General features: G+C 44.1%; 73 protein-coding genes and 1 pseudogene (1 of these 74 cut by a window edge). 70 read left to right on the top strand and 4 right to left on the bottom strand.

Going from position 1 to position 57,082, the window contains the following annotated elements:
- The 3 genes from NSQ92_RS26180 to NSQ92_RS26170 all read left to right on the top strand — a co-directional run.
- Nucleotides 1–98, top strand: partial view of a hypothetical protein gene (locus NSQ92_RS26180; RefSeq protein ID WP_341153388.1) — the 3' end only. Its footprint begins 451 nt before the window's first position; only the last 98 of its 549 coding nucleotides appear in the window; its start codon lies off the left edge, out of view; it ends in the stop codon at nt 96–98.
- A 129-nt stretch (nt 99–227) separates the two neighbouring features.
- Nucleotides 228–1,577, top strand: a complete 1,350-nt coding sequence (locus NSQ92_RS26175) for a DNA helicase (protein ID WP_341153387.1) — start codon at nt 228–230, stop codon at nt 1,575–1,577.
- 52 nt (nt 1,578–1,629) lie between these two features.
- The gene (locus NSQ92_RS26170; RefSeq protein ID WP_341153386.1) at nt 1,630–2,625 is read left to right on the top strand and encodes a toprim domain-containing protein; all 996 of its coding nucleotides are present in this window, start codon (nt 1,630–1,632) and stop codon (nt 2,623–2,625) included.
- Nucleotides 2,626–2,641: 16 nt separating this feature from the next.
- On the opposite strand, the gene NSQ92_RS26165 is transcribed toward NSQ92_RS26170, so the two are convergent.
- Nucleotides 2,642–2,851, bottom strand: a complete 210-nt coding sequence (locus tag NSQ92_RS26165; RefSeq protein ID WP_341153385.1) for a helix-turn-helix domain-containing protein — start codon at nt 2,849–2,851, stop codon at nt 2,642–2,644.
- 51 nt (nt 2,852–2,902) lie between these two features.
- Nucleotides 2,903–3,103 carry a helix-turn-helix domain-containing protein gene (locus NSQ92_RS26160; protein WP_095323204.1) on the bottom strand — a complete coding sequence of 67 codons (201 nt, stop codon included), beginning with the start codon at nt 3,101–3,103 and terminating at the stop codon, nt 2,903–2,905.
- A gap of 131 nt (nt 3,104–3,234) precedes the next feature.
- Between NSQ92_RS26160 and NSQ92_RS26155 the strand changes: the two genes are divergently transcribed.
- From NSQ92_RS26155 to NSQ92_RS26035, 25 genes are all read left to right on the top strand, one after another.
- Nucleotides 3,235–4,395, top strand: coding sequence for an AimR family lysis-lysogeny pheromone receptor (locus NSQ92_RS26155; RefSeq protein ID WP_341153384.1), 1,161 nt, complete (start codon nt 3,235–3,237; stop codon nt 4,393–4,395).
- 13 nt (nt 4,396–4,408) lie between these two features.
- Entirely contained in the window at nt 4,409–4,588 is a 180-nt protein-coding gene (locus tag NSQ92_RS26150) for a hypothetical protein (protein ID WP_341153383.1), read from the top strand.
- 233 nt (nt 4,589–4,821) lie between these two features.
- Nucleotides 4,822–5,421, top strand: coding sequence for a hypothetical protein (locus NSQ92_RS26145; protein ID WP_341153382.1), 600 nt, complete (start codon nt 4,822–4,824; stop codon nt 5,419–5,421).
- 920 nt (nt 5,422–6,341) lie between these two features.
- The gene (locus NSQ92_RS26140; RefSeq protein ID WP_341153381.1) at nt 6,342–7,619 is read left to right on the top strand and encodes a transposase; all 1,278 of its coding nucleotides are present in this window, start codon (nt 6,342–6,344) and stop codon (nt 7,617–7,619) included.
- A gap of 680 nt (nt 7,620–8,299) precedes the next feature.
- The gene (locus tag NSQ92_RS26135; protein ID WP_341153380.1) at nt 8,300–9,106 is read left to right on the top strand and encodes a hypothetical protein; all 807 of its coding nucleotides are present in this window, start codon (nt 8,300–8,302) and stop codon (nt 9,104–9,106) included.
- Entirely contained in the window at nt 9,107–9,598 is a 492-nt protein-coding gene (locus NSQ92_RS26130; protein WP_341153379.1) for an HNH endonuclease, read from the top strand. It abuts the gene before it with no gap.
- Nucleotide 9,599: 1 nt separating this feature from the next.
- On the top strand, nt 9,600–10,001 hold the full coding sequence (locus NSQ92_RS26125) for a group I intron-associated PD-(D/E)XK endonuclease (protein ID WP_341153378.1): 402 nt from the start codon (nt 9,600–9,602) through the stop codon (nt 9,999–10,001).
- A gap of 253 nt (nt 10,002–10,254) precedes the next feature.
- Nucleotides 10,255–10,845: a hypothetical protein gene (locus NSQ92_RS26120; protein WP_341153377.1), complete on the top strand. Its 591-nt coding sequence runs from the start codon at nt 10,255–10,257 to the stop codon at nt 10,843–10,845.
- A 184-nt stretch (nt 10,846–11,029) separates the two neighbouring features.
- Nucleotides 11,030–13,852, top strand: a complete 2,823-nt coding sequence (locus NSQ92_RS26115; protein ID WP_341153376.1) for a DNA polymerase — start codon at nt 11,030–11,032, stop codon at nt 13,850–13,852.
- Nucleotides 13,849–14,079, top strand: coding sequence for a hypothetical protein (locus tag NSQ92_RS26110; RefSeq protein ID WP_172864887.1), 231 nt, complete (start codon nt 13,849–13,851; stop codon nt 14,077–14,079). The genes NSQ92_RS26115 and NSQ92_RS26110 overlap by 4 nt, the downstream gene beginning before the upstream one ends.
- Nucleotides 14,076–14,288: a hypothetical protein gene (locus tag NSQ92_RS26105; protein ID WP_341153375.1), complete on the top strand. Its 213-nt coding sequence runs from the start codon at nt 14,076–14,078 to the stop codon at nt 14,286–14,288. The genes NSQ92_RS26110 and NSQ92_RS26105 overlap by 4 nt, the downstream gene beginning before the upstream one ends.
- Entirely contained in the window at nt 14,289–14,585 is a 297-nt protein-coding gene (locus NSQ92_RS26100) for a hypothetical protein (protein WP_341153374.1), read from the top strand.
- Nucleotides 14,582–15,562 (top strand): hypothetical protein, encoded by a 981-nt coding sequence (locus NSQ92_RS26095; protein WP_341153373.1) that lies wholly within the window; start codon nt 14,582–14,584, stop codon nt 15,560–15,562. The genes NSQ92_RS26100 and NSQ92_RS26095 overlap by 4 nt, the downstream gene beginning before the upstream one ends.
- Nucleotides 15,562–15,759, top strand: a complete 198-nt coding sequence (locus NSQ92_RS26090; RefSeq protein ID WP_341153372.1) for a hypothetical protein — start codon at nt 15,562–15,564, stop codon at nt 15,757–15,759. Before NSQ92_RS26095 ends, NSQ92_RS26090 begins: the two co-directional genes overlap by 1 nt.
- Nucleotides 15,752–16,255, top strand: coding sequence for a crossover junction endodeoxyribonuclease RuvC (locus tag NSQ92_RS26085; protein WP_341153371.1), 504 nt, complete (start codon nt 15,752–15,754; stop codon nt 16,253–16,255). Before NSQ92_RS26090 ends, NSQ92_RS26085 begins: the two co-directional genes overlap by 8 nt.
- A gap of 5 nt (nt 16,256–16,260) precedes the next feature.
- Nucleotides 16,261–16,584, top strand: coding sequence for a hypothetical protein (locus tag NSQ92_RS26080; protein ID WP_061801054.1), 324 nt, complete (start codon nt 16,261–16,263; stop codon nt 16,582–16,584).
- 270 nt (nt 16,585–16,854) lie between these two features.
- Nucleotides 16,855–17,226 (top strand): class Ib ribonucleoside-diphosphate reductase assembly flavoprotein NrdI, encoded by a 372-nt coding sequence (nrdI, locus tag NSQ92_RS26075; protein ID WP_061801053.1) that lies wholly within the window; start codon nt 16,855–16,857, stop codon nt 17,224–17,226.
- Nucleotides 17,201–19,291 (top strand): class 1b ribonucleoside-diphosphate reductase subunit alpha, encoded by a 2,091-nt coding sequence (gene nrdE, locus NSQ92_RS26070; protein WP_341153370.1) that lies wholly within the window; start codon nt 17,201–17,203, stop codon nt 19,289–19,291. Before nrdI ends, nrdE begins: the two co-directional genes overlap by 26 nt.
- Nucleotides 19,292–19,310: 19 nt before the next feature.
- A complete protein-coding gene (gene nrdF / locus NSQ92_RS26065; RefSeq protein WP_341153369.1) occupies nt 19,311–20,288 on the top strand; it encodes a class 1b ribonucleoside-diphosphate reductase subunit beta in 978 nt (325 codons plus the stop codon).
- Between the two features lie 159 nt (nt 20,289–20,447).
- Entirely contained in the window at nt 20,448–21,101 is a 654-nt protein-coding gene (locus tag NSQ92_RS26060; protein ID WP_341153368.1) for a PhoH family protein, read from the top strand.
- Nucleotides 21,095–21,382, top strand: a complete 288-nt coding sequence (locus tag NSQ92_RS26055) for a hypothetical protein (RefSeq protein WP_341153367.1) — start codon at nt 21,095–21,097, stop codon at nt 21,380–21,382. Before NSQ92_RS26060 ends, NSQ92_RS26055 begins: the two co-directional genes overlap by 7 nt.
- Before the next feature lie 24 nt (nt 21,383–21,406).
- Nucleotides 21,407–21,877 (top strand): HAD family hydrolase, encoded by a 471-nt coding sequence (locus tag NSQ92_RS26050; protein WP_341153366.1) that lies wholly within the window; start codon nt 21,407–21,409, stop codon nt 21,875–21,877.
- Nucleotides 21,878–22,669: an FAD-dependent thymidylate synthase gene (thyX, locus tag NSQ92_RS26045; RefSeq protein WP_341153365.1), complete on the top strand. Its 792-nt coding sequence runs from the start codon at nt 21,878–21,880 to the stop codon at nt 22,667–22,669.
- 1 nt (nt 22,670) lies between these two features.
- Complete coding sequence (locus NSQ92_RS26040; protein ID WP_341153364.1) at nt 22,671–23,150, top strand: hypothetical protein; 480 nt, start codon at nt 22,671–22,673, stop codon at nt 23,148–23,150.
- A complete protein-coding gene (locus tag NSQ92_RS26035; protein ID WP_341153363.1) occupies nt 23,143–23,700 on the top strand; it encodes a dephospho-CoA kinase in 558 nt (185 codons plus the stop codon). Before NSQ92_RS26040 ends, NSQ92_RS26035 begins: the two co-directional genes overlap by 8 nt.
- Here the strand turns inward: NSQ92_RS26035 and NSQ92_RS26030 are convergent.
- Complete coding sequence (locus NSQ92_RS26030) at nt 23,686–24,051, bottom strand: hypothetical protein (RefSeq protein WP_341153362.1); 366 nt, start codon at nt 24,049–24,051, stop codon at nt 23,686–23,688. The two genes, NSQ92_RS26035 and NSQ92_RS26030, sit on opposite strands and share 15 nt — an antisense overlap.
- A 78-nt stretch (nt 24,052–24,129) precedes the next feature.
- On the opposite strand from NSQ92_RS26030, the gene NSQ92_RS26025 reads away from it, so the two are divergent.
- The 41 genes and pseudogenes from NSQ92_RS26025 (at nt 24,130) to NSQ92_RS25825 (ending at nt 55,833) form a co-directional block, all read left to right on the top strand.
- The gene (locus tag NSQ92_RS26025) at nt 24,130–24,771 is read left to right on the top strand and encodes a DNA cytosine methyltransferase (RefSeq protein ID WP_341153361.1); all 642 of its coding nucleotides are present in this window, start codon (nt 24,130–24,132) and stop codon (nt 24,769–24,771) included.
- Between the two features lie 91 nt (nt 24,772–24,862).
- Nucleotides 24,863–25,168, top strand: a complete 306-nt coding sequence (locus NSQ92_RS26020; protein ID WP_341153360.1) for a sigma factor-like helix-turn-helix DNA-binding protein — start codon at nt 24,863–24,865, stop codon at nt 25,166–25,168.
- Nucleotides 25,168–26,415, top strand: coding sequence for an HsdM family class I SAM-dependent methyltransferase (locus NSQ92_RS26015; protein ID WP_341153359.1), 1,248 nt, complete (start codon nt 25,168–25,170; stop codon nt 26,413–26,415). Before NSQ92_RS26020 ends, NSQ92_RS26015 begins: the two co-directional genes overlap by 1 nt.
- Nucleotides 26,412–26,801 (top strand): hypothetical protein, encoded by a 390-nt coding sequence (locus NSQ92_RS26010; protein ID WP_341153358.1) that lies wholly within the window; start codon nt 26,412–26,414, stop codon nt 26,799–26,801. Before NSQ92_RS26015 ends, NSQ92_RS26010 begins: the two co-directional genes overlap by 4 nt.
- Nucleotides 26,802–27,080: 279 nt before the next feature.
- Nucleotides 27,081–27,380, top strand: a complete 300-nt coding sequence (locus NSQ92_RS26005; protein ID WP_341153357.1) for a hypothetical protein — start codon at nt 27,081–27,083, stop codon at nt 27,378–27,380.
- Entirely contained in the window at nt 27,373–28,170 is a 798-nt protein-coding gene (locus NSQ92_RS26000) for a helix-turn-helix domain-containing protein (protein WP_341153356.1), read from the top strand. The genes NSQ92_RS26005 and NSQ92_RS26000 overlap by 8 nt, the downstream gene beginning before the upstream one ends.
- A 360-nt stretch (nt 28,171–28,530) precedes the next feature.
- Nucleotides 28,531–28,710: a hypothetical protein gene (locus NSQ92_RS25995; protein ID WP_341153355.1), complete on the top strand. Its 180-nt coding sequence runs from the start codon at nt 28,531–28,533 to the stop codon at nt 28,708–28,710.
- A gap of 508 nt (nt 28,711–29,218) precedes the next feature.
- Nucleotides 29,219–29,773: a recombinase family protein gene (locus tag NSQ92_RS25990; protein WP_061801036.1), complete on the top strand. Its 555-nt coding sequence runs from the start codon at nt 29,219–29,221 to the stop codon at nt 29,771–29,773.
- Nucleotides 29,774–29,835: 62 nt separating this feature from the next.
- Nucleotides 29,836–30,270 carry a phBC6A51 family helix-turn-helix protein gene (locus tag NSQ92_RS25985; protein WP_123260749.1) on the top strand — a complete coding sequence of 145 codons (435 nt, stop codon included), beginning with the start codon at nt 29,836–29,838 and terminating at the stop codon, nt 30,268–30,270.
- 16 nt (nt 30,271–30,286) lie between these two features.
- On the top strand, nt 30,287–31,996 hold the full coding sequence (gene terL / locus NSQ92_RS25980; RefSeq protein ID WP_341153354.1) for a phage terminase large subunit: 1,710 nt from the start codon (nt 30,287–30,289) through the stop codon (nt 31,994–31,996).
- A gap of 69 nt (nt 31,997–32,065) precedes the next feature.
- Complete coding sequence (locus NSQ92_RS25975; protein WP_341153401.1) at nt 32,066–33,538, top strand: phage portal protein; 1,473 nt, start codon at nt 32,066–32,068, stop codon at nt 33,536–33,538.
- Nucleotides 33,538–33,804: a spike base protein, RCAP_Rcc01079 family gene (locus NSQ92_RS25970; RefSeq protein ID WP_341153353.1), complete on the top strand. Its 267-nt coding sequence runs from the start codon at nt 33,538–33,540 to the stop codon at nt 33,802–33,804. The genes NSQ92_RS25975 and NSQ92_RS25970 overlap by 1 nt, the downstream gene beginning before the upstream one ends.
- Nucleotide 33,805: 1 nt before the next feature.
- The gene (locus NSQ92_RS25965) at nt 33,806–34,402 is read left to right on the top strand and encodes a hypothetical protein (RefSeq protein ID WP_341153352.1); all 597 of its coding nucleotides are present in this window, start codon (nt 33,806–33,808) and stop codon (nt 34,400–34,402) included.
- Entirely contained in the window at nt 34,402–34,536 is a 135-nt protein-coding gene (locus NSQ92_RS25960) for a hypothetical protein (RefSeq protein WP_341153351.1), read from the top strand. The genes NSQ92_RS25965 and NSQ92_RS25960 overlap by 1 nt, the downstream gene beginning before the upstream one ends.
- A gap of 97 nt (nt 34,537–34,633) precedes the next feature.
- The gene (locus NSQ92_RS25955) at nt 34,634–35,350 is read left to right on the top strand and encodes a phage scaffolding protein (RefSeq protein ID WP_341153350.1); all 717 of its coding nucleotides are present in this window, start codon (nt 34,634–34,636) and stop codon (nt 35,348–35,350) included.
- A 61-nt stretch (nt 35,351–35,411) separates the two neighbouring features.
- Nucleotides 35,412–36,533: an SU10 major capsid protein gene (locus tag NSQ92_RS25950; RefSeq protein WP_172864857.1), complete on the top strand. Its 1,122-nt coding sequence runs from the start codon at nt 35,412–35,414 to the stop codon at nt 36,531–36,533.
- A gap of 289 nt (nt 36,534–36,822) precedes the next feature.
- A pseudogene (locus tag NSQ92_RS26895) lies at nt 36,823–36,921 on the top strand (head fiber protein); the annotation flags it as partial.
- Nucleotides 36,921–37,127 (top strand): hypothetical protein, encoded by a 207-nt coding sequence (locus NSQ92_RS25940; protein ID WP_341153349.1) that lies wholly within the window; start codon nt 36,921–36,923, stop codon nt 37,125–37,127. The pseudogene NSQ92_RS26895 and the gene NSQ92_RS25940, both read left to right, overlap by 1 nt.
- 18 nt (nt 37,128–37,145) lie before the next feature.
- Nucleotides 37,146–37,487: a hypothetical protein gene (locus NSQ92_RS25935; RefSeq protein ID WP_341153348.1), complete on the top strand. Its 342-nt coding sequence runs from the start codon at nt 37,146–37,148 to the stop codon at nt 37,485–37,487.
- On the top strand, nt 37,484–38,272 hold the full coding sequence (locus NSQ92_RS25930; protein WP_341153347.1) for a hypothetical protein: 789 nt from the start codon (nt 37,484–37,486) through the stop codon (nt 38,270–38,272). Before NSQ92_RS25935 ends, NSQ92_RS25930 begins: the two co-directional genes overlap by 4 nt.
- 1 nt (nt 38,273) lies before the next feature.
- Nucleotides 38,274–38,672 (top strand): hypothetical protein, encoded by a 399-nt coding sequence (locus NSQ92_RS25925; RefSeq protein ID WP_341153346.1) that lies wholly within the window; start codon nt 38,274–38,276, stop codon nt 38,670–38,672.
- A gap of 26 nt (nt 38,673–38,698) precedes the next feature.
- Entirely contained in the window at nt 38,699–39,010 is a 312-nt protein-coding gene (locus NSQ92_RS25920; RefSeq protein WP_341153345.1) for a hypothetical protein, read from the top strand.
- 91 nt (nt 39,011–39,101) lie between these two features.
- Nucleotides 39,102–39,449 carry a hypothetical protein gene (locus NSQ92_RS25915; protein ID WP_341153344.1) on the top strand — a complete coding sequence of 116 codons (348 nt, stop codon included), beginning with the start codon at nt 39,102–39,104 and terminating at the stop codon, nt 39,447–39,449.
- A complete protein-coding gene (locus NSQ92_RS25910; RefSeq protein ID WP_341153343.1) occupies nt 39,446–39,886 on the top strand; it encodes a phage major tail protein, TP901-1 family in 441 nt (146 codons plus the stop codon). Before NSQ92_RS25915 ends, NSQ92_RS25910 begins: the two co-directional genes overlap by 4 nt.
- A gap of 43 nt (nt 39,887–39,929) precedes the next feature.
- Nucleotides 39,930–40,295 carry a tail assembly chaperone gene (locus NSQ92_RS25905; RefSeq protein ID WP_341153342.1) on the top strand — a complete coding sequence of 122 codons (366 nt, stop codon included), beginning with the start codon at nt 39,930–39,932 and terminating at the stop codon, nt 40,293–40,295.
- A gap of 80 nt (nt 40,296–40,375) precedes the next feature.
- Complete coding sequence (locus NSQ92_RS25900; RefSeq protein WP_341153341.1) at nt 40,376–40,624, top strand: hypothetical protein; 249 nt, start codon at nt 40,376–40,378, stop codon at nt 40,622–40,624.
- Nucleotides 40,557–43,775 carry a phage tail tape measure protein gene (locus NSQ92_RS25895; protein WP_341153340.1) on the top strand — a complete coding sequence of 1,073 codons (3,219 nt, stop codon included), beginning with the start codon at nt 40,557–40,559 and terminating at the stop codon, nt 43,773–43,775. Before NSQ92_RS25900 ends, NSQ92_RS25895 begins: the two co-directional genes overlap by 68 nt.
- 1 nt (nt 43,776) lies before the next feature.
- Complete coding sequence (locus NSQ92_RS25890) at nt 43,777–44,496, top strand: phage tail protein (protein ID WP_341153339.1); 720 nt, start codon at nt 43,777–43,779, stop codon at nt 44,494–44,496.
- Nucleotides 44,496–45,998, top strand: coding sequence for a phage tail spike protein (locus NSQ92_RS25885; RefSeq protein ID WP_341153338.1), 1,503 nt, complete (start codon nt 44,496–44,498; stop codon nt 45,996–45,998). Before NSQ92_RS25890 ends, NSQ92_RS25885 begins: the two co-directional genes overlap by 1 nt.
- A complete protein-coding gene (locus tag NSQ92_RS25880; RefSeq protein WP_341153337.1) occupies nt 45,998–48,010 on the top strand; it encodes a glycosyl hydrolase family 28 protein in 2,013 nt (670 codons plus the stop codon). Before NSQ92_RS25885 ends, NSQ92_RS25880 begins: the two co-directional genes overlap by 1 nt.
- 12 nt (nt 48,011–48,022) lie before the next feature.
- Nucleotides 48,023–48,382 carry a hypothetical protein gene (locus tag NSQ92_RS25875; protein ID WP_341153336.1) on the top strand — a complete coding sequence of 120 codons (360 nt, stop codon included), beginning with the start codon at nt 48,023–48,025 and terminating at the stop codon, nt 48,380–48,382.
- Between the two features lie 237 nt (nt 48,383–48,619).
- Entirely contained in the window at nt 48,620–48,832 is a 213-nt protein-coding gene (locus NSQ92_RS25870; RefSeq protein WP_061801015.1) for a BhlA/UviB family holin-like peptide, read from the top strand.
- A complete protein-coding gene (locus tag NSQ92_RS25865; protein WP_341153335.1) occupies nt 48,832–49,953 on the top strand; it encodes a LysM peptidoglycan-binding domain-containing protein in 1,122 nt (373 codons plus the stop codon). Before NSQ92_RS25870 ends, NSQ92_RS25865 begins: the two co-directional genes overlap by 1 nt.
- A gap of 26 nt (nt 49,954–49,979) precedes the next feature.
- Nucleotides 49,980–50,243, top strand: coding sequence for a holin (locus NSQ92_RS25860; RefSeq protein WP_341153334.1), 264 nt, complete (start codon nt 49,980–49,982; stop codon nt 50,241–50,243).
- Between the two features lie 93 nt (nt 50,244–50,336).
- Entirely contained in the window at nt 50,337–50,663 is a 327-nt protein-coding gene (locus NSQ92_RS25855) for a hypothetical protein (protein WP_341153333.1), read from the top strand.
- A 282-nt stretch (nt 50,664–50,945) separates the two neighbouring features.
- Nucleotides 50,946–51,770, top strand: coding sequence for a ParM/StbA family protein (locus NSQ92_RS25850; RefSeq protein ID WP_341153332.1), 825 nt, complete (start codon nt 50,946–50,948; stop codon nt 51,768–51,770).
- Nucleotides 51,771–52,121: 351 nt separating this feature from the next.
- Nucleotides 52,122–52,472, top strand: a complete 351-nt coding sequence (locus tag NSQ92_RS25845) for a glycosyltransferase (RefSeq protein ID WP_341153331.1) — start codon at nt 52,122–52,124, stop codon at nt 52,470–52,472.
- A 20-nt stretch (nt 52,473–52,492) separates the two neighbouring features.
- Nucleotides 52,493–52,726, top strand: a complete 234-nt coding sequence (locus NSQ92_RS25840) for a hypothetical protein (protein ID WP_341153330.1) — start codon at nt 52,493–52,495, stop codon at nt 52,724–52,726.
- Nucleotides 52,708–55,326, top strand: a complete 2,619-nt coding sequence (locus NSQ92_RS25835; RefSeq protein ID WP_341153329.1) for an ATP-binding protein — start codon at nt 52,708–52,710, stop codon at nt 55,324–55,326. The genes NSQ92_RS25840 and NSQ92_RS25835 overlap by 19 nt, the downstream gene beginning before the upstream one ends.
- Nucleotides 55,327–55,328: 2 nt before the next feature.
- Entirely contained in the window at nt 55,329–55,493 is a 165-nt protein-coding gene (locus NSQ92_RS25830) for a hypothetical protein (RefSeq protein ID WP_167555744.1), read from the top strand.
- Nucleotides 55,486–55,833: a YolD-like family protein gene (locus tag NSQ92_RS25825; RefSeq protein WP_341132812.1), complete on the top strand. Its 348-nt coding sequence runs from the start codon at nt 55,486–55,488 to the stop codon at nt 55,831–55,833. Before NSQ92_RS25830 ends, NSQ92_RS25825 begins: the two co-directional genes overlap by 8 nt.
- A gap of 5 nt (nt 55,834–55,838) precedes the next feature.
- Here NSQ92_RS25825 and NSQ92_RS25820 read toward each other — a convergent pair whose 3' ends face one another.
- The gene (locus NSQ92_RS25820; protein WP_123260777.1) at nt 55,839–56,033 is read right to left on the bottom strand and encodes a helix-turn-helix domain-containing protein; all 195 of its coding nucleotides are present in this window, start codon (nt 56,031–56,033) and stop codon (nt 55,839–55,841) included.
- A 136-nt stretch (nt 56,034–56,169) separates the two neighbouring features.
- Here NSQ92_RS25820 and NSQ92_RS25815 point away from each other — a divergent pair, with 136 nt between their 5' ends.
- Entirely contained in the window at nt 56,170–56,964 is a 795-nt protein-coding gene (locus NSQ92_RS25815; protein WP_341153328.1) for a helix-turn-helix domain-containing protein, read from the top strand.
- Nucleotides 56,965–57,082: the final 118 nt, after the last annotated feature.

The raw sequence follows: 57,082 nt of genomic DNA, 5'->3' as shown, positions 1-57,082 counted from the left end.
GTAAGAAGTTTGCGGATACTGGCGAACAGGAATATGCGGCTAAGATTGCGGAAGTGGAAGCGGAATTGAAGAAGATAACGGAAGGGGCTGACGAATAGGTGGGAAATACAAATAAAATTAAGACGTGCGAGATATGCGGGGCTAAGTTTATTCCGTCATTGACCGCAACTGTAAAAAACGAATGTCACGCATGTATTATGGCGAATCTTTAACGGAGGGGTGAACGCATGAGCCAACACGCAAACTTATTGTTTAGCAAAATCATCGACGAAAATAACCCGCAAGCACTCGTCAAGTACGGCATTACCGAACGCGACCTGACAACGGACGGCGAGCGGGCTACCTATCGATTTATTCGCGATTATGTAGAGAAAAACGGGCAGGTTCCGTCATACGCAACTGTGACGGCGCAATGCCCAGCGTTTATTCACACGCCAATGGTCAGCGATCCGTACGAATATCTTGCGAAACAAATAAAGCAACAGTCCGCTGTAAGCCAATTCGAAGCATTCGTAAATGAAGGCGAATTACAACAGTTGTTCAACGAGTATGGCGAAAAAGATATGCAAACGTTCATCGATGTATTGCAAAAAGAACTCGAAAGTATTAAAATGAATACGAACATACGTTCCAAGATTGGGCGAACACTCGACGAAATCAAGTCGGACTTCAAGGCGGAATATCTAAAGCGCGAGGAAGGAAAATCGTCCAAGCGCTGGAACACTCCATTCGACCAACTAACGAAAGTGATTAGCGGTTGGTTCAGCGGTGATGTGTACGGAATCATGGCGGAATCAGGGCGCGGTAAAACGTACCTAATCGGCGTGATAGTCGATTCATTGCTTCGACAGGGCGCGACCGTGCTGCTAAAGGAATTCGAAGTGAAGGAATTCGTATTCTTTGCGCGATTAGTTTCGATTATCACCGCGGTAGACGAAACATTCACCGATGAGTTAGGGCGCAAAGTAGGTATTCCGAACAAGGAAATACTTAGCGGATCGCTCGAAGATATTGTGCGCGATAAATTCATCGAAGTAATTGACGCGCTCGATTCGTATTATCCCGGCAAGTTGTACTTCCAGGGCAAAAGCGATAAGTCACTAACGCGGACACTCGACGATTTGGAACGCGAATTATTGACCAGCGCAGTGGACGTGGTGATACTCGACCCATTCTATGGGCTGACTGACGTATATGGAAAAAACGCAAATAAAACGGCTGGTGGTGCGGCTGAATATGCGGCAACTCGATTCGAGCAAATTATCGGCGATAATGACGTGGTAGGGTTCTATACCGTGCAGGCGACCGTGGAGAAAAAGCAAACGGACGAGGATGGCGAAAGGGAACTGAAAATACCAACGCGTGATCAAGTAAAAACATCGAAACGCCTGCTCGATATTGCAACGAATCTAATCGGATTTGACAGCGTAGAGAAGCAGCATATAGCGATGTTAGGTATCGAAAAGGGGCGTAATGGCGGAGAGGATTTTCGCTTGGAATTGACGGCATTATTTGATTACGGAGTGCTGCGAGAGTTGCCGACCGGTGAGGAGGCGGCGAAACAGTTCGGCTTTTAGTCAAGCGACAAAATTCGCATATTACGAAATTGTGAAGAAGGAGGCGGTACCATTGGCGGAGGTATATATTCGCAATCAAGTTATCGATATAGACGTGCGCTATGAACTCGAACAGTTCGCCTGGACTCGACCGAATTGGTCCAGCGACAAGTTAATCGCAGCCAGTCCTTTTCGCTATGATCGAACGCCTAGCTTTTTCGTGCGGCTCGAACAACACGGTGACTATCCGGCGGGCACCTTCCACGACAGCGGCGCCTATGACAACGAATGGTCCAGCGGCGGCCTTGTAAAATTACTCGCATTTCTGCGCAACGAAACGGCGGAAGAAACGGAAGACTATTTATTGGCGGAATATGCTCCGTATGCAGCCGACGAAAATGCGCCGATCCGATTGCGCAAAATACACGTAAAGCCCCAGCGCACTAGGCAAGCGTTGGGTTCCGAGTTCCTGGCGCAATACACCGAGGATTTTTCGTACTTAGAGTCGCGCGGAATTGGAGCGAATTACCAATTGGAATTAGGAATAAAGTACGATGTGAAAAGTCATGCGGTCGTGATACCGTGGAGACAAGCGGACGGCCGACTTGCGAACGTAAAGTATCGCCAAACACGCGGCAAGGTGTTTTGGTATGCGAAAGGGGCGTGGCCAATCCGTGAGCTACTATTCGGAATCGACCGAGTAGGCAAGACCGCATTAATTTGCGAGGCAGAGATTGATGCGTTAAGTTGGCGCGTTGCTGGCTACGATGCGCTGGCGACTGGCGGGGCAAGCTTTAACGAGTTTAAGCGCGATTTAATTTTAACGTCGCCAATCGAAGAATTACTCATCGCAACGGATAACGATAAGGCTGGCGAAAAGTTACGAGCGGAAATAGAGCAGGCGTTGAAAGGGCGAGTGCGAATCGGACATGTGCGAGTGGACCAGCGGGCGAAAGACGCGAATGAGGCGTTGATGAAGTTCGGAGTGGCTTCGTTGAGGGATGCGGTTGCTCGGGCGGAAGGTAGTAGTTCTTTGTACGTGAATTTGAGTACGTTGCGCCTCGGGTAAGTAATGTTTAATTCGCTTACCCTTCCGTGTCGCTTGATTCGTCGTCGACCCATTCGTAAAGTTCTTCGATGGAGCAATTGAATACATCGGCAAATGGTTTCGCGGTATCGACTTTCATTACGTAGCGCAAGTTTTCGTAATCCGATATGCGGGACTTATCCATGCCGACTAGTTCGCCAAGTTGTGTTTGCGTTAGTTTCATACGCTTACGATAGTCGCCGATCAAGCACCTTCCGACCCGTTTCGTGGCGCTTCACCTCGTATTTATGTAATTGATTTAATCTTCTATAATAATTTCTACTATATCCTGTATTTTTACATTCAAAACCTTACATAGTTCATCAACTTTAGTAAGGGATATAGATTCACCGCGATTAATTTTAGCAATTGTAGTTGGATGTAAAGGTTTGTTCCTTAAATCACTTATGACTAAATTTCTATCCTTTAAGGTTTTAAATAAGGGATCATAACTAATCATCTTACACCTCCTATAATTTTTTGGACAAAAATGTTCACATATATGAACATTTATAGTATACTATAAATATAACAGATATTATTAATTATTTCTACCTACCTAGGTAATTTAAAACAAAGGAGACAAACAATATGCCACTTCGTCGACTCTTATTATCAGAAATGGAACGCGGTACATATGATATTAATTCAACCGAGTTAGCAGCAAATATTAATGTTCATCATAGTACTTTTTCGAAGTTTTTTAACTATAAAAATGATTTATCCTTCTATAATGTATTAAAATCATTTAAATTTCTGAATCCAAACAACGAGCAAAAGTTAATGATAGAAGCGATAGAAATTTTTATTGCGGAGAGACAACAACAAAACACAAGGCTTTCGCTTGAATATTTATCTATTAATGGTTTATTGGATGAGTTAGGAAAAACATTAATGACTATGGATACCTCAAATGCAACCTGTAAAGAGTGGCATCAAATGTACAGTGTAGCTCATAAATTTCAAACTCAAGAACTATCAATTAAAGATATGGAAAACAAAATAAATAATCTAAAGGCAAAATCATATGACATGGTTATTTTTAAAAAGATATTAGTAGCATACTTATACTATAAGAAAGGGTATTATAAAAGAGTTCTCGAAATGTCTGTAGAAATAACTGCAAATTTAGAAAGTAAAAAAATGAATGAATATTTAAAAGATACATTCCGATTAAGATTGAATGAGATTTTAGCTAATGTTTATCTTTTTGCTAAAGGGGAAGAGAAGAAAGCAAGGTTTTTCTTAAATTCGTTAATTCTTTCTCCATTAACTTGCGCGAGATTTAATTTTTTCGCTTATTATAATATGAGCCTTTCGTATTTCTTTGAAGATTACGAAACGGCCGTGAAATACTTAGATGAATATGTCGGTTATTTACAAGAGTACGGTCTTGAGGAGAAATTGACTTATGTTAAAGAAAACGACTATCCTTTTTTACGTACTTTTTGGGGAGTAAATACAGAAACCGAGATTAAAAATTCAGCTAAGATTGAACAAGCGCATTTTTATGCTAAGGCGGGCGAGACAGATTTGGCTTTAACGATATTAGACAGCATAGAAGATAAGTGTGATCCCTTCTTTGAGTGCTATAAAGGGTTGGCGTTAGGATCGACTGATTATTTAGTTAAGTCTATAGGTAAATTGATAAATTCAGGCAATAAACTATTCGCTAAACTTCCTTTAAGTTACCTTGATGATTCACATAAACAAATCGTTTCTCCGTTATTAAGCAGCTTGAATATTATTTAGGGAGGAAGATCGTTTGAAAAAGGTAGCAGCATTATTATTAGTATTCTCAATTATTATTGGAGTATCGTCTCCAACAGTTTTAGCAGAGGAACAACAAGAACCTTCATCGCAGGAAGAAACCGGACAGTTAGAGTCGGGAGTAATTTCTCCTATGTATATTCCTGGTGGTGGTGGAGGTATCGGAGGAGGCTGATAAACCATCCAAACAAATATCGAAGTCAATTGTCCAATTCCCCATTGGACTTTTTTTATGTTCACTTATGTGAACTATTTTCAGAAAATAAAATTAGTCACAAATTAAGGGAATTAAAGGAAATTGTTGTAATATAACGGTAAGAAGAAAATATTTAAAAAAGATTTAAAAAATCTGCGCGAATCTTTATGAGCAACCTTATTATTATATGTAAATGAGAGGAGAGTATTAAATTGGATAAAAACGAAAAATTAAATAAGTTGGTTATTTCCTATCAAGAAACACGATGTGATATTATCTTTGGCGAGATATATAGTATTGTTTCAGCAGAATGGAAAGGTCTTCGTTCGGTAGCAAGGTCGATACGATCAGACGAACACGAGGCGTTAGCAATATACGAAGATACTCTACTAAGATGTATCGAAGTGTATGACGGAAGAGGAAACTTTACGAATTTGTTAAAACGAAGTATTTGGCGAGCAAGACGCGATGTTTACTTAAAAAACGGTAATCGCTTGAAGAACGAAATACACCAACTCGAATCGGATGACGGAAAGTTATTCGAAATCAAAGACGAATCATCAAACATAGAAATTGGCGATATTAAAGAAGCCGACCAGTTGGCGCTGATCGACTCCTTGCTGAAAGACGCGGACGAATTAACTATTGGCGTAGTTAAAACGTTCTTGAAACATCCGAAACCTACACCGACGGCAATCGGTAAAAGCTTAGGACTGCATCATTCAACGGTGATACGCAAACTCGAAAAGCTGGCGAGCAAATTCGATTCTAAACAATACGGTTCACACCGCGATTATTTAGTTGCGCTTTAAATTAGTGGACTACACGGCACTTAGGCACTGTGTCGTGTGGCGTACCACGGTTTTATTATACACGAAAGTCAAAGTTTTAGTAACCATTGACTATAGTGTAATCATAACAACATTCGACAAATTCCGCAATACAGAACGGAGGTTCGCATTACCATGAAATGTAAATTTAATTCGGCATACCAGCCGTCTACTAATAAATATGCCCGATTATTCGGCGATAAAACCTATTTAGCGAAAAAATTTCAACGAATTGCACTAGATCCGGTACGTCTATACGAAGGTACCGGCGAGCACGACTATCCGGTAGTAAAGGCGGTGCGGCTTGGATGAACTTTTTCGCCCTATTATTCGCAATATACTTCATCGCAATAATAGCAACGGTATGGAAGGCGGCTGGCAGCGATGAAAACTAACGTAATCGATTTAGCGAAGTTAAAAGCGCAACGCAAACGCAAAGAAATCGAAGCACAATACGTTGCGTTTTACGGAAATGGATATTCGAAGCGAAGCGCAAAGTGAGCGCGCAATCCTATTAGGGCGACTCGGCGTCCTTAAATCGAGAAAGTGGCGGTGAAGAAATCGCAATACGCTCGATAAGGTATCGGTTATATAACCGTGAAACTCCGTCCACAAATTCCGGTCGGATGAAACGCTGTTACAACGTATATACGGACGTTAATTACGAGGGGGCGATGTACTAATGGCAGACCACCGTATAATGTTACAACGTATATACCGGCGTGAATTACGAGGGGGTCGCAACCGCTGCTGGGTTAGGTTTTGCGGGTTACAACGTATATACAGGCGTGAATTACGAGGTTTAAAATATATGCAATAAAGGATATGCAATAATGTTACAACGTATATACAGGCGTAAGATAATGGTGCGAATGTGAAGCACACATATTGGAGGAAATAAAATGACTAAAGTTACACAGATTATGCGATTTGAAATCTCTTTCGATAGAGAAATATATAACTTATTAAGTGATATTCAATATGCAACTTGGCGTATTAAAAATAAAGCAATATCTATGGCATATGATTGGCAACAATATTCGTTTAGTTTTAATGAAAGATTTGGAAGTTATCCTAAAGAGAAAGAAGTAATCGGCGTAGGGCTTAAATCAGATATTACTAAAAACGTAGTAGAATTTTCTAGAAACATAGGGTCAGCAGTTATAGATGAATCTATAAGAGAAGCACTAACTAAATTTAAAAATGATAAAAATAAAATAGTACGCGGAGAGATTTCAATACCTAATTACAAACGCGGAGGATCATTTCCAATTAGGGCGCAATCAATGAAAGAATTAACACGCATAAACACTTCGAAATACACGATAAAATTGTCGTTACTATCAAAAGAAGGAGCAAAGGAACGTAACACGACAACACAGCAACAAGTATCACTGAAAACTGGCAGAGGTGCCAACGTTATATTAGACCGTATTATCGACGGTACTTATAAAATGTGCGACAGTAATATTTCGAAAATAAAAACGAAGTATTATCTAATGCTTACGTATTCATTTGAAGCGGAATCGAAGCCAACACTTTTAAAATCGAATGTATGCGGACTTGACTTAGGAGTTATAAACGCAGCCACCATCGCATTTAATAACGATCGAGCACGATATTTTATCGGCGGTAGCGAGATACAATCGTTTAGGGCGCGAATAGAAGCGAGAAGAAACGCGCTACTACGACAAGGTAAATATTGCGGAGAAGGACGAAAAGGGCACGGCCGAGAAACGCGGCTAAAACCGATCGAAAAGTTGCAAGGAAAAGTCGCCAATTTCAAAGATACGACAAATCATCGTTACGCAAGATACATCGTCGATATGGCGGTTAAGCATAATTGCGGCGTTATCCAAATGGAGGATTTATCGGAAATAACGAAAGACGCTGAACGGTTTTTAAAATCGTGGACATATTACGATTTACAAACGAAGATAACGCAAAAAGCGAAAGCGGTCGGCATTGAAGTGCGTAAGGTTGCGCCGAGATACACTTCGCAAAGGTGTTCTTGTTGCGGATATATTGCGAAAGAGAATCGAAAGTCACAGGCGGAATTCAAATGCGTTGCTTGTGGTTATAAAACTAACGCGGATTACAATGCGGCAGTTAATATTGCGACTCCAAATATCGATAGTATTATCTCGCAAGAATTAGCGAAACAAAGCGAGGCGAAATAAGTTCGCCCGTCCGCCGGAGAAAATCGTTCCGGCGCCAGTCGGAGAGTACGAAGACAGTCGTTTAGTAAAGTTGTCGCCAAGCTGCCGCAGGATTGCCGGTTTGGTTTCGGCTGTAGAGATTCGTGCTTTGCGACGGGCGCGGGAAAGGCGGAGGCTTATCGTAAATCCCATGCGGTCGATAAGTTATCGCAATCGCTTATTACTGCGCTTTGAAAACCCGTACGCATGACTTGCGGTTGAACGCGTACCTTTAAAACGCTAGCTGACGTACCGCAATACGTTGGCAATCACCGGTCCGAGCGAAGGGTTTGGACGACCGGTTTTTACTATCGTATATGTTCCGGAGATTGGTCTAGGCAACTGTCTGCGGTGGATATATGAGGTCGACTCCGCGTCGGCTAAACCGTCAAATTACCCGCGCAATTTTCCCCGCGACCGAGAACTGCAGGGCTGATTGCGAAGGTTACTACGTAGAATTTGGCGGTTCAGCGGGCGCGGGAATAAGCCGGCGTTCGAATAACGAGGTAGGAGGCGTTAATGTGTTTAAATTTATCGACTTAATTTCAAAGGTGACTATCGTTTCAGATTCAAGCGAAATGAACAACGGTCAAAAGCATTTAGTAAAACGCGTTGCTAATCGAAAATAATAAACGCCGAAAGGCACGAAAGGGAGCGATTTAATGAGTCAATTCAAATTCGGAATGGACGCAATCGAAGAAACAAACGCAAGCGGAGGCGGTTCAACTGGCGGCGGTGAATTCGCAAAACTACCGAGCGGTACATCGCTGAAAGTAAAACTAACCGGTTTGCAAAACGTAATGCGCTACTACGGATATGGCGTATTTAAAAAAGTGAATACGTTTATTGCAAAGAATCCGTCAGACCGCAACGAAAAAGGCTTCGTCGAAGCGAATCATACGCCGTGGGACTTAGCGTCAAAGTATTACTACGATAAGGCTTACGAAATGGTTAAAGACGTAACGGACGAAGCGGAAGTAAAAGCGATCAAGGAAAGCGCGGAATACAAAGCGTTAAGCACCGAAGGATTTAAGTACAGCGGAAAGCGCCGATACGCCGTTGGCTTCATCGATTTAGAAGTCGGCAAGGAAATCGTGTTGGACTTTACGAAGAAGCAATTCGAAGAAATCATCAAGGCTGCGCTAGTGAAATTCGACGCCAAGCGCGATAAAGTTGCGTTCGAAATCGAAAAGACAGGCGCAAGGCAGGATACGAAAATCACGATTACGCCGGTGCTTGATATGGACGACGACTTGACGGACAAAGAACGCGCTAACTTCGAAAAGTTCGTCGGTAAGGAATTTAACGTTAAGTTATTCGAAGGCTTACTGTTCGAAGCGGACGAAAAGACACAAACGGAAAACTTAGTCGCAGCGGGCTTTGATATTTCGCTGATCGGCTTAACGGTTGGTGCAGGCGCGCAGGCAAGCGAAAATGAAGGCGCGGAAGATCCAACGAAAGCATTTTAAATGTATACAATAGTGGAAACTTCTAGTGGTGTTAAATTTATTATCGATTCAGAAGACTATGAAAAAGTATCTAAGCATTCATGGAAATGTGATAAAAACGGATATATTCGTAGAACGGTATGGATCGATAAGAAGGCGAAAAAGAGTACCACGTTGGCCTTGCACCGTTTTCTATTGAATGCGCCTGACGATATATGTGTAGATCATATTAATGGAGATATTTTAGATAATAGAAAAACAAACTTAAGATTGGCGACAAAGGCTCAGAATAACAGAAACGCAAAACCATCTGTATTAAATACTTCCGGATATAAGGGTGTATCCTATTGCAAAGAGTCAGGGAAATGGAAGGCTCAAGTAACCTATAAGGGAAAGCGAGTAAATCTAGGGAGGTTTAGTAGCAAAGAAGATGCAGCGAGAATGTATAACTTTTGGGCAGCTGACATATACGGTGAATTTGCGTGGCTAAATAGAATTGAAGAGGGTGAATAATATGAGCCATATCACAATAACGAAAGGACGTCACTCCGAACTTATCGCGATAACTGCTTTATTGGCAAATGGATGGGAAGTATGTGAACCGGTGGCGCCTGAACCGTTCGACATCGTAGCCCGTGCGCCTGGATCAGCGGAATGGACCACGATTCAAATTAAGAGCGCAAGAGTTCGCGACGACCGAAACGGCGAAATCGTATGTAACGCACGCAAGAACAACGGCAAGCCTTACGACGCTAACGATTGCGACATGTTCATTGCGGTGCTGAACGGCGACGTGTACCTGTTCGACAACCGCGGCATTTCGGAGTATTGGGTGGCTGCGAAAGACTTAGCGACCAAATGGACGCATTTAAAGACGGGAATCGAAAATTTAAAAATAGCGGAGGCGGCGCAGTAATGGGCGACCGACTATAAGGAGGAAGAACATGGCGAAAATTACGATGGCAGACGGAAGCGTATTCGAAGGGACAGTCGAGGAAATTGTGGCGCTACAGGCTGCGTTAGGAAACGTTCAGAAGGGGAACGAAGTGGGCGACGGTGAGTATCGCAAAGTGACCGACCGTGAGCCACACGTTGGGGATTTTGTTAAGTATAATTCGGACAACGATGATGATGATATTACCGTTGGAAAATTTTACGAAGTTGTTTCTGTGGATTATGACGGAGATCCTCGATTTATAGATGATGAAGGTTACAGAACATACGCAGCAGATTACGAAAACTGGGATTTATACGAAAAGGTAGGTGCGGAGGACGAAAGTATCGCACTTAGTGTCTGTGACTATGCGAAAATTACGGAAGATATTTACGAGTATAAAGTCGGTGATATCGTTAAAATTATTTCGAAGGAAAGTAACTTATATGATTTCCGCGTTGAATTTGTTAACGTAACAGGAAAGTCGAGATGTGACGGTCAAACATACGGATTTATCGATCGAAGTTTTGCGACGAAAGCAACCGAGGAAGAAGTAGCCGAAGCAAAGGCGAAAGCAAAAGAGGCGGAGCGTTGGGCGACAATCGGACGCAAGCCGAACGAATTTAAAGAGGGCGACATTGTCCGCGTTGTTCGAATTGAAGGCGGCGTAAGTAACGGTCATGAAGAAGGAGCTATCGGTGAAGTTATGTTCGACGCCGTACCGATAAATCTCGGCAGCGGAAATCCGCATGTTAAAGTTAACGGTCAGACTTTTGCTAACAATTGCGAACTAATCACTCCTGTAGAAAGCCGTTTTGACCGATGAATGAATCGCATCTAAATCCGCCTGAACCACACATCGCAGGAAAATGTGCATGTTGCCACGGCGACCTATACGCAAGTATCGAATACGTAAAATGCGTTAACACGGGGCGGTACTATTGCGACGACAATTGCTACGTTGAGCAGCAACGCGGCGAAGGCGAATTAACAACGGAGGTGATTGGCGATTGAGATTACGGCTAAACGTGGCGCAACCTAGCGAAGTTGAAGCGCAGCAAGCGAACGAAAGAATACAAGCGGCGGCACAGCGAAAGAAAGCCGCGACGGAGACAGCAGCAGAAGCGTTCGAGCGAATTGGGGCTGGCAACCTATCGCCAAAAGAACGCATATACTTCGAAGCTGCTAAACGAAACTACTTTTCCGAATCGGGTACGATAGGCAGGTTATCAGACGGAAAATGGACGAAAAAAGAAATACTCGAAATGGGCAAACGAGCACATGCGGTTGAAGCGGAGTCGTTACGGCAAAAACGGCTTCGCGACACTGTTGCAACTAAGCCGGACAATTACTTCGTTATTACAAATGACGATGACTTGCCGGCAATGTTGGCTCGATTACACGCCGAAGTAGAAGCGCAGAAGAATGACGTGTGGTTCCGCAAAGCATTCGACTTATTCAATAATACGCATATTCGCAAACGACTAATACAAGAAGGCATTGAGATTCCGTTAGTTCAATCATTTACCGAATGGGATACGGAAACAAGCGGCACGGATACGAGAATCGACCTATCCGGCGGTTACTCGTTTTGGTTGCCGAAATTAAACGAAGGTTATTACGTTGCATACGGACATTTAACAGACGACGCACAATGTACGCGATCAAAAGCGCTCGAAATTATCCGAGTGTTTATCGAAGACGCAAAGCATATCAAAGCATTTCATAATACGCCGTTTGACTACGCAATGTTTCTGAACGACGGGTTAGCTCCTAAAGGATTTCGATATGACTCGATGGACGCAGCGCAATTAATGAATGAGCACGAAGAATCTTTCGGTTTGAAGCCGTTAGTGACGAAGTACAAAAAATTCATCGGCGCGGAACACCTCGACGATTATACATTCGAAGATTTATTCGGCAATGGATCGCCGATGGTTTATCCGCCATTAGTAGTCGGCATATATGCGATCAAGGACGTTGAGAAAGGTTGGCTTTATACGAAATGGCAAATCGATATGATGCTAAAAACCGACGATTTGTATTATCCGTACTTTGAAATTCGCCAGTATCTATACGAAATAAATACGACAATCGAACGTACAGGATTCGTTATTGATACGCAAGAACTAAACGAATTAGAGCGCGAATATGAACCGTTGCTTGAACAAGCGATTAACGATATTTATTCCGCATACAACATCGACGACAAGTTCCTATACGAAATGTCAATGCATTTAAAAGGCGACAAGATTCGCGAATGGATTTCCAGCCGTGAGCGACAAATCGCCAAGCAAAACGACATGCTAGCGCGTTGTGAAGCCGAGTTGAAAACGGCAAACCCAACGACTAAGAAATATGCGCAATTAAAAGAACGTATCGCGAAGTATAAATCGCAACCATTACCGGCAGCAATACCGCAAAATGCGCCGGATTATATTACCGAGTTCAATCTCGATTCCGATGCGCACTTACAATACCTAATATACGACGTGTTGAAAATCGAGGACAAAACGAAGCTATTCGATAAGAAGAGAGAGCGTTTAACGAATAAAGATGTTCTCGCAATGTACTTCCGCGAGGAACCTTCGCTTAAACCGTTAGCAACATACTCGGAGTTATCGACGCTATTAGGAACATTTATTAAGCGAATTCCGCACGTTCTTGATGTTGACGGAAGATTGCATACGCAACTACAGACCGTTTCAACCGGACGTTATAGTTCGAGAGGATACAAAGGAAAATCAAACGAAATATTCGCACGAGTAATCACCGACGAAAATTATCTCGATCAAATGCGTTTGCTAGTTGACGCAGAAAAGAAAACGGAAAAAGGGCGTAATATTCAAAACATCCCGTCGCGAACAGAACGAGGTCAGCGCGTTCGGATGGCGTTTAAGCCGCCGGAGAATCACACGTTTATCGGTTCCGATTTATCATCGATTGAGCCGAGAATACAAGCGCATAGAATGGCGACCGAGTTTGGCGATGAAATATTCGCAGAAATGTATCGCAAAGGATTAGATCCTTACGTTGAATTTGCCGCAATATTATTCGAGGTTCCGCAAGAAGTATGTACCGAAAAGTATTATAAATCGGTGAAAGGGACAGCGAACGAAGTTCCAGCGTACAGAAAAGCGATGAAGCAAATGTTTCTTGCGATTGGTTACGGGCAAGCGTTCGATATGTTCTATAAGGGCGTTATACCTTTCGGAATTAGCGAAGAGCAAGCACACGTCGCGTACAACAAATTCGACGAGATATTGCCAGGATATAAAGGAATGGTCGAAGCAACGTTCGCACATTTACGCAAACACGGTTGGACGGCAACGATATTCAAACAAAAACGCCGATTCCCTGGTTACATCGAAAAATATAATCGGTTGTGCCAATTAATGCGTAAATGCGGTATTAACGGAAAAAATGACCCTCAACTCGCAAAGAAAACGAATAAATTACCATGGTCAGATCGATCGGAATTTTGGCAATTAATGAGTTTCACTGGCGGTTGTGAGCGTGCAGCGTTTAACCATACGATTCAAGGATCAGGCGCCAACATATTGCAACTTTGCATGATTCGCGTTTATTACCAATGCGTGCTAGGTCGCGGATGGGAATTTTCGCTAACACTGCACGATGAACTTAAAGCGGCGATACCAAACGGACAATTAACGCCGGATGCGCCGAAGCTATTCGATGATATTATGACGAATACATTCCACTTAGTATTGCCGTTGGATTGCGATACGGTAATCGAAACGGAATGGATGGCAGAATACTCACAGAACGAATGGGATTTCGAAAAATGTAAACCGAAGGAGGAATCGGAATGAGTGAAAAATTAGCGAAAATAGAGTCGTACATTAATAAGGAGTTAGATGTATTAGCGGAAGAAATTGACGAGATTAACGAACGACATGCGAAAGGTTTCGATCCGATGGATTGGTCCGGGGGTAACTTCGATGATGCATATTCGATGGGAGAAGACGAAGGTTACCTTCGAGGATCATATCGTGTGTTGACGGTAATTAAACGAATGCTAGCGGAGGCGAACGCATGAAAGTAATCGGATTTATGACCGTCATGCTTATCGTATATTTTATCGTGCCGATGGGCTTTCCGTACGAGCCGACGATCGTGCAATCGGCAGTCATTACGTTGCTGCTTTTCGTAGCGCGGTTCGTGCTGACGGAAGGCATTACAGTGAAAGCGGAAGAACAGCCGTTTCATACATGGCGAATAGTAGAAGACGAAGGGGAGGACGAATAGATGAAATTAAAAGTTGATTTCGAAACATTAAGCGATCTTGTTAGAGACGGATATGATTTCGAATTAAGCGGAGAAGATTACAAACACGTTAAGGAATTGCCAGAGGATATGGACGATAACGGAAGATACGTTTCTCACATTTACCAGCGAGAATCTGACGGCAAGTATTTCCGAATTGATTTATTTTGGGTTCGATATGGTTACGAAGATTATTCATTCGAAAAGGATTACAACGACGGCGAGCTTACCGAAGTAGAAAAACGCGAAGTCACAGTTACGAAGTGGGTGGTCGTTTGACAGTTAACATCGAAGTAATCGCGAAAGAATTCACGAATCAACTCGACCGATGGTATTCCTTACCGGAGCAATATGATAACGAACTGGACACGATGATCCATCGCTGGTATTCGAATCCACCGACTGTTTGGCCTAAGCGTCCCTACTTTTCGCCGAGTAGTTCGAAAGCCTGCCCGCGCGAACTGTACATGAAAGCGAAACGGGCGAAAAAGGACGCTTTCCCTAAACCGCCGTATCAGGGACGCTGGCAAGAAATCGGAACGGCAATCGGCGACATCATTCAGCGCACGGTACTCGCAATGGAACGTAACTTGCCCGACTGTCCTTTCCGATTCGAACGCAATGCCGACGGCACGCCAGTATTCGAAGACTTTGCGAAAAAGAACCACGAAATCACACACAACGGCCAGCGCTTTTATTTATACGGCACGTGTGACGGCATAATGCAATACGTTAACGCTGACGGCGAGATAATCCGCGTAGGACTCGAAATCAAATCGAAGCAAACAACGCCGAGCAAAACGTCGCTATATTCGATGAAAGAAGCGGAAGAAGGACACCGAAAGCAATGCGTTGCTTACTCGCTAATGTATGACGTCGATTACTACATTATCCTATACGTTAACGCAGCGAAGAAAAACTGGGTGATTAGCGACGAAGAATACGAAGCGACGCCGGACATTCGTGCGTTTGGATTCGAAATTACTGACGCAGAAAGAACGGAGCTGCTCGACAACTTTGCGGAAATAACAGCGGCAATTAATAACGATACGCCGCCGCCGTTGGATTTATCGCGCTGGACATTCAATAATTTCAAGACGGCGTGTGCTTTATCGCTTACGAACGAAGAAGTTGCGCAAGTAAAAACGCAAGTGCGAAACGTGATGCGATCGGGACTTCCGCAATTTAAGAAAGAAGGATACTACGACGCTTACGAATTTATAAAAGAAACGCGAGTGAAAGGGGAGGCGGTTTGATGACGTTCAAAGGAGAGATAAAGTATTTTGCACACATTTCACAAGAGGGAGCAGAAAGTTTTTACAAAGCAATGCAAGAGATTATACCTAGGGTAGGCAATCACTATGCTGAAATACAATACTCAACAACTATGCAACCGAATGGAATAGCTTTATTTTCCGCAATTGTTATCGGTAGAGAGCGAGAAGGTGAGTGATTTGCGTGTATTATCGTTCGACACATCGATGTCATCGCCCGGAGTCGCCTTACTCGAAGTAAAAAACGGCAAAGCGAAAGTCCTAGCGGTCAGCCACGTTAAAACAACGTCGAGCCAGCCGCACGGCCTTCGCGCTGAAATAGTCGAGGCGTGGGCGGTCAGCTTCATTCATAAGCATGGCGCTAAATTCGACGTAATCGTCAGAGAAGATTTTGTAGGCCGAACGAGCAAGCAGGCGCATCCTGTTTACTCCGCATGGGGAGCGATCGACCAAGCGCTGAACAAATTCGGATTAAACTTTACAACGCCAGCCATTTCGCAGTCAGCCGTTAAGAAAGCGGTAGTCGGCGTCGGCAAGGCGGAGAAAGACGAAGTAGCTGCTGCGGTGCGAGAATGGACCGGTTACGCTGGCGAATTTGCTTGCGACGATGAAAGCGATGCTGTTGCGATTGGATTGGCGTATTTGATAAATGCGAAAATAATAACGAAGGAGTGAGCGGAATGGGCTATTATACACGATTCGAATTAGAAACAGACGTTCCGGAAGTAATGGAAGAATTACTCAAAAAGGAAATTAACTCGTATAGTGAAACGTTTGATTGTCTTTTCGACGCGGATGGAAACTCTTGGGATGGCTATAAGTGGTACGATCATGAAACGGATATGAAAGAAGTTTCGAAGGAATTTCCGGGAGTATTGTTCACGCTGAGAGGTGAAGGCGAAGAGTCCGGCGATTTATGGGTTAAATATTTCAAGGACGGAAAAATGCAGAGTTGTCCAGCTAAGATAGTATTCGATAGTTACGACGAAAGTAAATTGCGATAGGAGTGATTCGTATGTTCCTGTGGGAAAATATTTTGTCGGTGGTTATATACATGGCGGCAATTTTCACCGCGTTCTATCTCGGTAAATATGTTGCGAAAAAGGAAATCGAGGAGAAAGGCGAATGAACCTAAACAAACAGTTACTCGAAGCTAACCTACGCGAACTAGCAGACATAAACTACCGCATTAAACGCGTCGACGAAAAAAGGGCGGACTTAATCGCTCGCCGAGCCACCGTCGAAAGGGCAATCGCAGAATTGAGGCAGTCGCAATGAAAATATACTACTATTCTATCGCCGGCAACATTCGTCGGTTTCTCGCAAACTGCCAACTTGACGCGGAACTACTCACCGCAAGCACTATCGCAGCCGAGCCGTTCGTCCTCGTTACGAATACGCTCGGATTCGGCGAAGTGCCTGCGCCAGTATCCGCCTTCCTACGCAATAACCACCGCCATTTAATTGCGGTTGCGAGCAGCGGAAATCGTAACTGGGGCGCCAACTTTGCGAGGGCATCCGATTTAATCAGCGAACAATATAACGTGCCAATCATACTTAAATTCGAATTGTCGGGCACGGAAGAGGATACGAAATATTTTACGGAAAGGGTGCGATGTATTGACGAGACATATCGAGTTAAATAACGAAATAACACAACGCAAGGAAAACGGATTTTACCGGCTGGAAAAGGATCGCGAGGCAGTGGCGGAATTCATGCGCGAAGTAGAAGAACGCACGGTGAAGTTTGCGGACCCAATCGCTCGATTACGATATTTAGTAGATAACGATTTTTACTACGATGTATTTGCGCAATATGAAGACCTCGTGTTATTGGAAGCGCAAGCCTTAGCGGATAGGTATAACTTTGAATTCAAATCGTATATGGCAGCGTCGAAGTTTTATAAAGACTACGCGCTTAAAACGAACGATAAGACGCAGTACTTAGAAAATTACGCAGAACATGTCGTTATTGTTGCGTTGTATTTGGCGCAAGGTGATTACGGAATCGCAATCGACCTTATTACCGCAATGATGGAACAACGATACCAGCCGGCAACGCCAACGTTCTTAAACGCAGGGCGCAGTCGACGAGGCGAAATGGTTTCGTGCTTCCTGCTCGAAATGGACGATTCGCTTAATTCGATATTCCATAATATTAATACCGCTGGCCAGCTTTCGAAAATAGGTGGAGGCGTGGCGCTTAACCTATCGAAATTACGCGCACGTAACGAACAGATAAAAGGCATCGATAATGCTGCGTCGGGCGTAGTGCCGGTCATGAAACTGCTCGAAGATACGTTTTCCTATGCGAATCAATTAGGGCAGCGAAAAGGGGCAGGCGCAGTTTACCTTAACGTTTTCCATTGGGACGTTAGCGAATTCCTCGATACGAAGAAAATTAACGCCGATGAAAAGTCGCGCATTCAAACGTTATCGATCGGGTTAATTGTCGAGCATAAATTATTCGAATTAGCACGCGCCGACAAAGACTTATACGTATTCGCTCCATACAGCGTGTATAAAGAATACGGCGTACACATGGACGATATGCGAATGGACGATATGTACGAAGAGTTAGTCGCCAATCCGAACGTAAAGAAACGCGTATTAATGACTGCGCGCGAACTACTCGTCAAGATTGCGCAAATACAACTCGAATCGGGCTATCCGTATTTTATGAATAAATCGAATGCGAACGAAGCGCATGCGTTGAAAGACATCGGTCAGATTAAAATGAGTAACCTTTGCACCGAAATATACCAGCTACAGGAAACGTCGGAAATAAACGATTATGGCGTCGATGACGTTATTCGTCGCGATATCAACTGCAATCTCGGCTCGCTGAATATTCCAAACGTAATGAAGCCCGGCAACACTTTCCGCGATTCCGTTCACGTAGGCATCGAAGCGCTGACGACCGTTTCGGACATTTCGCGAGTACAGAACGCGCCGTCGGTCAAAAAGGCGAACGAAGAATTGCACGCGGTTGGTCTTGGCGCAATGAACCTGCACGGCTACCTTGCGAAAAATAAAATCGCTTACGAGTCCGCCGAAGCACGCGACTTTGTACGAACGTTCTTCATGATGATGAATTACTACTCGCTGGAAAAATCGATGTTGATTGCGAAAGAGCGAGGCGAAACGTTCAAAGACTTCGTTAAGTCGGAATATGCGAAAGGGACTTACTTCGAAAAATATACGCACAATGACTACGCGCCGAAAACGGAAAAAGCGCAAGCATTATTCGAGGGTATCTACGTGCCAACACGCGAAGATTGGGCGCAATTAGCAACGCAAGTAAAAGAACATGGCTTATATAACGCATATAGACTCGCGATCGCACCGACACAATCAATCGGATACATTCAAAACGCCACGGCTTCGATTGCGCCTATCGTTAATCAAATTGAGTCTCGCACATACGCAAATAGCACAACGTATTATCCAATGCCGTTTATGGACGAATCGAATATGTGGTTTTATAAATCGGCGTTCGACATGAATCAATTCCGCGTGATGGACTTATTCGCAGCAGCGCAGGAGCATATCGACCAAGGCATTTCGACGATTCTATTCGTTAATGCGGATGCGTCGACGAAAGATATTGCACGCTATTACATTTACGCCGACAAAATCGGTTTGAAAGGTCTTTACTACACGCGAACGAGAAACCTTGCGATTGAGGATTGCACGTCATGCGCGGTTTAAACGAAAAGGAGGGAACGGATTGACTAAATTAGCGGTGAATTGGAATTTACACGAAGACGACTATACACAAATGTTTTATACGCAGAACACACGCCAGTTTTGGCTGCCGGAAGAAATCAGCATTAGCGCCGACAAGAATACGTGGGCGGAATTAACGCCTGCGGAAAAAGAAACGTATAAAAAGGTGCTCGGCGGGCTAACGTTGCTCGACACGGAACAAGGCGGCGAAGGCATGCCGTTAATCGCAATGCACGTCGAAGGGTTACAGCGCAAAGGAGTATTAGCGTTCATGGGCGCAATGGAGCAAATACATGCGAAGTCCTACTCGACGATATTCACAACGCTTGCAACCGACGCAGAAATCGACGAGGTGTTCGAATGGGTGCATAATCATCCGCAATTACAACGCAAAGGAAAGATCGTCAGCGATTACTACATGCGCCTGTTTCAGCCATCGGTCAGTAAGTCCGATTTATATATGGCGATGGTCGCTTCCGTTTATCTCGAATCGTTCCTGTTTTATTCCGGGTTCTTCTATCCGTTGTATCTTGCCGGTCAAGGAAAGCTAACGGCGTCGGGCGAAATCATCAACTTAATAATTCGCGATGAATCGATTCACGGCGTATATGTCGGCTTGCTTGCGCAGGAATTATTCGCACAGTTACAGCCGGACGTACAAGACGCAGTGGAACAAGAACGCGCCGAATTGCTAACGAAATTATACAACAACGAATTGGAATATACGCATGACCTTTACGCAGACATCGGTTTAGTCGACGAAGTGAACCGATTCATTCGATACAACGCAAATAAAGCGTGCATGTGTCTCGGAGTTGCGCCGGCGTTTGAGAGCGAGCCAATCAATCCGATAGTGGAAAACGGCTTGAAAACCGACACGAAGAATCACGATTTCTTTAGCGTAAAAGGAAACGGCTATGTCAAAGCGACAAAGGTCGAGCATTTATCGGATGACGATTTCGATTTTGCTGACGCATAGATGTGCGAAGGAACGCCGTAAATTGTATCACCTAGTATAAGCGAATCATTGCGCGACATTAAAGTGGCGCGGGTATTATTAATCAAACAGGTTATAAACTGCGCGACAACGACCGACCGCACTTATTATAAATAAACGGATAAAAGGAGCGATCTTATCATGCCATTGCCGAAAGATAATATGCTATTTGGATTTGCGAATAGATTAACGGACGAACAACGCATTTACGTCGACTCAATTTTCGATAATCAACTTACGATAGTTAATGCGAAAAGTGGTACCGGCAAGACAACGCTAGCAGTTGCATGCGCTAAGTTAATCGGCAAGCCTTTAGTATACGTATTCGCGCCGGTGCAAGAAAAGGCGATGGGCTACCGACCTGGTAAGCAAGCGGAAAAGGAAAACGAATATTACCAGCCGTTAGTCGATGCGTTGCTGAAAATCAACGAGAACCCTTCGAAAGTAATGTATAGCGAAGATAACCCGGACGCGCTCAAAGCAGGGCACGTTTGGGTCTATCCGAAATCGCATATATTCGCTCGTGGTACGAACATGGAAGAATATACGGTGATTATAGACGAATGCCAAAACTTCACACGCGGCGAATTAAAAAAATTGCTAACGCGTATACACGATAGCTGCAACGTTATTATGATCGGTCATGATGGCCAATGCGATTTGCCCGACCCGAAGAAAAGCGGATTTGTACCGTATATTAATCACTTCGCCGACGAACCGTATTGCAAAACGGTCGAATTGACGAAGAACTTCCGCGGCAAATTAGCGCAGAAAGCAGACGATTTAACATGGTAAGGGCGCAGGACCAACGCATCGAGCACGCCGCGTCCTTAATCGTCTATCACGTTCAAACGAACGAATCGATCCACCTTTCGGATAAATCGCGCCATGACATCTACAGTAAAGTTCGCGAGGTTGCCGATTATTGGAAACGCGATGCCGACCGTATCCGCGAAGAAAAGCATGCGCTACGTTGGAACGAATTGCGCTTATGGGTTAAACGCAACAAACCGGAAGGCGCAGCGGAAATACTCGCAATCATGGAGCGATTAGACCGAAAGGAGTCGGTACGATGAATCGCAATAAAAGGAGGCAAACGAATGAATAAACAATACGAAATGGTACGCGAATTTCAATCGAAAATGGGGCAACCGGTAGCGGATAAGCCGACCGTTATGAACCGTTCAAGACAAAAGGATAGATACGCGTATATGTCGGAAGAATTGACAGAGTTTATGGAATCGAGCGAAGTTGTCGACCAAGCTGACGCAATGATCGATTTAATATACCTCGCAATAGGTACGATGGTTGAGCTCGGTGTAAAGCCCGAAAAGCTATTCGAAATTGTTCACGAAGCTAATATGTCGAAGATATGGCCGGATGGAAAACCGCATACGGATCCCGAAACAGGAAAAATCATAAAGCCGCCAACGTTCGTTCGTCCCGAACCGTTACTGCAAGCGGAAATTGAACGACAGGCGAAAAAGGAACTACGCACTGAATCTCGCAAACTATCCGACTATCATACGGAAACGACGATTTATCTTGATAACGAAGTGGAGGGCGAATGAATGAACGTTAAATTATTAGCACATACGCAATTGAGCGAAGACTTTCGTTACGAAATAGAAGATCCGTATAACCGAACGGAAGAATTTAAAACAACGCATGGCCAAGCGGTCGCACTTACCGCAATCCGTACGTGTTACTCGCCGGGACTACCTAGCGAAATAGTTGCGAAGGAAGGAGCGAAATACTTTGGCGCAAAGGCAACCGACGGTAAAGCCGGCACGGAAGCCGACCGACTATTCCGCATGATTGTTAGCAGCGGACACACGTCGACCTTGGAGCATTTATCGTTTACCTTCGCAATTGAAGGCGTAAGTCGCGCATTACTAGCGCAATTAACTCGTCATCGTGTCGGCTTCTCCTTTAGCGTTCAGTCACAGCGCTATGTTCGATTCGGCTCGGGCGATCGCAGTGGCGGAATGAGTTACGTAATTCCGGATACTGTTAAAAAGAACGAAAAGGAAACGCCATTTTATAACGTTGCTGAATCGAGAGTAACTGACCATAGTGCCGAAGAAATATTCGAAACTGCGATGATATCTGCGCAAGAATATTATGATGCTTTAAGGAGTGCCGGTGTTCCTGCAGAAGATGCACGCGCAGTCCTACCTAACGCAGCAGCTACGAATCTAGTAATGACGGCTAACCTTCGCGGACTGCTCGAATTCTATTCGAAACGTAAGCCGGGCAATGGGGCGCAGAAAGAAATAGCGGACTTAGCAACGGAATTAAAGAACGCAGTAATAGCCGTTGAACCGTGGACGGCACAATTCTTCGAAAGCGAGGCGAAGTAATATGGCGAAGGAACAACCGAAGGTACACACAATTGACGGAAAGCAATACGTTGAGGTTGAACGAAATGTTAGAGTAGACGATTTGATTCTCATAGTTGCTGCGGTAGAAACTTACGATATGTATAATAACGGAGATATTTTAATAGTGGGCGGAATTGCAGATAACGGAGTATACAGCGAATCGGCTGAATACCATGCGCCAGGAAGTGGGAACAGAGACGGTTTCATTGCCGATAGTGAATTCGTAGTAATAGAACCGATCGATTCCGAAGAAGAAGAATTCGTAACAGCAAGCGCAGACAATCCCGACCAAATAATCGAATTACTCGGAAACCTTGCCCGACGTGTAACCGAATTAGAACAACGCGTCAGCCAATACAACGCACTATTTCGCGACTTAGCGAATCAGTCGGGCGAAAAGTTCACTGCGAAACAGGTTGCCGAAATCATCAAAGCGTTGGGAGTTGGCGCCAATGATTAAAATTGCCATCTGCGGTCAGCTACGCGCCGGCAAGGACGAAGTGGCCAATCGCATTTACCATACGCATGACTATTTCGAAAAGCTGGCGTTCGGCGACGCGCTCAAACGACTCTACCACGAATTGCTGCCGTGGGTGCCGACCGACCCGAAACCGCGCGCCGGCTATCAGAAATTCGGTCAGCTTGCCCGCGAACAATTCGGCGAAGATATATGGATACGCCATGCCGAGCGGATGCTAGGATTTTACGAACGCGTGAAACGGCCCGACGGCGTGCTGATTACCGATTTGCGCCAGCCTAACGAATATGAATGGGCGCGAGCAAACGGCTGGATTATCGTAAGGGTAACAGCGCCGGACGAACTACGCTTGGCACGGGCGAAAGCTGCTGGCGACCAATTTGACGCAAAGGACTTGGCGCATGATACCGAGCAGCACGTTGGAGCGTTCGATGTTGATTACGAAATAGTTAACGATGGGACTATCGACGAGTTGTACGCGAAAGTAGACGCAATGATGAGCGAAATAGGCAATCGTTCATCCACGGTTTAACTCAAACGCATGCCAGTAGACGGTCCCTTCATCAATAGTTCCTACGTATTTAAACGTCGCAGGTAAGTCCGCCTTAGTCAACGCTAATTTATCGCAAACGTCCTTACCGGCTTTCGTGCCGAGGTAATTGCGTTTGTCGGGGCGCACAGTCGAGGCGTTAGGCACCTTCGCAAGTTCTTGTTTCGCCACACCGATTCGCTTATTTTCAACGTCGACACTTACGACGACAGGCGTAAATTGAGTTAACGCTAATTCTTTAACAGCTTTGGCGGAAAAACGCAGACGCATCGACACATCGATTGTCATTGCGACTTGACCACGACCGCCGAAATTTAACGGTTCAAACGGCATAATAACACGTCCAATCATTGATTTATACGAACATTATACGCAATTAGAACGAAAATGACAACGCAGGGAGGAATGGGCATGAAAATACTTGAATTATTCGCAGGAACACGTAGCATCGGAAAAGCATTCGAAGCAGCAGGCCACGAAGTATATAGCGTCGAATGGGACGAAAAACACGCGGACATCGATTGGCGCGCCGACATCGGTACGATAACAGCAGCGGACATCCTGGAGCGATTTGGACAGCCAGACGTCATTTGGGCCAGCCCGGATTGCACATCATATAGTATCGCGGCTATTTCACACCACAGAACGCGCGAACAAGACGGTAATCTTGCGCCTAAGAGCGATTACGCGAAGTTTTGTGATCAAGTTAACGAGAATGTACTGCGACTAATAAACGAATTGCGTCCTAAGTATTGGTTCATCGAAAATCCGCGCGGTGGTATGCGTAAAATGCGGTTTATGCAGGACCTACCTCGCTACACCGTTACGTATTGCCAATATGGAGACACACGAATGAAACCAACGGATTTATGGACGAACCATCCATCGCCAAACTTTAGACCGGTTTGCAAAAACGGCGCACCTTGTCACGTAGCAGCACCGAGGGGAAGTCGGACCGGAACGCAAGGACTAAAAGGCTCGGTTGAACGTAGTAAGATACCGGCTGAATTATGCGAACATATCGTTACTATTTGCGAAAAAGGAGGCGTTTGATATCGGAAGCGTAAAAATAGATACGCATAGCAAAGAGCGCGTACTCGAAGCGAAGTACCCAGCGCTCGACAATGCCGACGGTGTTCGCATTTTGCTCGGCGACTACCATGCGCTGGTCAGCAGGCGTTATGCAGGCGATTACGATGCTTGCGTTATCCTCGCTGACTTGGACACGGCAATCGAGCGCGCGGACTTAACGGTTAGGCAACGGCAGGCGCTGACGCTGGTGTTTCGCCAGGACTTGTCGCAAGTGGACACGGCGCAGCAGCTCGGCGTAAGTAAGCAAACGGTGAATCGGTTGGTAAACGTGGCGCTGACGAAGATTGCTCGCGTGTATGAGGCGTGGAGTCGGCGCGGAGAGGGTTATGCGTTGAGTGGCGAAAGGGAGGCGGAATAATGGGAAAAGCGGACCGTAAGCGTTGGGAAGGCAATGTAAAATCGATGGAAATAATCGCAAAGGATCGCGCAGATATAACCGCTGATGATATCGAATTTTTGCGTCAAAACTATACGTCGGCTGGCGGTTTGCTGCCGAACGCATTCAGCGGCGGAGCCTTCTTTACACCGACACACGTTGCGAAATTTATATGGGATATATTAACGCCGAGACTACCGAAACAAGCACGCGTTTTAGAGCCGTCAGTTGGTTCCGGCGTTTTCCTCGAACATGCACCAACAGAAGCAGAAATAACAGCGTTGGAGCTCGACCAAACTTCGGCAAAAGTGACGTCGTTGCTCTACCCAAACGCTGAAATAATCGAAGGAAATGCGCTGGTCCATGACCGCCGAAACTATTACGATTTAGTTATCGGAAATCCTCCGTATGGTGTGAGCGTGGACTTTCCTGACACTGGCGAAGATTGGCCGTCATTAGGCAAGGCGACCAAAGGAATTCGCAAAGGAAAATCGGAAGTAGCGTTTATCGAACTCGCTATTAAATGCGCAAAGCCTGGCGGTTACATTGCGTTTGTGCTGCCGAAAGGTATTTCATTCGCAAACTATGCGGCAAAGTTGCGCCAATATATGTACGAAACATGCTGGCAAGTTGCAACGATATTTCTGCCAGGCGAAACTTTCCAACACGTAGGTACAACGATTGAAACGCAGATTATTATTTTGCGAAAAGTAACGCCGAACGCGCGGATGATTGAGCCGGCAACGAAGAAATGGGGCAGCAACTTCCGCCGAAGTGATTATGGCGATATTACCGAATTCAATGCGAAATTTTACGAAGGGCAAACGCCTGCCTATTTTGCAAAAGTAACGGATATCGGTTGGGATGCGAAAGGGAAATCAACCGACAAATGGGGCGATGGATTAACGCAACTTGACGAGTTAGTCGACGATTGGACCGATGGTAATTTAGTGCGCGAAAACTTATATCCGCATATACCGAGTTGGCACGGACTGAAAGACGTAACATCGTTTTTCTTCTCGAACGGTAACGATACATGCGATGGACACCGCGAAGCAGCTGCGGTTTATAGCCACGGACCATATCGCTGGAATGAATTAACGCTAGGTGCAGGCGATGAAGTCGAGTGGAATGGGCGCGAAGTAAGTACGTATGATTTCGATTGGCAAGACGAGATAGTGGCGGAATGGAAAGCCGGTAATGACAACGAAAGGGAGGCGGAAGCATGAACAACGAGCAGATAAACGCGCAAATAGACGCATTATGGGCGCAGACAAAAGCGGGCAACTTACCGCGCGAGCAGCGATTTGAGGCAATCGAAAGGCTTACGGATGGATATATTTCGGCGAATGGGAAACGACCGCCAGTAAACGCATTGGACCGTTTGGCGACGTTGTGTTTATACGAGGAAGTGACGGATCCCAACGAGCATAAAATGACGCACGAAGACGAGCCGGTCCTTAGTGATCGCCAATATGACCGCAGGAAAAAGCGCGAATGGTGGCGCGAAGAAATCGAAATAGGACCGGCACACATAACCGGCAAGCGAGCGACGACATTTATAGACGCTGACAATACGATGCAGAGCGCCAAGTCGGCGAGTTATTTAAGGTGATTCGTCTTACTTTCGCTTAGTTTCGCGGTATATAAAGTGGGTAAGCCCCTTTTAGCGAAAAATTAATTGCGTTCACGATTATCGCCTTAAAATCGTAGATTAATCGATACTAGGCGGATGGTATCACGCCGGTTATGGCGCTAAAATCCAGCTTCGGGATTCCTTTCGGAGCCATTCCGCACATTGTTAGCGGGCTTTTATTTTTTATTGGCAAGGCGTAAGAACGAGTCGGGTATGCTCCGACCAGCCTTCTCGTTATTAAAATAGAGGAGGAGAAGAATGAAAAAGTTTACAGAATCCGAAAAAAGTTTAATAAGGCTCATCTTACAGGCTGAGAGGAGCTATAAGAAATTAGCTGATTCTATATGTGTGATGTTTGCTACTTACCCCGATAGTGACTTAATAGATAATGATAGCTTATTTTCGGCGTTAGGACTAGATCACTCAGACCTTGCGTATGACACAATTTGTGGTCATAACCGAGGAGAACTCGGCACTGAGGAAACTATTTCTGCTATCGAACATTATATAAATGGTGATTTTGATTTAGTGCGTAAGGTGGTTGATGATATTGAGTAAGTGGGCAGCGCTGAACAAAGAAACGGGCGAGATTCGCGACTTTGTCGAATTCCAAGCGTCTAAACAGCGCCAGGCACTCGGCTTAATTAAATCACAAGAAGGTCGCAAACACGATTTCACCTTTACGGACATGACGAACATACACGAAGTCATCGGCAAAATAGACGATAAGAATTGCGGGTATTTATTGTACTTGCAGTGCTTTATTTCGTATGACGGCGTGCTAGTTAACGCTAATCACGAAAAGACGGCGATGAGTAAAGCGGACATACAAGCGGTTGTCGGCTTAAAGAAAACGGCATTCAGCGAGTTCTTTCGCGACATGACAACTAACGGAATTATTTACGCAAATGAGGACGGCTCATACAGCGTTAATAGTGCGTATCATTTCAAAGGCACAACCGACAACCCTAACGTTATCAAATCGTTCACTACGAAGGTGCGCGAATTGTACACCGGACGTAATGCGAATAAGCTAGGCTTCGTTTATAAATTGCTGCCATACGTTCATTTCGAAACGAACACTATATGCGCTAATCCTTACGAAAAGGAAGTCGCTGACATATCGCAATTAACGAAGCAGGAAATAGCGCAACTTACTGGCGTTAGTGAAAAGACGGTTTATACTTATTTGCGCAAAATGAAGCTCGGCGACGAATATGTATTCGCTGAAATCAGACGAGGGAATGAGCGTTATTACAAGTTGAATCCGTTCATTTTCTACCGCAAGAATGGTCGACCGGACGCTACATTGCGTGAGATGTTCCGCCTTGGATTTAGCGGTCGCTAACTTGTCTATACAAGCTATCGGTAAATTCGCGGACGTTTTTGGGGGTCTATCGGTAAATTCGCGGACACTTTTTCGTAGTGGTAAAACACAATATATAGAGTATATGTGGCGTGATAACAACGATTAAATACTATATATAGATATTTAGCGTGTGTTAAGCGCAAATTTATTTCTTAATCTTTAGTTCCGAAACATTGCGCCTTAATTCGCTATCGCTCATACGGCGCTGGTATTATATGCAAAATACATTATGCGTAAAAGGATATATGCAATAAAAGAAAGGGCGCGTTCAACAAGCACATAAGTGCGAAGTTGGGCGCAAGGTTTTGTATTTATATTAAACGGAAAGGATGTGCGTATATGCTAACCGTTGTATTATGGGTAGTAGCGATATATTTAACGATCGGACTTACGATAACTCTAGCGTTAACATTTATGTATAGTCGAAATAACATCGAATTATTAGGCGTAGTTAAGTTTGCGGTATTATGGACGTATGTGTTAGTTATATACGCAATTATAATGCTAGGTTATCGATAGGAAATAGCGCACCATATTACGCCCGTATATACGCATACAATATAATAGTAGGAACTCGGAATAATACGTATGCTATGCGGTTATCTACCGTAACTACAACCAGCTTTCGGTCGTCGAAGGAGAGACGCTTGTCAAACTCACGGGGTTGCTCACGTATTGCAAAGTATAAGCGTTCGTTTAACGACCGTTTACTGAACGAATGAGTAACACGATGATTGTAACGCATTAATGCCGATTATACAGTTCGAAAAGCCGTTCGTTAATCAACGTTCGGAGTTCGGAAATGCAAACCGTTAAACGAACGATGAAAGCGGAAGGGGCCGGGGCGGTCCGGAAAAACGAATCGCTCCTGGTGCCGGAAACTTTCTCGCAAAATTTTCAAACTCGGGGCGTCGAATAAATCTTCCGTAAAACGTCCGTAAATCTATTGACGCAATTCCTCGTTTCGTGTACAATCGAATTATAAACGAAGTACAGACGAAATGAAACGAAAATGGAGGCGTTGGAAATGTTGTTTGGATATGCGCGTGTTAGTACGGAAGATCAATCGTTGGATTTGCAAATTGATGCGTTAACTAAAATCGGAGTGGACGAATTATTCGTCGAAAAAATTAGCGGCACAAAGAAAGACCGACCGAAGCTAAACGAAATGCTCGGCAAGATGCGAAAAGGCGACAAGATAGTCGTATACAAACTCGATCGTATTTCGCGGTCAACGAAGCATCTCATCGAATTGACCGAAACGTTCGAGGCTGCCGGAGTGGACTTCGAATCAATCCAGGATAAAATCGACACGTCAACGGCAATGGGACGGTTCTTCTTTCGCACAATGGCTTCTATTGCGGAATTAGAACGCGATATCATAAGCGAGCGTACTAAGGCGGGCTTAGAGTCGGCGAGGGCACGCGGACGCAAAGGCGGACGACCAAGCGCCAAGAATGACGCAGTAGACAAAGCGCTGCGACTATACGACAGTGGCGATTATACTGTGCCGGAAATTACAGAAATGACCGGCATTGGAAAAACAACGTTATATAAATACTTAAAAGAACGCAAAGGGTAATCGGACGCACAGCCGGTTGCCTTTTTCTATGCGCAAAAATAAACCGAAGGAGGGGCAACGAAATGAGCCGATTACAAGAACTCGCAGCAAAATTAACGGAGCAACAAAAGAAAGCAGCGTATATGCTCGTCGAAAACGATTTGAAGTCGAACAAAGATGAATCGAAATTATCTTACGCTGAAATTGCCGAAGAGGTAGGCGTGACATATAAAACGATTTGGGAATGGAAAACGAAGAATCGCAATTTTATCGAATATAAAAACGAAATAAGCGACGACTTTCTTAGTGAAAAACGGTCGAAAGTATACGGTCAATTGCTTAAGCTAATCGAAAGCGATCAGCCAAGCGTAAAAGCTATCGATTTGTTTATGCGCCGATTTAGCTTACTGACGGATAAGACAATCGTTGAGAATAACGACAACGCACAGCGAAGTGAGGACGAAATTAAACGCCAGTTAGCGGAACTAGATTCGCTGCTTAAAGACGAAAACAAATAAGGGAGGTGACGGGTGGATGGCGTATATAGACGGAAAATGGCTCGACCGTGAAGCCCGTCAAGCTCGCATCGACTTGATAAAGGAACGCATCGGTAAGATACGCAAGCTTTACGAAGCGGGCAATGCGACCGACTCACATATTGATATCATGATGCAAGACGCGGCGGAATTGAAAAAACTTAACCGGGTACATCGCGCCGAGTACGATTTACTTTACTTTACGTACGAATATTTTAGCGCGGACTGCAACCCGGAAAACCCGTCGAATTTGATTCCGGAAGGACAGCGACACGAAGATGCGGCGGACTTTCACGTAACGCTTTGCTCGCTGCTCGACGAAGTGACACGCGGAGAACAAGAAACGAACGTAGGCTGGTCAGTTGGTCGGCGGCATGCGAAAACGGCTTACTTATCGAATTCCTACTTGGCGCATCAATGCGCGTTTAGACATCAAAAATACATCGTAGAAGTTTCCGAAACGACCGACGTTGCCGGCGACTTTATTAAATGGACCGTAAATCAGTTGAAGTTTAACGAAAAGCTTCGCGACGATTTCGGTCCTTTGTTGCATCCGCGTCCTTCGATGAATGAAGTCGATAATAAATACGAATTCATTACGTCGGCGGGTACGAAGGTGGAAGCGAAAGGCATCGGAACGCAAATGAGAGGACTCCGCCATCTTTCCGAACGCCCTGGAATTTTCATCCTGGACGATTTAGAAAGCGGCGAGAATACGAATACGCCCGAACTACGTGCAAAGAACTTGCATTGGTTCCGGTCGGAAATGTTAGAGGCGTTAGGGTTTGGCGGCAAGTGTATTTACATGGGTACAATCGTTCATTACGATTCGCTCCTTAATCACGTACTAACTAAACGCAAAGACTTCGTATCAAAGAAGTTCCCAGCAATCCTTTCGTGGTCTGAACGCGAAGATTTATGGGAAGAATGGCGCAAGATTTATAACGCCGATGACAAAGACGCGAAGATAAATGCGGATGCATTTTACGAAGCAAACAAAGCGGAAATGGATCGAGGCACGAAGGTCCTTTGGCCACAAGCGTATAGTTATAAATATTTCATGGAGAAACGCGAATCGATGGGCGCGCGAGCTTTCAATCAGGAGTACTTAGGTAACCCTGTAGACGAAGAATCTCAAATTTTTAAACCTGATGATTTCGTTTACTATTCAGACGCTGAACTTCAAAGTAGAGAAGTTGATTACTATTGCGGAATCGACTTTGCGATGGGAAAAGAAAAAGGAGACTATTCAGCAATTATAACTGTGGCTAGGAATAAGGCGACAGGAATTTGTTATATAGTTGATGTTTTTCTAAAGAGAGTGCATCCGGATGTTCTACTTGATACCGCCGTAGAGAAAGCATTGGAGTATCAGTATGCCGGCATGGCTGTCGAGGCCCAAAACGCTCAAGAGTGGTTTGCGGATAAATTATCAGATTTATTGCAAACAAAAGGATATCCAGCAACAACCCGCCTACGACAAATAAAACAACGAACTCGTAAGGCATTACGAATTGAATCCCTATTGCCGGATATACAAAACGGAAAAATTAGATTCAAGCGTGAGCAGAAACTTCTATTAGAAATGTTCGAAATGTATCCGAATCATAATCATGACGATGGTCCGGACGCAACTCACATGGCTGTATCAATCGCCACAAAAGGGCGAACTCGTAAAGCCAGCAATGCAGGCAATTACCGATATTAAACGGAAGGAGGAAACGGCTTGCCAATTATCGATAGTAATTTATTAAATCCAATCGAAATGATTATTCCGATGCGAGACGCGCTTGGCGAAACGGAATGGCAACGAATGCTCGACGAAGTAAGGCTCTACCGCCGATATGACGGCGACTTAAACGTTTGGAGCGACTATATTAAACCGGAAGGACTTGACTACGAACCGACTAAACTGTCCATTAATTATCCGCGTAAAATGGTCGACACGATTGCGGCTTGGCAATTCGAAAAAGAGCCGAAAGTAACCGTGCCGCCCGACGTTATCGACGATCCTGCGCAGATGATGCAGCCGGGATACGAAGCTAGCGACGAACAGAAAATCGAGAATACGCGCGCAAAAGCAAAAGAACGGTTGCTAACGTGGGTATGGGACGACAATCGCATGCACGAGAAATTACTTGCGGCTGCGAAAGACCGAGCGATCACTAAGACCGGTGTTTACGCCCGATTACATTACGATAATCGCCGCGGAGAAATTAAAGTGTTATGGCATCCATCGACGGAGGTAATCGCAGTACACAACGAATGGGATGTCGATCAACTGGACGAGGTGCATTTTATTGCGTGGCTTGATCCGGAAGAAACAAAGCTGTGGAAACTTTCGTATTATCTCGTTTGGCACGAAGAAGCTGGCGTGTATGATTGCGAAATAGCCGAAGGCATTTTCGATAGTGGATTCGTAATGATTAATGAACGAGTAGAGCGAAAGTCAATGGGGCTTGATTTTATTCCGGTTGTACATGTGCCGACGGAAAAACTTAGCGGACAGATACGGGGATATAGCGAATTAGAAAAGACGATTGAACTAGCCGACGAAATCGACCGAAAGATGAGCGATTACTCGGACGCACTACGGTTCGAAATGTTTGCGATTAATTTATTGAGTAACGTTGACGAAGATCCGAAAAATCCATTACAAGTTGCGCCGGGTGCAAAGTGGAATCTAGGCGAAGGTTCCCCCGAGATAGGCGAACCGAAAGCGACGAAACTAGAAAGCGGATTTAATTTTAAAGAAACAGTGGAAGCGTATCTCGACCGATTACAGAAACGCCTACATGAAAAAGCCGAAGTGCCAATCGTTAATACAGCCGACATGAATACGGGCGGAATCAACGATATGGCCGTGCAATTAATGTTCTCGACAATCATTTCGAAGACACAGCGTAACTGGATTATTTGGCAATCGCGGCTACAAACGCTAAACGAGTATATCTTGCGTTACATGAAGGCACGCCAAGACCATCCGCGTTTTAAATATGATAAGGAATTACTTGCGAAAGTTGACAACTATTACGATAGCGAAATTATCTTCGGGCTTCCTTTACCGCAAGATCAAAAAGCGCTCATCGAACAATTAACCGCAGAAATTGCGTCAGACATGGAATCGATCAAAGGAGCGATTACTCGTAGCGGAAAAGAAAACGCCGAAGCGAAGTTTATGGAAATACTGCAGGAACGTAATTTAATGCGGGTTCAAAGAGATCCGTACAATGAAGGGGAGGCGGAATAATGGCGAACGTACCAAGCGGTTTTAGTCCGGTGTTTGTTCCGGGAATCAAAGCGGAAAAGGCGGTTACAGTTACGCCAAGTGATTCCGCACAACTCGAAACGACTGCCGGTGTTTATTTAGGAACAAGCGGAGATTTAGCGGTTACGATGAAAGACGGATCACAGGTCGTTTTCAAATCGTTAGCTGCAGGAATGATTCATCCGTTGAGTGTGACGAAAGTTCGCGCAACCGGCACAACTGCGACGAATATCGTGGCGGTGTACTAGCGTGATTATAGGTATGGGAATTGGTTTGCTATCACCAAAATTTGAGGCAAAAACCAAAATGATATTTAAAGATGATTTCAATAGAGCGAATAGCGACGTATTAGGAAACGGGTGGCAGTACTACAACACTGGCAGCGGGTTTTTAACTACTTTTTGCATCGATAATAATACAGCAGCGCCTAAATCAGCAATCACATCCGCAAATGCTTTCCAGGATTGTGGGGTATCAGATAATTTGAAAATTAGCGTTAAGTTTGTTGCGTATGCTAATTTTTCAGGAATCACTTTCCGACGTTCATCCGATCCATTAGTGAACACTATGTTGTCGTTGAGAAGTGTTGACGGTTCGACTATGCGTGTTGATAGATGGGTAGGGGGGTCGAACAATACAACCATTATGACTTTAAGCGGATTAACTTTGGTAAATGGAGATGTTTGGAGTGTGGAATGCAACGGCTCGGAAATTAAAGTCTATCAGAATGGTGTTTTGCGTGGAACTGTAGTGGAGGCAAGCGGACAATCAAATACAAGTCACGGTATTATGGCATCCGGAAACTTAACTGCTCGCTTTGATGATTTTACAGTGGAGGAAATTTGATGATTATAACAACAGACAAGAAAATCGTTAATGAAAACGGAGAAGTAACGGTAACACCGGATACGCAATATAAGAGTTGGAGAATTATCGAAGAGCGTGAAAACGAATTTGTAATCGAAGTATTAGGCGAGTAATAACGCGCAATTGACCTACGATATGTCGTTAAACTGTCGGTTGTTATTATTCGCAACATTTAACAGTCGACGGACTATAAACGGATGGAGGTACGAAATGGAAGAACGAAAATTATTACGCTTAAATTTACAAACATTCGCAGAAGAAAATGGCGGCGAACAAACTACGCCTGCGGAGGCGGAAAATAACCCGGAACTAACCGAAAAGCCAGCCGGAAAAACATTTACGCAAGAGGAAATGAACGAGATCCTAGCGAAACGTTTGAAACGCGAAAAAGAAAAACAAGCGGAACTCGACGAAAAGTTGAAGAAGCTCGAAGCGTATGAACAAGCCGAAGAGGAACGCAAGAAAGCGGAAATGTCCGAGATAGAACGTCTTGCAGCCGAAAGGGAAGAAGCGGCAAAGAAAGCGGAGGAAGCAGAGGAACAAGCGAAGAAAGCGCAAGAAGCGGCGAACAAGCGCATTGTCGATACGGAAATTAAATCGATTGCTCGTGCGTTGAATGCGAATGACTTAAACGATGTGCTTGCGTTGCTAGATAAATCCGTAATTGAAGTAGACGAAGACGGAAACGTTAAAGGCGCAGAAGAAGCGGTTAAAGCGCTAAAAGAAGCGAAACCGTGGATGTTTAAACCAGCAATAGGCGCTGATGCCAGCGGTGGTTCAAATCCGCAGAAAAATCCGAGCATTAACGAGATATCCGCAAAAGAAAAGGAACTCGCAGAGGCTAAAGAAAAAGCGCTTAAAGATAGTCGCTTTATGGGCGCAGTCACGCGCATTTATAACGAATTAGTAGCGCTAAAACAAAAGTAATTCAGTCGCCAATAGGCGGCTTTTTTAATTACAAAAAAAACACAAAAAGGGGATATAAAAAATGAACGTAGCAACTACTTATGATTTCCAACAACAAGTACGCCAAATGCAGGCGAACGTAGATTTAATCTTAACAAAAGCACCAGTATTATTCGGATTAATCGGAACTGGTGAAGCATTAACGCAAACTAAGTTCGAATGGCAGAACGACTATTTAAACAGTGACACAGGTGAAGCCGCAAGTGCAGCAGCAGCAGACGCAACAGTAATTACGGTTAAACCCGGTGACGGTAACAAATTTACAGTTAACGCATTAGTTCAAAACGGTCTTGAAGTTTTAAAGGTTACTGCAGTTAATGGTGACGAAATTACTGTACAACGTGGATACGACGCAACTACTCCGGAAGCAATCGAAGCAGATGCAGAATTAAAAGTTATTGCAAGACCACGTCCGGAAGGTGAAGAAGCGTTCAGACATAACGAAATTCACGACCGTATCGTATCGTTCAACTACTCGCAAATCTTCTCTCGTTTCGCGAAAGTATCTCGTACGCAACAACAAGTTAACACATACGGCGTATCTAACGAACTAGATTACCAAGTGAACTTACGCTTACAAGAAATGATTCGCGAAGTAAATAACACGCTTATCTATGGACGTAAGTACCAAGGGTCCGGCGACACAATTCCGCGTACTACTGGCGGTTTATTTGCGTTTGCACAAGAACAAGGATCAGCAAATATCGATATGGGAAATGCTGAAATCAGCGCTAAAAAATTGAACGACGCAGTAGAAGAAACTTTCAAACGTGGCGGACGCGTAAATACAATCGTATGTGCTCCGAACGTTGCTCGTCAAATCACGAAGCTAGGTGGCGACACAATCCGTACAACTCGTGGCGAAACAACTAGCGGATACCAAATTTTATCATTCATGTCCGACCTTCCTGGTGGTTCCGTGTCTAGCGTTGTAGTCGACCAAAACATGCCGAAGGACCGTGCGTTATTACTTGACGTCGATAATATTAAAGCTCGTTATATGCAAAACTTCTATGATCAAGATGCTACTAATCCAGGTGCTGACTACTTTGCTCGTGTAGTCCGCGGTGAACTTGGATTTGAAATCAAGAATGCGAAAGAATCTATCGCAGTATTAAGTAATATTTCTAAGACTATTTCCTAATTAACGGAGGCCATGCGCCTCCCTTCTTATTTTGAAAGGAGCGAATTGAGTGCCTATTTCAGACAGAGACGCACAACGATTAAACATTTCGAGCCCAGTTGCAAACGATTTAAAACTAGGCGATTTATTGCAAGATCTAGCGGAAGAGTCGGGCGAACCGTCTAGCGTTGCGTGGGGCGATGTAACTAATAAGCCAACAACCTTTCCGCCAGCCGCACATACACATCCGATTAGCGACGTGACGAATTTACAAACAACACTTAACGGAAAATTAACCGCATCAAAAGCGGCAACACAAGCGAATAGTACGGCTACCGATGTGGCCGGCTTAGTAGCGGACTTTAACGCATTACTTGCGAAATTAAAAGCAGCGGGGCTGATGAGTTAATGGAGACGGCTAAGTATAAAACAATTCCTAATTACGAATATCATCGCGATGGTGTATACGCATTATTTAACGGCGAAGGTATTCTCGTAACAAACGATCAAAAGGTAATCCAGGCGCTCGATAATGCTAAACCGTTCATACAACGAATTGACAAACCGGAACCTAAGCCGGCAGCAAAACCGAAGCCAAAATCGAAAGCGAAATAATAACGGAGGTGACGCCAAATGACGGTGTCAGAACGAATGAAGTCACGATTATCTAAAGTTCCGGGCGTAACGTCGGATGACATCGACGATTGGATCGCCGAAGCTATTGCCGAATCGGGCTTAACGGAAGAAGAAAATCCCAACGCTATTTTTTATATTGCGTTGGCAATTGCGTATGAAACAATCGCAACGAATGCCGCAAATTACTTTTCGTACACCGACGGAGAGGAATCGGTAAATAAAACAAACGTTTATGCGAACTATATGAAACTAGCGGAAAGCGCACGAAAATACTATCGAAAATATAAACGTGGCAACGGCGCTAGTGCTTCGTATTTAAAGCGAGCTGACGACCGATGACGAACCAAGAAAAACTCGACAAATTGCTCGAAAGTCTTTCCGATAAATATATTAAACTTAACGCCAAGCAGCAACGTTTTGCCATTGCGGAAATAAATAGGGTGCGAGCCGAGTTGGTCGAAAAATTAGCGGAATATGCAAATGACGACGGAATAATTAAACGACAGCGTTTAAACGCATTATTGCGCGAATTAGAAACGATTGAAAAAGCGGTCCGCAAGAACGGCATGAACGCGCTGGAATCGATCATTAAGGAATCGACGTCAGCTTTAACGGAAGGCATTGCTGCTTCGATTATCGCTAACGGATTAGCGTTCGATAAGATAAACGCTAATGTTTTTCGTTATACAGTCAACCGGATTGGAGAGGACGGATTGGTCCTTTCCGACCGCGTTTGGCAATTTGCGGGAGATCAGCGTGAAGAACTATCGAAAGCAATTCGGTCAGGCGTAATTAAAGGTGAGTCCGTAACAACTATTATTGCTGCGGTCCGTAAGGTTTACGCAAATGAAACGTGGAAAATTAAGCGATTGGTTTCGACGGAAGGGAATACGGCATTTCGTACCGCAGCGGCATATTCGGCGCAACAGAGCAAAGTAGTAAAAGCGATGCGAGTACACCACGGTAAAGCAGACCGACCTAATCACCGGTGTACGATTCTCGAAAAGGCAGATTCTTACGGAATGGGTCCTGGAATATATCCCGCAACGGCAAGCGAAATTTACATGATGCATCCGAATTGTACCGGATTCTTAACGTACGTACTAGACGAAAGGTGGTTATAAGATGCTAACGGATGCTGATATCGAATTTATGAAGCAAAACCGGGAGGAAATAACCGCCAAACGTACGCACGATATAACCGTTTATTATGCCGGTGAAGTTTCATACGATCCGATTACAAACGAGCCAATTGGCGAAGTACCTGGCGAACGAGTTGTGCCGTCAGTTGTGACGGAAATATCTTCGACTGCTTCGGCGAATAGTGAACGTTCGTTAATAGATGGAATATTAATCGAAACAGGCGACATTTGGTTTTCGGTTAACATCGATTTAATTGAAGACATAGCGAAAACTATTACGCTTGTAAAATATGACGGAGTTGACTATGAAGTCCTTGCGAAGGATAAAAAAGGGATTGGCAAACGGAATCGAATCGAGTTTTTAGGGAGGAAGCGGTCATGACTATTCGCATCCAAGGATTAAACCGAGTGTTGTCTTCGTTGGAATATGACGATTTAGTGCGGGATGTCGCAAACACAACAGAAGCGTATACGCGCAAAGCTGCGAATGAGGCGGCGGAAATGGCGCCAGTAAAAGACGGTATATTACGAAACTCTATCGTTGCTAGTCCGGAGCAAATAGACGAAACACATTGGCAGTACGGATCAAACGTTGAGTATGCGAGAAAACAAGAATACGAGAATAAGACGAAGAAGGCATTTATCCGTAAATCCGTTTGGAATAACGAAGAACCTTACCGCGAAAAAATACTCGGATACGTTCGCGATTTAGGAAGGTGATAATATGCAATTAGATTTGCAACATTCCATTCGTACTTGGCTTACGAATAAAACCGGCATGAATTGCGTATGGGTGTTCGACGGGGTTGAGTTGCCGAAGACTAAGCCGTTTCTTACGATAGAGCAATTGCAGAATAATATAACGCAAGTTGCGAAGTTACGCGAAACTATGGCGACAACGTACCGATTTCAAGTTGGTTTATTTGCGAGTAGTTCGAGTGAGCGTGCGAAGCTACAAGAAACCGTAAAAGAAATATTTTTATTCGACGAGATACCGTTAGTCACTGCGACAGTTCCAGCGCAAACTATCGGTTCTTTTTATGTGGACGTAGCAACTGAAACGCCAATACCAGCGGATGACATCAGTAATACAACGCAATACCACCATATGTATTTCGATATATCGGTGGAATTGACGAAAAATAGGGGGAATAAATGATGGCGATTGAGTATAGAGGAGACGAGATATTATTCGTAGTAGCAATCCCGGATGAAACTTCCGGAGAGACGTTAGCAAGACCATTTAACCAAACGGCAGGATCAACTAGCATTTCAGCGGATTCAATCGATTTAGATACGAAGGATAAATCCGGTTCAGATTACGGTAAAGTAACGCGCGAAATTTCCATCGAAGGGGTTATTTCGGAAGGAGATCCATTCGTTGACTATATCGAAGAGGCTATGACATCAAAAGAATTTGTCAAAATCTATGAAGTTAATACTCGAACAAAAAAAGCAAAACATGGTTTGTTCATGGTTTCATCTTTTGAGAAATCTTTCGGAACAGGGGATTTTGCAACATATTCATTAAGTGGAACATTAAACGGAAAACTTTCAGAAGAAACTTTAACTGAAATTCCCGAAGGCGCGCAATAAGCGCCTTTTTACTTACTAAAATAACCGAAAAGGATGATCATATATGGCACGTTTTGAAATAGAAGGAAAAGAATACGAATTGAAATTAACATTTTCGTCTGTTAAGCACTTAGGAACTCTTTACGAAGGTGGCGCGTTGGCGCTAATCGGTAAATCTATCTCCGGAGATTTAGACACGTTTGCATATATCGTACACGCCGCATTATTCCACACGAACGAAAATATATCGCTTAAAAAAGTTAATGATGCAATTGAAAAGTTATTCGATGAAGAAAAACTCGACATGGATGCGATACTTAAAATTTCCAATGAAGTGGTAATCGAAAGTTTTTTCTTCAAGAAGACGGTAAACAAGATGATGGCGAAAGACCCGAAAGCGTTCGAGATGCTGAAAGATCTTTTAGCGTAGATAACGCAATAAAAGACGGCTGGCGCTACTTAAGGTTAACGCCCGATAAGATATACGCGTTAACGCCGAAAGAGTTTGTGTTGTTATTTGAAGCGCAAAACGAACGTCGTTACGACGAATATGAACGCCAATCGCATTACGCAATCATGAACGTAAAAGCGCAAAACGCTAAAAAATCGATCAAGGCAAGCGACTTATTCAAACGACCGGCAGATGAAAAGGCAGAAGCGGAACTCCAAGTCGGTATAGAAAAAGCGAAACATGCTTCGGAATGGCTATCCCAATTCGAGCAGTTTAGCGGAAAGGAGGAAGCGAATGGCAGACCATAGTATCATCGTTGAGTTAGGTGCAAATATATCAAACTTGACGAATAATCTCCGAACTGCAAGCAATACACTTTCCGATTTTGGGTCTAGAACGCAGCAGTTGGGCGCGGATATCGCAAAAGGATTTGGAGCGGTCGGACTAAGCATCGGCGCAGGATTAGGATATGCTGTTAAACAGTCAGCGGATTTCGACTCTGCGATGCGTAAAGCTGGCGCAATTGCGGGCGCTAACACGGCAGAGTTTGACGCAATGAAACAATCGGCAATTGAACTCGGCGCCAATACATCGAAAAGTGCGAGCGAAGTGGCGGTCGCAATGACAGAACTTGCTGCCAAAGGATTCGACGCTAATCAAGTAATCGCCGCAATGCCTGGCGTAATATCCGCAGCGGAGGCATCCGGTGAAGACTTAGCGATGACATCCGATACTGTATCTTCGGCGTTAAACATATGGGGATTAGAAGCGAGTGAGGCTAGTCGAGTTGCGGACGTGTTAGCGGAATCAGCGAATTCAACGGCAGCAGGAATCGAAGATATGCAATATGCGTTTAAATATGCGGGTTCGCCAGCCGCAGCGTTAGGTGTTTCGATGGAAGAACTTGCGGGAGCAGTCGGCTTAATGACGAATGCTGGTTTAAAAGGAGAAAACGCAGGGACAGCGCTTCGTGCGTCATTATTAGCGTTATTGAATCCATCGGAGAAAAACTCGAAGATGATGGAATCGATGGGAATTGCGATAACAGACGCGAAGGGAAATTTCGTAGGTCTTTCGGGATTAGTCGATAATATATCGAAGTCAATGGAAGGTATGACGGACACACAAAAAGCGGCCACTCTTGCATCATTAGTCGGAACCGAAGCGGTATCCGGCTTTTTAGCGTTGATGGAAGCGGGACCGGATAAGATAGACGAAATGACAGCATCGCTAGAAGGTAGCGAAGGAGCATCGAAAAAAGCAGCGGATCAGATGAAAGCGGGAATAGGTGGCGCATTAGAGGAACTAAGTGGCGCTATCGATTCGTTAGTTATTACGATAGGAGACCAATTGGCTCCGGCGGTTCAAACTGTGGCGGAATGGCTTTCGAAATTATTGAATTGGTTTACTAATTTACCGGAGGGCATGAAACAATTTCTCGTTATTACGACTGCGGTACTTGGCGGAATAACATTATTAGCAGCCGGATTAGGCGTATTATTGGGATTCGTTGGGTTGGTTTCGAGCGGTGTTGGTTCATTAGCGATTCTTTTCGGAACAACATCGACTGTTATTTTAACGACCATCGGTACAATATTCGGAGTAGTCACTGCGATTATTGCGGTTACAATAGCGATAATTTCGGCGTATAAAAACGTTGAAGGGTTCCGTAATGTAGTCGACTCATCTTGGGCGTGGATTTTAAATGCAACGAAAAAACTCGGTCCGGGAATCCAAGCAGTCTTCGGAGCAACGGTCGATTGGATCGTGCGAAAATTCGGAGAGTTAAAAGGATTAGTGGTAATTATTGGCGGATTTATTGCGCAAGTAACTAGCGTAGTAGGGGAAAAATTTGCCGATATAGGTTCCGCAATTGGTGGAGCGGCTTCGGGGATATTTGGTAGTTTTGTCGCAAAGGCATCGGAATTTCTTTCAGCGGTTAAGGCGTTATTTACCGGCGATGCAGAAGCGCTTGTGCCGATTATAACAACACTTGCGCCAACTATTATCGGCTTATTAATCGGAGGTATACCTGGTTTATTGATTTCGGCTTCGCGATTCTTACCGGCAATAGCTGACGGAATGGAATCCGGAACACCTAAAATTGTCGAAGTTATCAATAACGTTGTTAGCGTAATTATTGATTTCTTGCAGAATAGTTTACCTAATCTGATTCAGATGGGACTCGAAATTATATTGAATTTAATAAACGGAATTTTAGCGAGTTTGCCGACGCTAATTAACGTGGCTGTCACGATTATCAGCACTCTTATCGAAACTTTAGCGACATTAATTCCGCAGTTACTAACGATGGGAATTCAACTACTGCCGACTCTTTTAGAAGGGCTTGTTTCTGCAATCCCTTTAATTGTTGAGGCAATCATACTAGTAATTGATTCTTTAACGAATGTACTCTTATCAAATTTGCCTACTATTATGGACGCGGGAGTAAATATCCTGACTGCATTAATTGAGGGAATATCTACCGCATTACCGATGTTACTAGGCATGGCTGTGTTATTAATTACAGAAATAGCAACAAGTTTACTGCAAAGTCTTCCTAAAATACTTGATGCAGGCATGAAGATTCTAATGGCTTTAATTAGTGGTATTTTACAAATATTACCACAGTTAATAGCGACGGCGCTTACTTTAATCGTAAAGATAGTTAGTGTTTTGATTGCTAATCTGCCAAAAATCATATCATCGGGGGTTAAAATTCTTGTAGCTTTAATTAATGGAATCGTGAGTATTTTGCCTCAATTAATAGCAACAGCATTAAAGTTGATTGTGCAAATAGCAACTATTTTAATACAAAACCTACCTAAAATTCTTTCAGTAGGTAAAGATATACTTCTTGCATTAATTAAAGGAATAATCAGCATAGTTGGTACTTTAGGCAAGGCCATATTCACAAAAGTAATCCCTGCCATCGTCGACAAACTTAAAAGTATCGACATGTTAAGTATAGGTAAAGACATAATAAATGGTCTATTAAAAGGTATAACATCGATGACCGGCGCTCTTAAAGAAAAAGTTGCAGGATTAGCGAAGTTAATTCCGGACGGCGTCAAGAAGTTGCTCGGAATTCACTCACCGAGCCGTGAAGCGATTTGGCTAATGGAAATGTTCGGTCAAGGTATGGTAAAAGGTCTCGACAATTCCATACGAAGTGTTAAGGCAATGGCGCATAAACTAGTCGACGCAGCAACGCCTTCGATCGACATGTCTTACAACACACCAAACTTTACATCTGCGGGCGTACTAGGCGTTAATCATTCATTCGATGAGGATACGCAAGCAACAAACGCAATGTCACGCGTAGAGCAATTACTCGAACAATTACTGCAAAAAGATCAATCGTTAGTAATCAACGGAAGAGAATTCGCTGTGGCAACGTACAATGATTACGACAATTACGGTGGCAATAAAAGAAAATTAGCGGAAAGGTGGGGTTAGGATGCAGACGTTTGCTATTACGGAAGGATTTACGTACGCAGGCGAATCGACTATGTCGAAAGGTTTGCGGTTAGTTGGGCGCGATGCTCCTAGTCCTGCCGAAAAAACGATTATCGAAAGTTTACCGTTCGTTCAAGGCGTATATGATTTTTCCGCCATTTTGGGCGAGCGGGTTTTCGAGAATCGCACGATTACGTATCGGTTTTTACTGCTTGAATCCGTGTATGGTACGCGTAAATTAGCGGAAATAGCATTGAAAAAATGGCTCATGACCGCGAAAATACAACGCCTGTACGATACGCATGATTACGGTTATTACTGGCTCGGCAAATTTTCGCAAGTATCGGTCGAGGATAGTCATCAAGACGGAACGCTGATAGTAACGGCTGACTTCGATTGTTACCCGTTTATGATCGGAGAGTTAGCGGAAGGCAATGACATATGGGACGAATTCAATTTCGAATTTGACGTCGCACAAGATATCGAATATAAAATTAACGGAACGAAAACGATTAAGCTCTATAACGTTGGTTCAAACGGAGTATCGCCGAAAATAACTTCGACTGCATCGATGACTATTACGAAGGACGGTCAACAATTTAACGTGCCGGCGGGCGAATCAAAAAGCGACTTATTGCGTTTAGAAATAGGCGAAAATATTCTAACGATTGCTGGTAGCGGAACAATTAAATTCGAATTCTACAAGGAGGTAATGGCGTAATGTATCTCGTGCAAATTTTCGACGGTCCAACAGACACAAAAGGCATTACGATTCATTCTCCGTATGTAGGAGGCGCTAAATTATCCGACGCACAAATAACGCTTAAATTGACGGGAATTGACGAATTTACATTTCGTCTTAGTCCCAACAATCCAGGCTACCGTAAAATCAAACCGTTGGTAACACTTGTGCGAATTACTAACGCTAAAACTGGACAAAAAATATTCGACGGTCGCGTGCTATTGCCGACTTATCGAATGGAGGAAAGCGGGCAATTCATCGACGAGTATACATGCGAATCAAAATTAGCGTATTTGCAAGATTCATTACAACGGTTTGATGAAATTCACAACACAAGCGTTCGTGACTTCTTTGCGTTGTTAATTGACCGTCACAATCAAACGGTTGAGCCTCACAAACGTTTTAAAGTCGGTAATGTTACTGTTACAAACTCGACCGACAATGTATATCGCTATATTGATTACGAAAAAACATATCCGACGATTAAAGATAAGCTGCTCGATAGATTGGGCGGCTTTTTAGTTATGCGCGAAGAATCAGACGGCACGTATATCGACTACCTTGCGAAAGTCGGCTCGATCAGTGATACGACAATCAGTATTCGCCGTAACTTAAAAAGTATTTCGCGTGACATTGATCCGACCGAAGTTATAACGCGATTAATACCGTTGGGCGCACGTTTAGAATCAGACGACCAATCCAGCGCAAGTACAGCGCGCGTTGATATTAAAAGCGTAAATAAAGGCGTTGATTATCTCGACGATCTAGCGTTGCAAGCGGAATTCGGCATCGTTAATAAAGAAGTCGTATGGGATGACGTTACACTACCGCAGAACTTACTCACAAAAGGACGCGAGTTTTTAGCGAATCAGAAAGCGGCAATTGAAACGTTCGATATTAGCGCGGTTGATTTATCATTACTCGGGTTAGATGTCGCAGAATTTACCGTCGGCAATTGGTACTACATTGACAACCCGTATATTGTTTCGAAAGAATCATTACAAATAATCGAGAAGGTAATCGACTTAGCTAATCCGCAGCAGTCACGATTAACGTTCGGGGAAAAGGCGCGAACCTTAACGCAGTACCTTCAAGGCGTAACAAAGCTTACGAGCAGATTCGAAAATGTTCGGTCGCAAGTGGAATCGCAAACTATTAAAATCGGCACAATTAGCGCTGAATTAGCGGATGCAAAAGCGGAACTAGAAGCGACGAAGCAAAGTCTCGCGCAATTCGAAGGTGGTACAACGGAAGGGATGGCGCAGATTAATGCGGCGATTGAAAATATTAACGCTAGTATTGCGGACTTGCAAACGATTATTGGCGAAATAGAAAGCGTCGTGTCGGCGGAGGAAATTGCGCAAATGAAAGCGGATATTGAGGCGAACACGAACGGATTGGCGGCGGCGGATGCACAAATCGCAGACTTGGCGGCGCGAGTAACAGCGTTGGAGAATAGCGAAGGGGGAACGGGAGTATAATGGCGAATATACAAGGTTTTATCGATAAAATTAGAACGGCTATATACGGTAAAGAAGTGCGCGGTAGCTTAGCGGATGGACTAGATGCTGTAAATAAAGAAACGGAAGCGACATCGAAGAAGCAGGGCGATTTAGAAGCGACGTTTGATCAATTGATTATAAATGCGGGGGATTCAAATGCGGAGATTGTTGCGAGTAGGCACGATAGCGTTAGTGGTGAGACTTATGATACGTTGCCGAAAAGACTCGATGCTACTTCCGCAGAGTTGGCGACTAATCAGCTGAAGATGTCAAGCGAAGAAATCAATGTTTTATTTTTACCGCAGCCATCGTCAGTACCTCCGGCCATTGCAGATGGGGTTACTGATACAACACAAAGTTTAAACGATATTTTTAGTCTGTATAGAGGAAGGAAAATAGTTATACCGGACGGAATTTATCTTATAAGCGATTCTTTAATAATATTTGATGATAGTACTTATGAGTTAGGGAGAAACGCAGTCATTAAATTTAAAGAGTATGAATTCACTGATCGAAATGGAGTCAATGATTATAGTGGAAGGCATATTTTTAAAAATCATCCTACTGAAGGAACAAAAAATATTGAAATCTTTGGCGGTTGTATTGATGGTTCTGCACCTACTCAAATTAGAGATGCTCATAGGGGTTTTTTCTTAGAAAATGTAAACAACGTTAAAATACACGACATAAAAATTAAAGAAGTTTCTGGGTGGGGTATCGCTCATACAAATTGTAATAACTTCCACTTTTATAATATTGAACTAGATCAGGCGCCTGAATCTAAATATGGATATAACGGAGATGGCATCACAGGAGCATCTAGTAATGGACTGATTGAAAATATTAGTGGGTATACATCAGATGATTTAGTTTCACTTAACGCAGGATTCCCTTGGTTTCAAAAGCAATCTAATGTTTATAACGTAACCATAAGAGGGGTCTATCCTAAACCGAAAATATGGGTTAATGATAACGGAGAAACTATCACTGAATATTGCTACAGAGCATTTAGTCTGCACGTACAATCCGGTTTTGAAATGAGCAATGTTCTCGTTGAGGATGTAAAAGGCGAATCTGTTCATGAATTATTTATGTCATCAGGAGGGTACACCACTACGGGAATAAGAGGGAAATTTGGCTCTATAACAATCAGAAATGTAGGTGTAACATTTGAAGGAATAGAAACTATGGGATTTCAAGCTAGATATTTCGAAGCTGAAAATATTAATTTCGAAAATGTATCTTTCTTTAATATGGATGGTTATCCTTACCAATACACTGCCTTCCTTTTTACGGATACACTGATTAAAAATCTTTCTCTTGATGGTTTTTATTGCAATAAAAAGGCGGGTGACAATCCTTTTATAGTAGATACAGGGGAAATTGACAATATATATTTCAACAATATTTATGCTAACAATGATGCGATTACCACACCGCAAGGATATTTTTATTACAAGAGTTCCGTTAAAGATAATGTAACAGTTATAAACTGCGGTAATATAAAGGGTAATGTAGGCTCGTTAGTTGGTAAATCAGCAGAAGGTATCAATAAAATAAGAGTAGCTTCAAGCAATTTTGCTGTAAGGGAAAATTTTATAACGAACCCTACAAGTGGCGATATGGTTAACTTAATTGACAGAGGTATGTGTGTATACAACGGTTATCGATTCTCTTTATTAAGTGATGTTTTCAATTCGCCGTATATTGCAGATGGGACAAAAAACTACACGCTTAATAGCTTATGTTCAATCCTTAATATTTTCCCTGGAGTTACTACTATCACTATTACGCTTGGTAAAAATGTTGAAATTGGTGGATATAAGTTTGATTTAAATGTAAGTTCGTCTTCTAACGTAACATTGAAAGATTCTGACGGAAATACTTTATTTAATTCTAAAATATTTGGAACAGGAACTTATAGTATAGCTAGATACGGGACTAGTTGGATGTATGCTAAAATTTCAGATTCACCTTATCTATTCTCATAAAGGAGTGAAAACATGGCGTTGCAAATGAACACCACTATAACTTTAATTTATACAAATGATATGGTTAAGTATGATGAAAACTTTAAATTGAATTTCCCGACTGTAAAGGAAAGCATTGTACAAACTATTAATATTAATAATGCGTATTATATGATTGATAAAATAGAGGGTAGTAAAGAAGAATTAACAATCGTGTTAAATATGTATAAAGATTCTTCAAAGAGTTGGCTTATAAAGGTCGACACATATAAATTTATTCCATCCGTAGCAAATGATTCCCCGGATTTTATTAGACAAGGATATAATCACCTTAAGAGTTTGGATGAGTTTTCAAATGCAATAGACATTTTAGAGGATGGGCAAGTTGCTTAGGAATTAGGAGGTAATAACATATGAAAAGGGTTATTAGTTTATATAAATATAAAAAAAAGAAAAGAGACAAATAATAACTATTTATTTCAGGCATATGAACATCTTAAACAAATGGCAAGTTACTATAATTCTAATTAGTTGGATACAACTGCGCAATAACCAAACACGGAATCACTTAACGCCAGTCCCACGCGGATATGGCGTTTTTCTTATGCCGTAAAAGAAAGGCGGTGTAGCATGGACGGAATAAATGTAACGGAATTTTTTATCACGCAGGGGCCATTCGCAGTGTTATTCGTATGGCTCCTTTTTTACGTAATGAAACGCAATACCGAGCGCGAAGCCCGCCTCCACGATTTGCTCGAAAAGTTTAGCGATAAATATGACGTTGTAATTGACGAGCTTCGCGATATTAAAAGCCGACTAAGCGGCGGAAAGGACGAAGAATAATGGCGAAAGATAAAATCGTAGATATTTCGCATTGGCAAGGTAAAATCGATTGGGATAAATTCGCGAAGGAGGTTGCGTTAGTAATCATTCGTGTGCAAGACGGTAGTTCCGTAATCGACCGGGAATACAAAACGTATGTCGCCGAGGCAAAGAAACGAGGCATTCCGTTTGGTCACTATGCATTTTGCCGATTTGTTTCGGTTGCCGACGCGCGCAAAGAGGCGCAGGACTTCTACGCACGAGGCGACAAAGATGCGTTGTTTTGGGTTGCCGACGTCGAAGTAAAAACGATGGGCGATATGACGGCAGGAACGCAAGCATACGTAGATGAGTTACGTAAACTAGGCGCTAAGAAAGTCGGCGGCTACTTCGGACATCATACGTATAAGGCGATGGGACTCGACAAAGTGGACGGCTTAGACTTTACGTGGATTCCGCGCTATAGCACGAAAAAGCCCGATTATCCTTGCGACTTATGGCAGTATACCGAAAGCGGAAAAGTTGGCGGCGTAAATGGTGGCGTCGACTTAAATAAGCTGAACGGCAATAAATCGCTTGAATGGTTTACCGGCAAAGCGGGCGTAGTTAAACCGCCAGCGACGAAAGTCGAAGCGGAAATTGTCAAGAAGCCAGCACCGAAGCGCAAGAAAAACAGCGACGGCACATATATCGTTGTTAAAGGCGACACATTGGGCGAAATCGCAGCGGACTTCGGCGTTTCTATTGCGAATCTAGTTGCGTGGAACAATATCGCTAATCCGAACGTAATTGCAGCAGGTCAGAAATTGCGATTTAGCGCGCCAAAGAAAACGACGCCCGAAACATATGTCGTTAAAGCGGGCGATGCATTAAGTAAGATCGCAGCGAAATACGGAACGACAACGGCTGAATTACAAAAGCTAAACGGAATTAAAAATGCGAATAAAATTTACGTAGGTCAAAAGCTAAAAGTGCCGGCAAAGAAATCGGCAACAAAGGCGGAGTACCACACCGTTAAGTCGGGCGACGTTGTATCGAAGTTAGCGGTTAAGTTCGGGTCTACTTCTGCGCAAATCAAAGCGTGGAATAAACTCGATAGTGACTATACGATTTATCCTGGTCAAAAATTACGCGTGAAATAACGCAAACAAGCGAAGGAGGAAACGGAATGGAACAAGTATTAATTTTCGCAACTATTCTCGCGCCAATTATCATTGCGTTGGTGCAACTCGTAAAAGTAACGGTTAACTTTCCGAAAAACTTAATTCCGGTAACTGCGTTGGTTATCGGATTGGTGGTCGGTTATTTAGCCGCGCCATTCACAGATTTAGATGTAATCTTGCGTTTGTGGGCCGGTGGTTTCGCTGGTTTATCTGCGACAGGACTATTCGAAATTGGTAATAAACGCGAAGGAAATACGTTAGACGAATAAAACGATTGCAAGAGCGGTGAAACTTTTCACTTGCTCTTGCGTACATACTATCATACGCGGTAAAATTAAGTAAAAACGAACGGAGTGGTTACGGTGGGGGAAACGAAAGTAATTAGCGGTGAAACGCAAATAATAGAAGTAGAACGCAAAAAAGGTAGCGCAATGGGTTTCGTCGGACGCATGATCGGCTTTATCGTCGGAGGATTCGGCGTGCTTATTTCATGTATATTGTTCGTAACAATTATCGGCATATTGCCCGCGATTGGATTATTCGGAATGTCTCTCGGAATCATTTACGCGGCAATGGGAAAGCAGAAAGTCGAGTGTCCTCATTGCGGTAAGAAATCACCGGTTATTAAAACAGCGGAAAATTTTACGTGCTCAAAGTGTCGCCAACTGACCGTTATCGATTGGAAATAATAAAAATATCCGCCGGTACTTGCATTAATTCGCATGTGCCCGCATATGCTTTAGCGTAAGTGCAACGCGATAAAGCGTCCATAGGAGAAATACGCGCCGTCTATCTTTCGAGGTAGGCGGCGTTTTTTTTTGTTTAATTTGCGAATATTTTTACTAGGACTTGCATAGAGTACGTGAATTCACGTATATTTAAAGTAGACGGTGGTTATCATCTATGTATCAACCGAAAACGATCGGTTATCAACTAGATATCAACCGTACTTTAACGCGAGGTGAAACGAAATGATAGTATCAGTAGACGCAGGAAATAGCGAAGTTAAAACGGTAAGTGCTCACGGAGTGGATAGATTTCCGTCCGCAATAGGAGAATATCGTGAGCGCAATATTAAGGAGAAGCACGGCAAGGACGACATTATCTACGAATATGAAGGACGCAAAGGATTCGCCGGCACACTAGCGCTTTATGAATCCGAATACGGCGGTGCTATCATGGGCGAAAGTAAAGCGCATTTAGACGCAAAGTTGCGCGTATTAATTGCGTTACATAGACTCGGCGCATCGAACGTATATGACCTCGTCGTAAATCAGCCGATAAGCAAACACGACGATGCGGAAAAGGCAGCGATACGGGCAATGTTAATCGGCGAGCACAAAATCACGGTGAATAAAATCGAGCGGACTTTTCGCATTAATGACGTAGTAATTGCGGCGGAAGGCGGAGCGGCTTTCTTATCGGAACCTAGAGCGGGCATTGTGCGCGTGATTGATGTCGGCGGAGGCACGGTAAATTGCGCAACGTTTAATAACAAGCGATTCATCGACCGTGATTCCTTTACGTTGCCGTTCGGACTGAACACGGTTAAGAACGCAGACCCTAACGAATTAGTGCGCGGAGTTGTGACGCAGACTTCGAAGAAATGGAATCCAGGCGATATTATTTACGTAGTAGGCGGAGCGGCGACAGTTCTTACACCAATATTCCAAGCGTATTATCCGAACGCTAGAAAAATAACGCCGATGTTTAAGGGCGAAAGGCTCGACGCGATATATGCAAATGCGGTAGGCTCATACGCAATAGGGAGCGCTGTCTATGCCAAAACAAATTAAAAACCGCCCCGTCTCGTTTAATATTAACGACCCATACCAACGCAAGTTATACGAACACACTTTACAGTATTCGAACTACTCTGCGTATATAAAGTCGTTAATTCAACGCGACATGGAAGGCGGTCATATAAGTAACGCGCAGCAGACAGTGGAGGTTCCGCCAGTTGTAATTAGCGACGATATGCTGCACGGTCTTATCTAACGTAAGTTCAGCCGAAAATCAATGTAAACAAACCAACTAATGCGCCAATGCCAGCGCCTATAAGAAAATTCATGCGACTCACTCCTTCGGCTAGTTATAACGATAGTATGTACGTTAAGTCGCGTACGTATTCATGGAGGCGAAGAAAAATGCGAAAGTTACAAACGGTCGGGACCATTGGCGAGTTTATGCGTCCGACGGAACCGGAAAGAAGCGAAGGTACCAACGTTTATAAAGTAATTGCGCTAGGCGGAAAACTATTCGCTGTTATGGCGCCAAGACATGCGCTTGCGGCGACGGCAGACGCAACGTTCGGCAATATATGGTCGGCAATAATGAATACAGTTGACTGGATCGTTGTTGGCGTATTTATATTCGCTGGCGTTTCGTGGATGTTCGGACACCGCACGAAGGCACTCGAATTACTAATCGGCGGGGCAGCCGGCTATATACTCGCCAGGCATGCGATTGATATGCGTAATTTTCTCAAAGCGTTATAAATACGAAGGAGGCGGACGAAATGGGATGGTTTGAAGATTTTAGCGTAAAGGTTGTATTAAAACCGATCGGCGAGGCGTTAGTGGAAGGCGCAAATCATTTAACGGAAATCCTAACGGCAACTATGCCGGAAATAGGTGCGGGCGTTATGTTAATTTGCGGTGTCATGATAATGTTAACGGGCGATGTTCCGAAATGGCTTGGTCGTATGGCGGTCGGCGTAGGTGGTGCGATTATATGGCTACTCAACGCATGAGCTTGCGCGAGTTCTTCGCCTATCAACGCAACGAAATGGTAACGTACCGAATCACGCCGCACAGCAATGTAACGAATAATCAAAACGCAAAGATGTGGCGGGTGCTGCACAAAATGTACGAAATATATGATCGCATGCCAACACGCTTAACATGCGAAGGATTTCGATTTACGCTACGAGAGAAAGATACGATTTGGATTGACGTAGTGTTTCGCCAAGTTGCCGGCGTAAAGTCGGTCGAATATTACGTCAGCACTTCGCAAATATGGGCGAAGAAGTTTCGGGAGATAGTCGAAAATTTCATGCATGTAACGGTCGAAGTTGCGGACCAATCAGCGTTAGTTGTGCCGGCGGAAAACGAAGTAACGCTGAATGAACTGCGCCTTGCCCGCCATGATATATTCGCTCTACAAACGAATGCTGCCGAACAGACTTCGCCGGTCGCTTCAATTTTAACCGCGCTCGATGATATTGCGGAAGACGGAGATTACGCAAGGCTGTCCGTTTGTTCCGAAACGCTAGACCGTCGTAAGTGGTCACAGAACGCCTCATATGCGCATGAAAAGTTAACGAAGGGCAAAGTACCACAACGTGCTAAACTAACGGCAGACAAGGCGTATAAAACGCTAGGTAAGGCGCTCGCTACGATGTTAAACGAAATATACGATATTGTAAACGACACACTACACGCAATCAGTAACGTATTCTTTAAAAGTACTGGTGGCTTTGAAAAGCGCAAGGCAATCGATAAGCCCGACGCTTTGATCGAAGAAATCCAGGCGAATAAATTAAGCGCTAAGTCTGCCGACAAAATAAACCAAGCGGTTTGGAAATCGCACGTTCGCGTTGTTGCTAGCACGAAAGAAATTCTACGCTGTCAGCTCGTAGCGAATACGATAAGTAGCGCGTTTGGGGAATTAGCGGGTAATAACGAATTGGTGCCGTTTAAGGTTCGCATGAAAGCACGTAAGCAAGAAATACTCGACGAATTAAATACGTTGCATCTTTCCGCGCGAACAAGAGCCGACGGGGACGTTTCGTTGCTATCATGCGATGAACTGGCGAAAGTAGCGTTGCAAATGCCGACTGCAATCGTGCAACAACGTTACGAGGAAGAACTCGCAACAAATCGCCGAGTAGAAACGGACCTGCCGAAAGTGATGCTACATAAACCAGCGCAAAAATATGTCGAAATAGAAGGAATCCGCATTAGTATAGGCGAATGTAACATAACGCGAAAAGGCGCTAATTTGCCGGTAAATTGCCGTAAGACAAACGGGATACTCGTCGGTCATAGCGAAGTGCGGGGCGTCCAGTATCCGATTGGATTGCCGACGAACAACCTCGACGAAACATTCCGCAGTTACGGGTTAGTCGGAGCGCCTCGGATGGGCAAAGATACATTAGCGAAAAATATCGTCATCGAAGGCGCATTACAGCACGGAATGGCTTCGTTTGTTATCGACGCAATAATGGAAGACGGCGAACGCGGATTTGCCGACGGAGTGCGGGATTCGTTGCCGCCTGATCGCATAATTGATATCGATTTGTCTGACGCAGAATATCCCGTGCCGATGGACCTTACGGAAATAGTCGAGCAGCTTGGCGCAAATGGTGCGAATCGTTTTGCGCAGGAATTAATCGACTTCTTCGGCGACATGGAATCGATGGGGCAATCGCGTGCAATCTTGCGAGAATTTGCGAAGGCAAGTGGCGGCTCATTATTCGCAATTAAACGCTTGCTCGAAGACGAGGGATATCGCGCAGAAAAGGCGAGGGAACTACGACAGCAAGGTAACGTAAGAACTGCGGATTTCATCGCTAAATACACGTCGGAATGGGGCGTAGATGCAAAGGGCAATCCGAAGTTAATACGCGACGGTCAAAAAGCGCTCGACGGCAAAGCAAGCGCGATACTTAACCGGCTTGACGAAATGCTTGGCGACGACGTGTTGTTCCGTATTTTTGCGCAACCAGCATCGGCGGACATTGATTTCGCAAAGTGGATTCGCGAGGGTAAGGTCGTTATATTACGCGTGCCGAATCGTAAGCTAGGCGCATTGTCGGCGAAAACGTTGATTCATTGGATAACGCTAAAAATATTCATGACGAAGTTGCTAATGGATCCGAGCGATGGCGGTGCATTCATCGTATTTAACGAACCACATCAATTCCTTACGCCGGGGCTTAAAGCGCTAATGCAACGTATCGTGCTCGAAGGTCCGAAGTGGCGACTCGCTGGCATATTCGCATTTCACCATTTCGATTTATTGCGGTACGGATTAGACGACGATTTAATCAGCGGTGGGATTAACTGGTTCTTATTCGCAAATGACAATCGTAAAGTATTCGAACGGCTGGAAGCGCAATTGAAACCGACGTTCGACGTTGACTTAGCGTTGCGGACCGAGGCGTACGATGCGATTGTGTTGGCGAGGTTTGGAGGGCGTAGGCAAAATGCATTCTTAATGCGTGCGTTACCGCCGGCAAGTCAGCGTGTGCAACAATACGATAATTCTTTCCTAACGAAGCGTCATTCGCGCATGTATGGGCGCCATTGGCAAACGGTTGAGCAACTATTAGCAAGCGGGGAGGTGTAACGATGACTTGGTCGGAATTCATTGCGATATTAGAAGAACGTGGGCTCACGCCGGAAGACGTAGCGCAAATGATTTATTATTACGAAGTGAATCACGGACGTCTTGACTGCGAACTTACGTTCGGTTATAATGACGAAAAAGCCTTCGGAGGTGTTAGGCGTGATTAAAGACCGAGGAACAAAGAAATGGACTTCGATAATGCTACCGGAACTAATCGAAGAATTACGCGACGCAATATACGAGGAAGAGTACCGCACAGATAAGCCGATCATTGACGAATACCAGCAAGCGGAATTTGATTCGTTAATTGAATACGCAATGGAATATAACTATCCGGTCGAGTTTACGACTTGGCATGACGGTTATGTTTCCGTTGCGGTTGGTCGCGTTCATTACGTAGATGCCGTCGGTAAGAACTTCCGTATAAAGTTGCTCGACAAATACGAATCGCTAGATCGCGTTTATATGTCGGATGTGATTGGCGTTAAAGTGATCGAGCCGGATTAACGCAATTATAACTTAAATAGTTCGTTGGCATCTTTAATGCCGAATTCCTGCGCGATCTTACCGATTGCTTCGCGTGGGACTCTTTGCATTTTATTCGTGCATAATTCGCTAACTGTACGCGTAGATAAGCCCGTACGCTCCACGACTTCTTTTTGTTCAATTCCGCGCTCATTCAACCACTCTTGTAACCGCAATTCCACCGCAACCAATCCTTCCGTTTTGTATTACCTTAATTATAACTTATATAGAAGGTTTACGCAATTCGTAATTGACAAATACGCCCGCCGTAAATTATACTTACGTTATAAGTAAATTACGGAAGGAGTAATCGGCTCTATGCACTATTTAGCGGAACATTCTACGTTCGACTCTACCGCGCAATTAAACGCCGCAGTATACGAGCATATACGCAATCATACATACGAATTAAACGAAACGGACCGCAAGGCGCTGAAAATGATCGCTCGCTATTGCGTTAAGTTTGCAGGCGCGTGCCATTTAAAGGCGTCAACTATTAGCGAATTAATCGATCGCAGCGAAAAGACGGCAAGGCGCATCGTTAACAAGCTGGCGGAATTAGGAATCATCGAAAAGGTTGCAACAACGCGGAAGGTGAACGGAGGCAAAGGCGCTAACATTATTCGCATTTTACCCGCCGATGTCCAGTCGAGCGTGTCCAATCGGGCAGGCAGCGACAAGCCAACGGAGAGTAAGGCGGAGGTAAGCAATTCCGAAAACGAACCATCGAATTTTATTAAGCCTTTAAAAGGCAATTACGTATTAGATACGGCGGTGGAGCCAAACGCATTAAAAAACGTGCTGCCTAGCGGAATATATAACGCAATCGTGAAATACTTCCATAACGCCGAGTCTATTTATAAATATTACGGAATTCTATTGCGGGCAAAAGCGAGCGTGGATCCGACCGTAGTCATCGAAGATAACGAAGCGCCGTTCATTGAGGCGTGGAATGCTACGATACTAAAAGCGAAACAACGCAAGGTTAAACGCATGGACGATTACTTATTTGCGAGTTGGAAACAGGCGACCTTAACAGCGATACGGTCAAAAACGAAATTAAGCCGAAAAAGCGAAATGTTGAGTATTTTCGAGGGATGGCTAGACAAATAACCGCCTAACATGGTATTCTAATACGGTCAAAGTTCGACAAATGACCGGTATATGTGTCCGTTCAGTGTGCGACAGATTAACGTTTTAATAAAGCGAAACTAAATCGAGTAAATAGTGC

Source organism: Niallia sp. FSL M8-0099 (assembly GCF_038006945.1).
GTDB lineage: Bacteria > Bacillota > Bacilli > Bacillales > Cytobacillaceae > Niallia > Niallia circulans.
Note: the sequence above shows the minus strand (reverse complement) of the source record. Positions and strands in the feature narration are given on the sequence as shown.

Coding starts and splice junctions, on each gene's coding strand:
- NSQ92_RS26175 (WP_341153387.1), top strand. CDS start 228: ATGAGCCAACACGCAAACTTATTGTTTAGCAAAATCATCGACGAAAAT.
- NSQ92_RS26160 (WP_095323204.1), bottom strand. CDS start 3,103: ATGATTAGTTATGATCCCTTATTTAAAACCTTAAAGGATAGAAATTTA.
- NSQ92_RS26155 (WP_341153384.1), top strand. CDS start 3,235: ATGCCACTTCGTCGACTCTTATTATCAGAAATGGAACGCGGTACATAT.
- NSQ92_RS26140 (WP_341153381.1), top strand. CDS start 6,342: ATGACTAAAGTTACACAGATTATGCGATTTGAAATCTCTTTCGATAGA.
- NSQ92_RS26135 (WP_341153380.1), top strand. CDS start 8,300: ATGAGTCAATTCAAATTCGGAATGGACGCAATCGAAGAAACAAACGCA.
- NSQ92_RS26130 (WP_341153379.1), top strand. CDS start 9,107: ATGTATACAATAGTGGAAACTTCTAGTGGTGTTAAATTTATTATCGAT.
- NSQ92_RS26125 (WP_341153378.1), top strand. CDS start 9,600: ATGAGCCATATCACAATAACGAAAGGACGTCACTCCGAACTTATCGCG.
- NSQ92_RS26110 (WP_172864887.1), top strand. CDS start 13,849: ATGAGTGAAAAATTAGCGAAAATAGAGTCGTACATTAATAAGGAGTTA.
- NSQ92_RS26105 (WP_341153375.1), top strand. CDS start 14,076: ATGAAAGTAATCGGATTTATGACCGTCATGCTTATCGTATATTTTATC.
- NSQ92_RS26100 (WP_341153374.1), top strand. CDS start 14,289: ATGAAATTAAAAGTTGATTTCGAAACATTAAGCGATCTTGTTAGAGAC.
- NSQ92_RS26090 (WP_341153372.1), top strand. CDS start 15,562: ATGACGTTCAAAGGAGAGATAAAGTATTTTGCACACATTTCACAAGAG.
- NSQ92_RS26080 (WP_061801054.1), top strand. CDS start 16,261: ATGGGCTATTATACACGATTCGAATTAGAAACAGACGTTCCGGAAGTA.
- nrdI (WP_061801053.1), top strand. CDS start 16,855: ATGAAAATATACTACTATTCTATCGCCGGCAACATTCGTCGGTTTCTC.
- NSQ92_RS26060 (WP_341153368.1), top strand. CDS start 20,448: ATGCCATTGCCGAAAGATAATATGCTATTTGGATTTGCGAATAGATTA.
- NSQ92_RS26055 (WP_341153367.1), top strand. CDS start 21,095: ATGGTAAGGGCGCAGGACCAACGCATCGAGCACGCCGCGTCCTTAATC.
- NSQ92_RS26050 (WP_341153366.1), top strand. CDS start 21,407: ATGAATAAACAATACGAAATGGTACGCGAATTTCAATCGAAAATGGGG.
- thyX (WP_341153365.1), top strand. CDS start 21,878: ATGAACGTTAAATTATTAGCACATACGCAATTGAGCGAAGACTTTCGT.
- NSQ92_RS26040 (WP_341153364.1), top strand. CDS start 22,671: ATGGCGAAGGAACAACCGAAGGTACACACAATTGACGGAAAGCAATAC.
- NSQ92_RS26035 (WP_341153363.1), top strand. CDS start 23,143: ATGATTAAAATTGCCATCTGCGGTCAGCTACGCGCCGGCAAGGACGAA.
- NSQ92_RS26030 (WP_341153362.1), bottom strand. CDS start 24,051: ATGCCGTTTGAACCGTTAAATTTCGGCGGTCGTGGTCAAGTCGCAATG.
- NSQ92_RS26025 (WP_341153361.1), top strand. CDS start 24,130: ATGAAAATACTTGAATTATTCGCAGGAACACGTAGCATCGGAAAAGCA.
- NSQ92_RS26015 (WP_341153359.1), top strand. CDS start 25,168: ATGGGAAAAGCGGACCGTAAGCGTTGGGAAGGCAATGTAAAATCGATG.
- NSQ92_RS26010 (WP_341153358.1), top strand. CDS start 26,412: ATGAACAACGAGCAGATAAACGCGCAAATAGACGCATTATGGGCGCAG.
- NSQ92_RS26005 (WP_341153357.1), top strand. CDS start 27,081: ATGAAAAAGTTTACAGAATCCGAAAAAAGTTTAATAAGGCTCATCTTA.
- NSQ92_RS25995 (WP_341153355.1), top strand. CDS start 28,531: ATGCTAACCGTTGTATTATGGGTAGTAGCGATATATTTAACGATCGGA.
- NSQ92_RS25990 (WP_061801036.1), top strand. CDS start 29,219: ATGTTGTTTGGATATGCGCGTGTTAGTACGGAAGATCAATCGTTGGAT.
- NSQ92_RS25985 (WP_123260749.1), top strand. CDS start 29,836: ATGAGCCGATTACAAGAACTCGCAGCAAAATTAACGGAGCAACAAAAG.
- terL (WP_341153354.1), top strand. CDS start 30,287: ATGGCGTATATAGACGGAAAATGGCTCGACCGTGAAGCCCGTCAAGCT.
- NSQ92_RS25975 (WP_341153401.1), top strand. CDS start 32,066: ATGCGAGACGCGCTTGGCGAAACGGAATGGCAACGAATGCTCGACGAA.
- NSQ92_RS25970 (WP_341153353.1), top strand. CDS start 33,538: ATGGCGAACGTACCAAGCGGTTTTAGTCCGGTGTTTGTTCCGGGAATC.
- NSQ92_RS25960 (WP_341153351.1), top strand. CDS start 34,402: ATGATTATAACAACAGACAAGAAAATCGTTAATGAAAACGGAGAAGTA.
- NSQ92_RS25955 (WP_341153350.1), top strand. CDS start 34,634: ATGGAAGAACGAAAATTATTACGCTTAAATTTACAAACATTCGCAGAA.
- NSQ92_RS25950 (WP_172864857.1), top strand. CDS start 35,412: ATGAACGTAGCAACTACTTATGATTTCCAACAACAAGTACGCCAAATG.
- NSQ92_RS25940 (WP_341153349.1), top strand. CDS start 36,921: ATGGAGACGGCTAAGTATAAAACAATTCCTAATTACGAATATCATCGC.
- NSQ92_RS25935 (WP_341153348.1), top strand. CDS start 37,146: ATGACGGTGTCAGAACGAATGAAGTCACGATTATCTAAAGTTCCGGGC.
- NSQ92_RS25930 (WP_341153347.1), top strand. CDS start 37,484: ATGACGAACCAAGAAAAACTCGACAAATTGCTCGAAAGTCTTTCCGAT.
- NSQ92_RS25925 (WP_341153346.1), top strand. CDS start 38,274: ATGCTAACGGATGCTGATATCGAATTTATGAAGCAAAACCGGGAGGAA.
- NSQ92_RS25910 (WP_341153343.1), top strand. CDS start 39,446: ATGATGGCGATTGAGTATAGAGGAGACGAGATATTATTCGTAGTAGCA.
- NSQ92_RS25905 (WP_341153342.1), top strand. CDS start 39,930: ATGGCACGTTTTGAAATAGAAGGAAAAGAATACGAATTGAAATTAACA.
- NSQ92_RS25895 (WP_341153340.1), top strand. CDS start 40,557: ATGCTTCGGAATGGCTATCCCAATTCGAGCAGTTTAGCGGAAAGGAGG.
- NSQ92_RS25890 (WP_341153339.1), top strand. CDS start 43,777: ATGCAGACGTTTGCTATTACGGAAGGATTTACGTACGCAGGCGAATCG.
- NSQ92_RS25885 (WP_341153338.1), top strand. CDS start 44,496: ATGTATCTCGTGCAAATTTTCGACGGTCCAACAGACACAAAAGGCATT.
- NSQ92_RS25880 (WP_341153337.1), top strand. CDS start 45,998: ATGGCGAATATACAAGGTTTTATCGATAAAATTAGAACGGCTATATAC.
- NSQ92_RS25875 (WP_341153336.1), top strand. CDS start 48,023: ATGGCGTTGCAAATGAACACCACTATAACTTTAATTTATACAAATGAT.
- NSQ92_RS25870 (WP_061801015.1), top strand. CDS start 48,620: ATGGACGGAATAAATGTAACGGAATTTTTTATCACGCAGGGGCCATTC.
- NSQ92_RS25865 (WP_341153335.1), top strand. CDS start 48,832: ATGGCGAAAGATAAAATCGTAGATATTTCGCATTGGCAAGGTAAAATC.
- NSQ92_RS25860 (WP_341153334.1), top strand. CDS start 49,980: ATGGAACAAGTATTAATTTTCGCAACTATTCTCGCGCCAATTATCATT.
- NSQ92_RS25850 (WP_341153332.1), top strand. CDS start 50,946: ATGATAGTATCAGTAGACGCAGGAAATAGCGAAGTTAAAACGGTAAGT.
- NSQ92_RS25845 (WP_341153331.1), top strand. CDS start 52,122: ATGCGAAAGTTACAAACGGTCGGGACCATTGGCGAGTTTATGCGTCCG.
- NSQ92_RS25840 (WP_341153330.1), top strand. CDS start 52,493: ATGGGATGGTTTGAAGATTTTAGCGTAAAGGTTGTATTAAAACCGATC.
- NSQ92_RS25835 (WP_341153329.1), top strand. CDS start 52,708: ATGGCTACTCAACGCATGAGCTTGCGCGAGTTCTTCGCCTATCAACGC.
- NSQ92_RS25830 (WP_167555744.1), top strand. CDS start 55,329: ATGACTTGGTCGGAATTCATTGCGATATTAGAAGAACGTGGGCTCACG.
- NSQ92_RS25815 (WP_341153328.1), top strand. CDS start 56,170: ATGCACTATTTAGCGGAACATTCTACGTTCGACTCTACCGCGCAATTA.